Annotated in this window: 57 protein-coding genes and 2 tRNA genes (2 of these 59 cut by a window edge); 23 read left to right on the top strand and 36 right to left on the bottom strand. The window is 43.3% G+C overall.

Features of this window, described 5'->3' with window-relative positions:
* From argF to pyrB, 3 genes are all read left to right on the top strand, one after another.
* Window positions 1–362 carry the 3' portion of an ornithine carbamoyltransferase gene (gene argF, locus Phpb_RS21935; protein WP_065392212.1) on the top strand. The gene continues 655 nt to the left of window position 1, outside the view, so 362 of the gene's 1,017 nt are visible here — the last part of the coding sequence; its start codon lies off the left edge, out of view; its stop codon occupies window positions 360–362.
* A gap of 127 nt (window positions 363–489) precedes the next feature.
* Window positions 490–666, top strand: coding sequence for a hypothetical protein (locus tag Phpb_RS27155; protein ID WP_240492653.1), 177 nt, complete (start codon window positions 490–492; stop codon window positions 664–666).
* A gap of 3 nt (window positions 667–669) precedes the next feature.
* Entirely contained in the window at window positions 670–1,593 is a 924-nt protein-coding gene (gene pyrB / locus Phpb_RS21925) for an aspartate carbamoyltransferase (RefSeq protein WP_065392211.1), read from the top strand.
* 303 nt (window positions 1,594–1,896) lie between these two features.
* On the opposite strand, the gene Phpb_RS21920 is transcribed toward pyrB, so the two are convergent.
* Entirely contained in the window at window positions 1,897–3,117 is a 1,221-nt protein-coding gene (locus Phpb_RS21920) for a DUF819 family protein (RefSeq protein ID WP_065392210.1), read from the bottom strand.
* Between the two features lie 871 nt (window positions 3,118–3,988).
* Here Phpb_RS21920 and pyrI point away from each other — a divergent pair.
* A complete protein-coding gene (pyrI, locus tag Phpb_RS21915) occupies window positions 3,989–4,453 on the top strand; it encodes an aspartate carbamoyltransferase regulatory subunit (RefSeq protein WP_065392209.1) in 465 nt (154 codons plus the stop codon).
* A 93-nt stretch (window positions 4,454–4,546) separates the two neighbouring features.
* Complete coding sequence (ridA, locus tag Phpb_RS21910; RefSeq protein WP_065392208.1) at window positions 4,547–4,933, top strand: 2-iminobutanoate/2-iminopropanoate deaminase; 387 nt, start codon at window positions 4,547–4,549, stop codon at window positions 4,931–4,933.
* 167 nt (window positions 4,934–5,100) lie between these two features.
* On the opposite strand, the gene Phpb_RS21905 is transcribed toward ridA, so the two are convergent.
* A complete protein-coding gene (locus tag Phpb_RS21905; RefSeq protein ID WP_065392207.1) occupies window positions 5,101–5,532 on the bottom strand; it encodes a YhbP family protein in 432 nt (143 codons plus the stop codon).
* 123 nt (window positions 5,533–5,655) lie between these two features.
* Window positions 5,656–5,907 carry a multiple stress resistance protein BhsA gene (gene bhsA / locus Phpb_RS21900; protein WP_065392206.1) on the bottom strand — a complete coding sequence of 84 codons (252 nt, stop codon included), beginning with the start codon at window positions 5,905–5,907 and terminating at the stop codon, window positions 5,656–5,658.
* A 274-nt stretch (window positions 5,908–6,181) separates the two neighbouring features.
* Here bhsA and Phpb_RS21895 point away from each other — a divergent pair, with 274 nt between their 5' ends.
* On the top strand, window positions 6,182–6,484 hold the full coding sequence (locus Phpb_RS21895; RefSeq protein ID WP_065392205.1) for a GIY-YIG nuclease family protein: 303 nt from the start codon (window positions 6,182–6,184) through the stop codon (window positions 6,482–6,484).
* On the opposite strand, the gene Phpb_RS21890 is transcribed toward Phpb_RS21895, so the two are convergent.
* A complete protein-coding gene (locus tag Phpb_RS21890; protein ID WP_065392204.1) occupies window positions 6,465–6,968 on the bottom strand; it encodes a GNAT family N-acetyltransferase in 504 nt (167 codons plus the stop codon). The genes Phpb_RS21895 and Phpb_RS21890 overlap by 20 nt on opposite strands.
* Window positions 6,962–7,093 (bottom strand): hypothetical protein, encoded by a 132-nt coding sequence (locus tag Phpb_RS27325; RefSeq protein ID WP_276204288.1) that lies wholly within the window; start codon window positions 7,091–7,093, stop codon window positions 6,962–6,964. The genes Phpb_RS21890 and Phpb_RS27325 overlap by 7 nt, the downstream gene beginning before the upstream one ends.
* A gap of 614 nt (window positions 7,094–7,707) precedes the next feature.
* Here Phpb_RS27325 and Phpb_RS21885 point away from each other — a divergent pair.
* The 7 genes from Phpb_RS21885 to Phpb_RS21855 all read left to right on the top strand — a co-directional run bounded on the left by Phpb_RS21885 (window position 7,708) and on the right by Phpb_RS21855 (window position 17,891).
* Window positions 7,708–8,652 (top strand): prenyltransferase, encoded by a 945-nt coding sequence (locus Phpb_RS21885; RefSeq protein ID WP_065392203.1) that lies wholly within the window; start codon window positions 7,708–7,710, stop codon window positions 8,650–8,652.
* A gap of 20 nt (window positions 8,653–8,672) precedes the next feature.
* Window positions 8,673–11,198, top strand: coding sequence for a phosphotransferase (locus Phpb_RS21880; protein ID WP_065392202.1), 2,526 nt, complete (start codon window positions 8,673–8,675; stop codon window positions 11,196–11,198).
* 167 nt (window positions 11,199–11,365) lie between these two features.
* Entirely contained in the window at window positions 11,366–14,098 is a 2,733-nt protein-coding gene (locus Phpb_RS21875) for a phosphoenolpyruvate synthase (RefSeq protein WP_240492652.1), read from the top strand.
* On the top strand, window positions 14,091–15,146 hold the full coding sequence (locus Phpb_RS21870; protein WP_065392201.1) for a hypothetical protein: 1,056 nt from the start codon (window positions 14,091–14,093) through the stop codon (window positions 15,144–15,146). Before Phpb_RS21875 ends, Phpb_RS21870 begins: the two co-directional genes overlap by 8 nt.
* Complete coding sequence (locus tag Phpb_RS21865) at window positions 15,143–16,726, top strand: fatty acid CoA ligase family protein (protein WP_065392200.1); 1,584 nt, start codon at window positions 15,143–15,145, stop codon at window positions 16,724–16,726. The genes Phpb_RS21870 and Phpb_RS21865 overlap by 4 nt, the downstream gene beginning before the upstream one ends.
* Window positions 16,727–16,735: 9 nt before the next feature.
* Window positions 16,736–17,359: a CDP-alcohol phosphatidyltransferase family protein gene (locus Phpb_RS21860; RefSeq protein WP_065392199.1), complete on the top strand. Its 624-nt coding sequence runs from the start codon at window positions 16,736–16,738 to the stop codon at window positions 17,357–17,359.
* The gene (locus Phpb_RS21855; RefSeq protein WP_065392198.1) at window positions 17,349–17,891 is read left to right on the top strand and encodes a CDP-archaeol synthase; all 543 of its coding nucleotides are present in this window, start codon (window positions 17,349–17,351) and stop codon (window positions 17,889–17,891) included. The genes Phpb_RS21860 and Phpb_RS21855 overlap by 11 nt, the downstream gene beginning before the upstream one ends.
* Window positions 17,892–18,001: 110 nt before the next feature.
* On the opposite strand, the gene Phpb_RS21850 is transcribed toward Phpb_RS21855, so the two are convergent.
* The 4 genes from Phpb_RS21850 to Phpb_RS21835 form a co-directional block, all read right to left on the bottom strand.
* Complete coding sequence (locus Phpb_RS21850) at window positions 18,002–18,289, bottom strand: helix-turn-helix domain-containing protein (protein ID WP_011148593.1); 288 nt, start codon at window positions 18,287–18,289, stop codon at window positions 18,002–18,004.
* A gap of 291 nt (window positions 18,290–18,580) precedes the next feature.
* Complete coding sequence (locus tag Phpb_RS21845) at window positions 18,581–19,726, bottom strand: ABC transporter permease (RefSeq protein ID WP_065392197.1); 1,146 nt, start codon at window positions 19,724–19,726, stop codon at window positions 18,581–18,583.
* Window positions 19,726–20,871 (bottom strand): ABC transporter permease, encoded by a 1,146-nt coding sequence (locus Phpb_RS21840; RefSeq protein WP_065392196.1) that lies wholly within the window; start codon window positions 20,869–20,871, stop codon window positions 19,726–19,728. Before Phpb_RS21840 ends, Phpb_RS21845 begins: the two co-directional genes overlap by 1 nt.
* A gap of 7 nt (window positions 20,872–20,878) precedes the next feature.
* Window positions 20,879–21,850, bottom strand: coding sequence for an HlyD family secretion protein (locus tag Phpb_RS21835; RefSeq protein WP_065392195.1), 972 nt, complete (start codon window positions 21,848–21,850; stop codon window positions 20,879–20,881).
* Between the two features lie 236 nt (window positions 21,851–22,086).
* On the opposite strand from Phpb_RS21835, the gene Phpb_RS21830 reads away from it, so the two are divergent.
* The 3 genes from Phpb_RS21830 to Phpb_RS21820 all read left to right on the top strand — a co-directional run bounded on the left by Phpb_RS21830 (window position 22,087) and on the right by Phpb_RS21820 (window position 26,476).
* Entirely contained in the window at window positions 22,087–23,784 is a 1,698-nt protein-coding gene (locus Phpb_RS21830; RefSeq protein ID WP_065392194.1) for a sensor histidine kinase, read from the top strand.
* A gap of 2 nt (window positions 23,785–23,786) precedes the next feature.
* Window positions 23,787–24,503, top strand: coding sequence for a two-component system response regulator BtsR (gene btsR, locus Phpb_RS21825; RefSeq protein ID WP_065392193.1), 717 nt, complete (start codon window positions 23,787–23,789; stop codon window positions 24,501–24,503).
* A gap of 170 nt (window positions 24,504–24,673) precedes the next feature.
* Window positions 24,674–26,476: a carbon starvation CstA family protein gene (locus Phpb_RS21820; RefSeq protein WP_065392192.1), complete on the top strand. Its 1,803-nt coding sequence runs from the start codon at window positions 24,674–24,676 to the stop codon at window positions 26,474–26,476.
* Between the two features lie 139 nt (window positions 26,477–26,615).
* Here Phpb_RS21820 and Phpb_RS21815 read toward each other — a convergent pair whose 3' ends face one another.
* The 17 genes from Phpb_RS21815 to rlmE form a co-directional block, all read right to left on the bottom strand.
* A complete protein-coding gene (locus Phpb_RS21815) occupies window positions 26,616–28,523 on the bottom strand; it encodes a DEAD/DEAH family ATP-dependent RNA helicase (protein ID WP_036776501.1) in 1,908 nt (635 codons plus the stop codon).
* Window positions 28,513–28,587 (bottom strand): protein YrbN, encoded by a 75-nt coding sequence (gene yrbN / locus Phpb_RS27625; protein ID WP_350385507.1) that lies wholly within the window; start codon window positions 28,585–28,587, stop codon window positions 28,513–28,515. The genes Phpb_RS21815 and yrbN overlap by 11 nt, the downstream gene beginning before the upstream one ends.
* 107 nt (window positions 28,588–28,694) lie before the next feature.
* Window positions 28,695–29,579, bottom strand: a complete 885-nt coding sequence (gene nlpI, locus Phpb_RS21810; RefSeq protein WP_065392191.1) for a lipoprotein NlpI — start codon at window positions 29,577–29,579, stop codon at window positions 28,695–28,697.
* Between the two features lie 125 nt (window positions 29,580–29,704).
* On the bottom strand, window positions 29,705–31,834 hold the full coding sequence (pnp, locus tag Phpb_RS21805; protein WP_065392190.1) for a polyribonucleotide nucleotidyltransferase: 2,130 nt from the start codon (window positions 31,832–31,834) through the stop codon (window positions 29,705–29,707).
* Between the two features lie 247 nt (window positions 31,835–32,081).
* Window positions 32,082–32,351: a 30S ribosomal protein S15 gene (gene rpsO / locus Phpb_RS21800; RefSeq protein WP_015836102.1), complete on the bottom strand. Its 270-nt coding sequence runs from the start codon at window positions 32,349–32,351 to the stop codon at window positions 32,082–32,084.
* A gap of 122 nt (window positions 32,352–32,473) precedes the next feature.
* Window positions 32,474–33,421 carry a tRNA pseudouridine(55) synthase TruB gene (truB, locus tag Phpb_RS21795; RefSeq protein WP_065392189.1) on the bottom strand — a complete coding sequence of 316 codons (948 nt, stop codon included), beginning with the start codon at window positions 33,419–33,421 and terminating at the stop codon, window positions 32,474–32,476.
* Window positions 33,421–33,831 carry a 30S ribosome-binding factor RbfA gene (gene rbfA / locus Phpb_RS21790; protein WP_036776512.1) on the bottom strand — a complete coding sequence of 137 codons (411 nt, stop codon included), beginning with the start codon at window positions 33,829–33,831 and terminating at the stop codon, window positions 33,421–33,423. Before rbfA ends, truB begins: the two co-directional genes overlap by 1 nt.
* A gap of 65 nt (window positions 33,832–33,896) precedes the next feature.
* Window positions 33,897–36,608, bottom strand: a complete 2,712-nt coding sequence (gene infB / locus Phpb_RS21785) for a translation initiation factor IF-2 (RefSeq protein ID WP_065392188.1) — start codon at window positions 36,606–36,608, stop codon at window positions 33,897–33,899.
* A 24-nt stretch (window positions 36,609–36,632) separates the two neighbouring features.
* The gene (gene nusA, locus Phpb_RS21780) at window positions 36,633–38,141 is read right to left on the bottom strand and encodes a transcription termination factor NusA (protein WP_065392187.1); all 1,509 of its coding nucleotides are present in this window, start codon (window positions 38,139–38,141) and stop codon (window positions 36,633–36,635) included.
* Window positions 38,142–38,162: 21 nt separating this feature from the next.
* Window positions 38,163–38,615, bottom strand: a complete 453-nt coding sequence (gene rimP, locus Phpb_RS21775) for a ribosome maturation factor RimP (protein ID WP_065392186.1) — start codon at window positions 38,613–38,615, stop codon at window positions 38,163–38,165.
* 211 nt (window positions 38,616–38,826) lie between these two features.
* Window positions 38,827–38,903: transfer RNA gene (locus tag Phpb_RS21770), tRNA-Met, on the bottom strand.
* 58 nt (window positions 38,904–38,961) lie between these two features.
* A tRNA-Leu gene (locus Phpb_RS21765) sits at window positions 38,962–39,050 on the bottom strand.
* A 56-nt stretch (window positions 39,051–39,106) separates the two neighbouring features.
* On the bottom strand, window positions 39,107–39,445 hold the full coding sequence (secG, locus tag Phpb_RS21760) for a preprotein translocase subunit SecG (RefSeq protein ID WP_065392185.1): 339 nt from the start codon (window positions 39,443–39,445) through the stop codon (window positions 39,107–39,109).
* A gap of 172 nt (window positions 39,446–39,617) precedes the next feature.
* The gene (gene glmM / locus Phpb_RS21755; RefSeq protein ID WP_065392184.1) at window positions 39,618–40,955 is read right to left on the bottom strand and encodes a phosphoglucosamine mutase; all 1,338 of its coding nucleotides are present in this window, start codon (window positions 40,953–40,955) and stop codon (window positions 39,618–39,620) included.
* Entirely contained in the window at window positions 40,952–41,797 is an 846-nt protein-coding gene (gene folP / locus Phpb_RS21750; protein WP_065392183.1) for a dihydropteroate synthase, read from the bottom strand. The genes glmM and folP overlap by 4 nt, the downstream gene beginning before the upstream one ends.
* 85 nt (window positions 41,798–41,882) lie before the next feature.
* Window positions 41,883–43,844 carry an ATP-dependent zinc metalloprotease FtsH gene (gene ftsH / locus Phpb_RS21745; RefSeq protein ID WP_036810131.1) on the bottom strand — a complete coding sequence of 654 codons (1,962 nt, stop codon included), beginning with the start codon at window positions 43,842–43,844 and terminating at the stop codon, window positions 41,883–41,885.
* A 48-nt stretch (window positions 43,845–43,892) separates the two neighbouring features.
* Window positions 43,893–44,522 carry a 23S rRNA (uridine(2552)-2'-O)-methyltransferase RlmE gene (rlmE, locus tag Phpb_RS21740; RefSeq protein ID WP_036776528.1) on the bottom strand — a complete coding sequence of 210 codons (630 nt, stop codon included), beginning with the start codon at window positions 44,520–44,522 and terminating at the stop codon, window positions 43,893–43,895.
* A gap of 140 nt (window positions 44,523–44,662) precedes the next feature.
* Here rlmE and yhbY point away from each other — a divergent pair, with 140 nt between their 5' ends.
* On the top strand, window positions 44,663–44,956 hold the full coding sequence (gene yhbY / locus Phpb_RS21735) for a ribosome assembly RNA-binding protein YhbY (RefSeq protein WP_036776529.1): 294 nt from the start codon (window positions 44,663–44,665) through the stop codon (window positions 44,954–44,956).
* A gap of 133 nt (window positions 44,957–45,089) precedes the next feature.
* Here yhbY and greA read toward each other — a convergent pair whose 3' ends face one another.
* Complete coding sequence (gene greA, locus Phpb_RS21730) at window positions 45,090–45,566, bottom strand: transcription elongation factor GreA (protein WP_036776530.1); 477 nt, start codon at window positions 45,564–45,566, stop codon at window positions 45,090–45,092.
* A 260-nt stretch (window positions 45,567–45,826) separates the two neighbouring features.
* On the opposite strand from greA, the gene dacB reads away from it, so the two are divergent.
* Window positions 45,827–47,275 (top strand): serine-type D-Ala-D-Ala carboxypeptidase, encoded by a 1,449-nt coding sequence (dacB, locus tag Phpb_RS21725; protein ID WP_065392182.1) that lies wholly within the window; start codon window positions 45,827–45,829, stop codon window positions 47,273–47,275.
* 54 nt (window positions 47,276–47,329) lie between these two features.
* Here dacB and cgtA read toward each other — a convergent pair whose 3' ends face one another.
* The 3 genes from cgtA to rplU form a co-directional block, all read right to left on the bottom strand.
* The gene (cgtA, locus tag Phpb_RS21720) at window positions 47,330–48,505 is read right to left on the bottom strand and encodes an Obg family GTPase CgtA (protein WP_065392181.1); all 1,176 of its coding nucleotides are present in this window, start codon (window positions 48,503–48,505) and stop codon (window positions 47,330–47,332) included.
* Between the two features lie 127 nt (window positions 48,506–48,632).
* Window positions 48,633–48,890 carry a 50S ribosomal protein L27 gene (gene rpmA, locus Phpb_RS21715; protein ID WP_015836118.1) on the bottom strand — a complete coding sequence of 86 codons (258 nt, stop codon included), beginning with the start codon at window positions 48,888–48,890 and terminating at the stop codon, window positions 48,633–48,635.
* 19 nt (window positions 48,891–48,909) lie between these two features.
* Window positions 48,910–49,218, bottom strand: coding sequence for a 50S ribosomal protein L21 (gene rplU / locus Phpb_RS21710; protein WP_011148618.1), 309 nt, complete (start codon window positions 49,216–49,218; stop codon window positions 48,910–48,912).
* Window positions 49,219–49,469: 251 nt separating this feature from the next.
* Between rplU and ispB the strand changes: the two genes are divergently transcribed.
* Window positions 49,470–50,441 carry an octaprenyl diphosphate synthase gene (gene ispB, locus Phpb_RS21705; RefSeq protein WP_065392180.1) on the top strand — a complete coding sequence of 324 codons (972 nt, stop codon included), beginning with the start codon at window positions 49,470–49,472 and terminating at the stop codon, window positions 50,439–50,441.
* A gap of 21 nt (window positions 50,442–50,462) precedes the next feature.
* Here ispB and Phpb_RS21700 read toward each other — a convergent pair whose 3' ends face one another.
* Window positions 50,463–50,843 carry a DNA-binding protein gene (locus Phpb_RS21700; protein ID WP_065392179.1) on the bottom strand — a complete coding sequence of 127 codons (381 nt, stop codon included), beginning with the start codon at window positions 50,841–50,843 and terminating at the stop codon, window positions 50,463–50,465.
* 76 nt (window positions 50,844–50,919) lie between these two features.
* Entirely contained in the window at window positions 50,920–51,267 is a 348-nt protein-coding gene (locus Phpb_RS21695; RefSeq protein WP_065392178.1) for a DNA-binding protein, read from the bottom strand.
* Between the two features lie 183 nt (window positions 51,268–51,450).
* On the opposite strand from Phpb_RS21695, the gene Phpb_RS21690 reads away from it, so the two are divergent.
* Window positions 51,451–51,717, top strand: a complete 267-nt coding sequence (locus tag Phpb_RS21690) for a helix-turn-helix domain-containing protein (RefSeq protein ID WP_065392177.1) — start codon at window positions 51,451–51,453, stop codon at window positions 51,715–51,717.
* Window positions 51,718–51,818: 101 nt separating this feature from the next.
* Here Phpb_RS21690 and mdh read toward each other — a convergent pair whose 3' ends face one another.
* Window positions 51,819–52,757: a malate dehydrogenase gene (gene mdh / locus Phpb_RS21685; RefSeq protein ID WP_065392176.1), complete on the bottom strand. Its 939-nt coding sequence runs from the start codon at window positions 52,755–52,757 to the stop codon at window positions 51,819–51,821.
* A 456-nt stretch (window positions 52,758–53,213) separates the two neighbouring features.
* On the opposite strand from mdh, the gene argR reads away from it, so the two are divergent.
* Window positions 53,214–53,684: a transcriptional regulator ArgR gene (gene argR, locus Phpb_RS21680; protein WP_036776550.1), complete on the top strand. Its 471-nt coding sequence runs from the start codon at window positions 53,214–53,216 to the stop codon at window positions 53,682–53,684.
* Between the two features lie 45 nt (window positions 53,685–53,729).
* Here argR and mpl read toward each other — a convergent pair whose 3' ends face one another.
* Window positions 53,730–55,100: a UDP-N-acetylmuramate:L-alanyl-gamma-D-glutamyl-meso-diaminopimelate ligase gene (gene mpl, locus Phpb_RS21675; RefSeq protein WP_065392175.1), complete on the bottom strand. Its 1,371-nt coding sequence runs from the start codon at window positions 55,098–55,100 to the stop codon at window positions 53,730–53,732.
* A 165-nt stretch (window positions 55,101–55,265) separates the two neighbouring features.
* Here mpl and fbp point away from each other — a divergent pair, with 165 nt between their 5' ends.
* Window positions 55,266–56,270 (top strand): class 1 fructose-bisphosphatase, encoded by a 1,005-nt coding sequence (gene fbp / locus Phpb_RS21670; protein ID WP_065392174.1) that lies wholly within the window; start codon window positions 55,266–55,268, stop codon window positions 56,268–56,270.
* A gap of 161 nt (window positions 56,271–56,431) precedes the next feature.
* On the opposite strand, the gene Phpb_RS21665 is transcribed toward fbp, so the two are convergent.
* Complete coding sequence (locus Phpb_RS21665) at window positions 56,432–56,731, bottom strand: helix-turn-helix domain-containing protein (protein WP_049585084.1); 300 nt, start codon at window positions 56,729–56,731, stop codon at window positions 56,432–56,434.
* Complete coding sequence (locus Phpb_RS21660) at window positions 56,718–57,080, bottom strand: type II toxin-antitoxin system RelE/ParE family toxin (protein ID WP_065392173.1); 363 nt, start codon at window positions 57,078–57,080, stop codon at window positions 56,718–56,720. Before Phpb_RS21660 ends, Phpb_RS21665 begins: the two co-directional genes overlap by 14 nt.
* A 332-nt stretch (window positions 57,081–57,412) precedes the next feature.
* Between Phpb_RS21660 and ppa the strand changes: the two genes are divergently transcribed.
* On the top strand, window positions 57,413–57,671 hold the beginning of the coding sequence (ppa, locus tag Phpb_RS21655) for an inorganic diphosphatase (protein WP_036776561.1). 272 nt of this gene lie beyond the right edge of the window; only the first 259 of its 531 coding nucleotides appear in the window; the start codon lies at window positions 57,413–57,415; its stop codon lies off the right edge, out of view.

Here is a 57,671-nt window from a genome sequence, read left to right as displayed (position 1 = left end):
TCGCCGAAGGGGTTAAAAATACTGATTTTCTTTATACCGATGTGTGGGTTTCGATGGGCGAGCCAAAAGAAGTTTGGCAACAACGAATTAACCTCCTGAAACCTTATCAAGTGAATATGGATGTGGTGAACATGACAGGCAATCCACAGGTAAAATTCCTGCACTGTCTGCCGGCATTTCATGATGAAGAAACGATATTAGGCAAACAGCTCGCGGCTGAATTTAATATGTATGGCGGGCTGGAAGTTACCAATGAAGTTTTTGAATCAGAGCACAGTATTGTGTTTGATCAAGGAGAAAATCGTCTGCATACCATTAAAGCGGTAATGGTGGCGACACTAGCAAATGATCTTAAAATTTAATTAGTTGAGATATCGGCAGGATCATGTCTTTAAAGATATGATCCTACCAATCTTATTTTTCTTCGGTCAAATAGTTGCTGTAAGATTTTTCACGAGTATAATGCGCGACAATTTGCCGGGAGAAATCATGAAAAACAGCGCTTATTTTTGTCATAAAGCACAATTGCCTGAAAGAGGGCGGCTAGCCGTCATTGTTTTCCCGTTGCTAAACCAATTATTTGACCGCCCCTCATTGAGGGGCTTTTTTTTGCCCGGTAATCAATTCATGATCGCCATCCCGGATGTCAGCATTAGAGGAGAGTGAAAAATGGCTAATCCGTTATATCGCAAACATATCATCTCAATAAATGATCTGAGCCGCGAAGATCTGGAGTTGGTGTTGCAGACTGCCGCTGCACTGAAAGCCAGACCACAACCTGAATTGCTGAAACCCAAGGTTATCGCCAGTTGTTTCTTCGAAGCTTCCACCCGTACTCGCCTCTCTTTTGAAACAGCAATCCATCGCCTTGGCGCTTCAGTTGTCGGTTTCTCAGACAGCAGCAACACCTCCCTAGGTAAGAAAGGTGAAACGCTAGCCGATACTATTTCCGTTATCAGCCAATATGTTGACGCCATCGTGATACGCCATCCACAGGAAGGCGCCCCACGTCTGGCTTCTGAGTTTTCCGGCCACACTCCGATTATCAATGCCGGTGACGGCGCCAACCAACATCCGACTCAAACCTTGTTGGATCTGTTCACGATTCAGGAAACTCAGCAACGGCTGGATAGTTTGAATATCGCGATGGTTGGTGATCTGAAATATGGCCGCACGGTCCATTCGCTATCACAAGCGCTGGCGAAATTTAATGGCAATCACTTTTATTTTATCGCCCCGGAAGCATTGGCAATGCCAAACCATATTCTTCATATGCTGAATGAAAAAGGTGCAACCTACAGTCAACACTCGAATATTGAAGAAGTATTACCGGAACTAGATATTCTTTATATGACTCGTGTACAGAAAGAGCGCCTTGATCCATCCGAATATGCCAACGTAAAAGCACAATTTGTTCTACGCGCCTCCGATCTACTCGGAGCGAAAGAGAACCTCAAAGTTCTGCATCCGTTGCCACGTATTGATGAAATTACTGTCGATGTAGATGAAACGCCCTATGCTTATTATTTCCAACAGGCAGAGAATGGTATTTATGCTCGTCAGGCTCTATTATCTTTAGTTTTAAGTGAATGATTAAAATAGAGAAAATACTTTTTTATCCACGAATATAATGGGTTATTATTTTCTTCTGGAATAACGATTAATCAGTCTGTTGACCACCTTCGGTATCGAAGACAAACCCGATATGATGCCAAAATACGTCTTGCCCATCCAGTGAGCAAGACAGCATCTCCGGGCAGTAAAGTGCACACAAAAACCGTCACTTTTGTCTATATGCTGCCCGGCTCCCTCCTTTTGACGACAAAGGAGGGAAAATAATCTAATGAAATAAAATTATAATTTTTTAATATTAACCTGAGAATATTATGATTAATTTCACAAAATCTCTGTAACAACAAAATAAACAATCGTCCCAATATAGTTGCCAATCACATATCCTACCGTTCCAATAACCATGATAGGACCAACTAAGCCTATCCAACCTCGGCTAATCGCTAATGCTGCGGCAGTTGTTGGGCCGCCAATATTTGCATTACATGCAAGTATAATTTCCTCAAGGTTAAATTTGAATAACTTACCAAAACCAAGAGTTAATAATAAGTTAATCATTACTATAATGAATACAAATAAAAACAACAAAGGCGCATTGCTAATAATAAGCCCTATTGAAGCAGGAATACCTATTACAACAAAAAATATATAAATTGCGTAAGTTCCCAACTCCTGACTGCCATTTAAATTATTAAAAGTTTTTTTGAATATCGAAACTATAGTAAAAGTTACGGTTGTTAAGATAAGATATTTATCTGATATCAAGCTAAAAAGCAATTCCTGATAAATATTCCCAGTCTGTCGTGAAATCGTTTTTATCCAAGCCGAGAATTGAAATGAAATTGCTACAATAAAAATCGCCCATGCTAAAGATAACGCAATATCCTTTAGAGAGATATTTTTAGGTTGCCAATAAGATGCAGCAAGATATTTTGATTTATCTAAACTAGAATCATTCACCATAGTGTTAGAATAAGGACTCCCCCAAAACCTTCTTGCAAATGACCAACCCGCTAATGTTATTAATATTATGCAAAAACAGACCATCATCAGATTATCAGCAACGATCGTGGATGCAGTCATATCTTGAGTGGGCTTCAATTTGGCAACCATTGCCGCGAAATTCACTCCCCCACCAGTATATGACGCCGCAATCATAGAGCTTATTTTATCCAGCTCCGGTATATAATTTTTTAAGATTTTAAAAGCCAAGACTGCACCCACCATCGTCGCTATAGAAGAGAGCAAGAATAGTATAAGTAGTCTCCAACTTTCTTTAATAATACTATGTAAATTAATTTTAAATAATAATAAAGGTATCGCCAACGGAACGATATATTGCCAAACTGCATCGTATACTACTGATTGAGTAGGAATTATTTTTAAATTGGATGCTAAGAGGGCAATAATTAACGCTATCACCGCACCAGGTACTTTCGATGCCCACCTATATCTTTGTTCCATTACAATCGCTAACGTAGCTGCAATCATTATAAAAGCCCAAAGGGCTAAGATATTATCGGGATTAATTAACGCTTTATTCATTATTTCTTCCTCATATGTTCCAAGTTAATATTATAGAATTCACCTTCTCTATTTAAAATAACCTCACCACAGATTGATTTATTATAAAAAAACAGAACCAGATTACCATAACCATAATACCACCATTCAGGCGAAAAATGAGTAAAACCAGCTAGATCGGTTCATTATATAATAAAGCAATCAACGCTATAAGGTAGTTGGCATATCTTTACCAGACTTACGTGTTAAAGTAACCGTATAAAATAAGCTACTCATTTTATTAAACCATCATAAATAACACTTTATTTAACGCAATAATTAATTTTTCAATAATACTTTTTTCATCAGATATAGTTTAATAAAACTGTTTATTCTAAAAGTAAAAATTTGATTATTGCTTGAGTTTATATATTATTAAAATAATATCTAAAGGTTCATAGCAATCATTTATTAAAACCCTATAAATAACTCTCTAATCAAGATATTTTTTCAATAGAAATAGCAAGCAATATATTTACCCCTCATTATTCAAATAAATACTTTAAAGTTTTATCCTTCATTTTATTTAATATAACAAATAATATTATTAACAAACATCAATTAAACCAATCTATTATTGACCATTAGTTTTTAGATATTAAAATACCTTTTAAATACGATAAATAATTCAAAAAAACAGCCAAAATAAATAAATTCAAAATAGTATTCTTATAACAATGACGGCTAAAGCTAAGTATATGGAATAACAACAGTAAGATAATATTGATTTGTCTACGTCTTATCTGGATAAACAGGGTGACACCGCCTAAAATGGAAGACGTGTCGATTCTTAACAATATTCTGGAGGATGAATACAGAAAGTTGTCACTAAAATGTATTCATACAAAACACTATGACCCAAGATCATAAACTACAAGTCGAAGCTATTAGATGCGGTACGGTGATTGACCATATCCCGGCTCAGGTCGGCTTCAAACTACTCTTTCTGTTTAAGCTAACTGAAACCGATCAACGTATTACCATCGGCCTGAACTTGCCTTCCAATCGACTAGGTAAAAAAGATATCATCAAAATCGAAAATACATTCCTGACAGAACAGCAAGCTAACCAACTCGCTATGTATGCGCCAAATGCAACGGTGAACTGTATTGAAAACTACGAAGTTGTGAAGAAACTTCCCATTAACTTACCTGAACGTATCGATAGCGTATTAGTCTGCCCTAATAGCAACTGCATCAGCCACAATGAGCCAGTAGAAAGCAGTTTTCGAGTAAAAGTAACAGCGGAAGATGTGGTGCTGACCTGCAAATACTGCGAGAAAGAGTTCGACCGCAGTGTGGTGATACGCAACGATTAGACGATTTAATGTCAGTTGCTGAGGTAGCAGCGGACACTATAATAGTACCTTCAATGAAATATTCACTTAGTTATCACATTAACAGGAGAACCTATGTCATACGAGATTAATACTAATAAAGCCCCTGCCGCAATTGGTCCCTATGTTCAGGGTGTTGATCTTGGCAATATGGTCATCACTTCCGGCCAGATCCCAGTCAATCCAGAAACCGGTGATGTCGCAGAAGATATCGCCGCTCAAGCTCGTCAATCACTGGAAAATGTTAAAGCTATCGTTGAGAAAGCAGGTCTCACTGTAGGTGATATTGTTAAAACAACTGTCTTCGTTAAAGACCTAAATGACTTCAGTACCGTTAACGCAACTTATGAAGCATTCTTCAAAGAACACAATGCATCTTTCCCGGCGCGTTCTTGTGTTGAAGTAGCTCGTTTGCCAAAAGACGTTAAAATCGAAATCGAAGCTATCGCGATCCGTAAATAATCCCCGTCCTGTTTTCTACCTCCCCTTGGTTAGTGACTAGCCAAGGGGTTACACTTCTCACTGAACCTCAAATATTAAGTCTCCATTCTTTGTTTCAGATAAAATAGAAGACCGTGTAATTTTTGATTTACAGGACAAACGTATCAAACAACAAGGATTATCTTTATCTATCGCGGCCAGCCAATTTTCTTACCAAATCCAAGCGTATTATCAGTCATCTTTATTTCACTTAGATTCAGTTGCCAGATAGGTGTTTTAGCAGTAGTTGCCACAGGAAAGCGGCGGCAATAATGTGCTCTGGCAGCTTTATCTTTTTCACCCTCAAGACGAATGACTTCCCCTTTGAATTGAATACCTTTTATCTGTGCAATATTTCGAATCTGCCCGGAGATAGTACCTGCAACCTGCGGGTTTACCTGCATCATTTCACCGTGGCGAGTATGAAGTTCAGTCATAAACCAGAAAGCAATCTCATCGGCATTGAAAACATAGAAACAATTTGCACACCAAATATCATCATCGGTTGCTGTACAAAGCGTTAGGACATGCTGTCTTACGAGGTATCTGTAGATAATCTGAAAGTTTTCAGTGGCGCTCACACTCTCTCCAATAGCAGGACTGTATCTGCCTGGAAGCCTAGAACCACGCCGGGATAAACATCATCCTACGGCGTGTTCTGACATCTCCTGACAGGGCCAGGGTTCAGTATGCTCTACTATAAATTAGTTATAGATTTCAGCAACACCTGATAATTGATTCTTACCGCCAGCAGAGATAATGCGGAAAGAAGATGCCCCTGCTTTGTCAGCTTTTTTGGACAACTCGGCACTGAGGGTTTCCAAAGTATCAACCCCCGTGACGGAAACTACACCGGCTTTAGGGGAAGAAGAAGTTTGAACTTCTTTTGCCGCCATACTACCAAAAGAGATAGCACTTAAAGCTAAAGCAACAGCAATATATTTTACATTTTTCATACTATGATCCTTGATCAATTTTTAGTGGAATGAGTTACTCTCTGTGATGTGGATCATAGTATGCTCTAAAGGCCGGAATAAAAATTAGCAATTATTGCTATTCTATTTCAATTTTTTTGAATAAATAACACAGCGTACAGCGAATTGATACGTAACAGGTTTTATAAAACTGTTATATTATAATAACTTAAACTAAATTATTCAGAAAAATGATATAGAAAAACGTTCGAGTAAAACATAGATATCAAAAATAGAAAATTCAGAAAAAAATTATATGGCTGAAAATCAATGGGTTCTTTACTTACTGAAAACAAAATCAGGGATACTTTACACCGGGATAACAACAAATATTCATCGCCGTTTCGCACAACATGAAAACGGGAAAGGAGCAAAATCATTGAGAGGGAAAGGACCGTTACAGCTCGTTTTCAGTAGTTATGCCGGAGACCGCTCCAGTGCCTCTCGGCTGGAATATCAGGTAAAACAATTAAGTAAACAGCAAAAAGAAAGGCTGGTTATTTGCCAGCCCATCTGTATAGCAGAATATTTAGCATCGATTAGAAACGGCCAAAAATAGGGGAATAAGTAACCAACCCCTGATGGTCAGCCAAAAAACTATCAGCTAATTCATAGACCTGAAAATAAGCTTCACACGCTGGCCATTGGCAATACAGCCGGTGCTCACTCGCAAACGTAAAACCAAACCGGCGATAATAGTGTGGATCACCTAAAACAACGACGACACCGTAACCAAATTCATTCAGGCTATCCAAACCTTCATACACCAGCTTTTCACCAATTCCCTGCCGACGATATTCTTCAGCAACCGCTAACGGCGCCAGACCAACCCATTGGTGATTTTCACCATTAATATCCACCGGACTAAAAGCCACGTAACCGATTACCTGGCCTTCGTCATCTGTGGCTACCACGCCTAACGTCAATAATCCCTCTTCCCGCAATTGTTGGACCAATTCCGCTTCCGCCGGGGTATCAAAAGATTTCCGTAATAACTGGTCTATTCCTGCCGCATCTACCGGAATTTCTACCCTGATCAACATGATAATCGCGCAAGATCGTGCTGATCCGCGCCCTCCGTCAAACCCGCTTTTACACACTCAGCCAATTGCAATAAACCGACAGTAGTAAACCAGCACAGAGTAAGATTGTGGATTTTTCCTAACACAGCTCAGACTCCTTACTTAATAAAGTAACGTAGCTATTTAGCCAAAATAGGCACTTCCCGATCCTACATCAAGAATCCAACATAGACCTAACTGTAAATATTACCTTTTAATTATTGTGGCAATATCTGACTATAAACTGCGCTAAATCAAAAGATCTCATCACTCATTCAATTATAATAACTAATCATTTATTGTTTTATTCCGGTATTTTATATGGAGTAACTTTGTCCTATGAAAAATTTATTTGCGTGACAAGTTATACAGATAACGAAGCGGGTATTCATTTATATTTGTCTGAAATTGATATCGGAGCCCGTTATTCCTCAATCTGACGGCAAAATAAAAATATCATATAAACATACAGTTATAGAAAAATTTGTAAACATAAGTTGCATGCTAAAATTAAAATTTACACATACTGATTATAGCCGATGGCAAACTTTTGGCTTAATGTATGACTCCAGTCTATACGTATTTTTGAAGTTATTTAGAGAGATAGTGTTAAAAAGCACGCATAGGCTTTATTAAGATTCTCTTCTGGATTGATTGTCCTTGAGCTGAATTTTCACGAACGTATATAGTTTAGTCTTTATACAATAAATAGGAATGATGTATGGAAGGCCAAGATATTTATTCAAAATTCATCGGTAAGAGGATAAAGCTATGGATGGATGAGCGTTTCCCGCTACAAAATGCGCCGCTTTTCTTTATCTTTTATATCATCAGCTATTCCGTAGCTTTTTATTCAATAGGGGAAAAACCGGTTTTATCATGGGAAATCCTGCTCGGTTGCCTGATGTCCTTCTCCTATTTTTTACTATTACGGATATTCGATGAGCATAAGGATTATCAACTGGATTGTGAACATCATCCACAGCGGATTTTACAACGCGGAATTATTACGCTGAAAAATCTACGGGTACTTGGCATCGGCTGTATCGCATTACAATTGGGTGGAAGTCTATTTTTAGATCGGGGAATTGGTTCCGTTACTTTTGCCTGGCTATTGGTCTTTATCTGGACCTGCCTTATGGGTAAAGAGTTTTTTATCGGTGAATGGCTAAACCAACACCTTACTTGGTATGCCATTTCCCATATGCTGGTAATGCCACTTATTATCTGGTGGTTGGGCAATATCGCCAGCCCTAACCTCACATTCACTGTCCCAATATGGATCTTAATGGGATTGTGCTTTTTCTCTGGATTCAGTTTTGAAATTACACGGAAGTGTAAAGGCCCAGATGAAGAGCGCCTGGAAATACCGACCTACTCATCTATTTTCGGCAGAAAAGGGGCCGTCGCTATTATCGCGGTATTACTCACCATAATGTTGATATTACAGATTTGGCTAATCCATATCACCACTGATGGTATAGCGTTATGGGCGTTAATTACCTTGGTTGTTTGTTATGCATTGTGTCTATGGCAATTAAGTAAATTCCTCCGTAACCCCACTATCCAAAATCGCAAACGCGATGAAGCTGTCGTGGGAATATTTATGGTGCTGGGCTACTCGGTTTGCACTGCCAGCATCCTAATAAAGCTTGGGTTTGCTTAGGTATTAAAGGAAATATAATTATGTTGCAAAAGAATATCCAATCATATGTAAGTGATGCATCAGATGATACCACTGATCACATAGAAAACTGTGCGCGAGGTTCTATTCTAGAATTGTCACGTGACATATTCAGCATCAAAAAACACCAAGGAGCATCTGCCGTCCGTACAGAAGCAGCTAAAGTGAAATTATTGCCCCGCCGCCACCTCTACACCTACACCGAGGAGGCGCGACAAAAACGTCTGGATTATTTGGCAAAACATACCGGGCATAGATTGGAATACGTGGCAAATACCCATCTGGATGCGACCAAACTGACAAAAACCATTGAGGGGTTTATTGGTTCAATAGAAATCCCTGTGGGGATCGCCGGCCCTCTCTTAATAAAGGGACAATACGCTCAAGGAGTATATTATGCTCCATTTGCCACCACAGAAGGCGCTTTAATTGCTTCGGCATCCCGTGGTTCTTCCGCCATTACGCAATCAGGGGGAACGACCACGCGCGTACTCGGTCAACGTATGATACGAGCCCCTCGTTTTGAATTTCATAGCGTCTCGCATAGCATTATGTTCAGTGATTGGATCAAAGAACATATCAGCGAATTACGGTATGAAATAGGACGCCATTCCAAACACGCGCAATTGTTGGAAATAAATCCACATATCATCGGTCGCAGCGTCCATTTGCAATTTATCTACAATACCGCCGCCGCGGCAGGTCAAAACATGACCACCATCTGCACTTGGTATGCATGTCAGTGGATCCAACAACAGTTAGCCAAAATGGCGTTTATACCGCTACGTCACTTTATGATCGATGGTAATACATCTAGTGATAAAAAGGTGTCTTATCAACCTTTCATCGAAGGACGGGGAACTCGCGTAGTGGCTGAGGTTTATTTAGATGCTGAATCCTGCCAGCAAATCTTGCGAGTCACGCCACAACAACTTGTCACGGCTTATCATCATGTCTGCGAAGGCGCTATCGCCTCAGGAATGATCGGCATGAATATTAATGCCGCAAATGTGATTGCCGGGATGTTTACCGCTCTAGGGCAAGACATCGCCTGTGTACATGAATCGTCAGTCGCCCACCTGCACATGACATTAACTGCCGATAACCGCGTCTATTGCAGCATTACACTGCCTTCTCTGATCATCGGTACAATCGGTGGCGGAACTTATTTACCACACCAACGTGAATGTCTGAACATGTTGGGCTGCACCGATGAAAACGGCACCGCCCGCCTGGCGGAGATCATCGCCAGCTACTGTCTGGCCCTTGATATTTCAACACTGTCAGCCATCGCTGCGGATGAGTTCGCTCAATCGCATGAAAAACTTGGCCGCTATCGCCCTGCTGCCACTAGCAATATCACTGCACACACCCCACAGGAACTTGATCTCTCCTTCTTCCAGCAAGCAGATTTTAACCCTGTGTTACAAGGCGCCCATTTGACCACGATTAAACCTAAATTTTCTGGCGGTGATGGGCACAGCATGTTGACACATCTGAGTGCAAATTACGCGGAACGTTTAATTGGATTATTTCCTTTTTCCATGACGACATCCGCACAGAACAATTTACCCGTGATGCTGAAACTGAAACCGCTGGGAACAGAAATCGTCAAGATGGTACTGGATATCGCTAAACACTGTTCTCCCGAGTTGTTTGCCGTTTTCCAAGATTTTGAACATCAGCTTGAATTTAACCAAAGCCATAGCCGTGAGCTGGCTATTATGAATCAGCAAGATCCACGGTTAATGCGCTATATTCCAACTATCTATGGTGTGATTGAAAACGAAGCAACCGGAACTTATGCCCTGATTGAAGAATTGCTCCACGATATGGTGTTAATGAACAACATTAACCTGGAAACACCTTGGGAGCAGCGCCACCTTGAAACCGCTATCCGAGGAGTAGCCGATATTCATTCTATCTGGTTAGGGCGAGAAGAAGAGCTCACATGGAAGTTCCCACAACTGCAAATTGCGAATGCCGATACGGTTTCACAGATGAAGCCCCTGTGGCAAAAACTAGGCGATTTTGTCCACCGAACATTCCCTGAGTTGTTCACCACCGAAGAACAGGAAGATTTCCAGTACTGGGTAGACAATGCCGCCATCTGGTGGAAGGAAATCGAACAGATGCCAAGGACATTGATCCACGGTGATTTCAACCCGCGCAATATTGCCTTCCGGCAACAGGAAACCGGGTTACGTTTATGCGCTTGGGATTGGGAATTGTCTACTGTGCATCTACCACAACGCGACTTGGCGGAACTTCTGGCCTTTAGTTTAGACCAACAAAGCGATGCGGATAAGGTGGCCTATTATATTGAACTACATCGGGTTGAACTTGAGCGAAAATCGGGGCTTTCTCTTGATCCAATAAATTGGCGTCGTGGCTATGAGTTAGCGCTGCGTGATTTATGGATGAGAAGAATTCCGCTTTATATGATGGCCCACAATGTTGTTGGCTATCCATTTATGGAGCGCACCATGAAAACTCTCCGCTGGCTTATTTCATTAACACGGAATTAATAATCAACCGAACATACTATTTAATTTTACTCTTCCTCTAAAATAAGGGTGCGGCAATAGCTTGTAATACATTCATATCTTATTGATCTATTCACGCCAACAATATTACGTGCAAATAAGACCATGATGTAAGCAAAGTATACTATTGCTGCATTGGTGGAATAAATATGAAATATCTCTACTCTCAAGATAACGCTATTGAATTGTCGGAACACTCCTTAGGCGGCAAAGCGGCTAATTTATTATGGCTTACACAAAACGGTTTTCCTGTACCTGATTATTGGGTCATCAGTAGCGAAGTACTCAATAGCCTACTCATCAAAGATACATTTGCAAACAACATCATAGAACAGTTGGCTGCCGTACCACGTGATATCAGCCAGGAAAAACTCGACACTATTGCTGCGCCATTGCGTCAGTGGATACAGTCGATTCCACTGCCTACTGAATTAGAAGAAGAATTGGCTCTCTTATCAGGGAATCACCCAGATACATTTTTCGCTGTTCGCTCATCAGCCATTGGCGAGGACGCCGCCAATGCCTCTTTCGCCGGGCAGATGGACAGCTACCTATTTCAACGAGGTAAATCAGCGCTGATCAATAGCTTACGTGCTGTGATGGCCTCAGCTTTTAACACGCGTGCATTACAATATCGCCTACACAAACAGCTACCGATGGGCAATATAAGTAGTGCTGTCATCATTCAAAACATGGTTGCCGGTGAGGTTTCTGGTGTCATGTTTACTGCCCACCCAGTGACAGGCAGCAGGCAACATTGCCTCATCTCATCCGCCTGGGGCACCGGAGAAGGTGTGGTTTCCGGCGAATGCGATACCGACGAATTCTCAGTTCACCTCACTACACCCGAGATTGAGCGCCATATCGCACAAAAAGAGACAGCAACTGTTTTCGATACCACCAATGGCAGCGGTACGATAACAATACCCGTCGCGGAAGAAAAACAGTGGAAGCCGACCTTACTCGATAATGAAATCTATGCATTACGAAATATTGGCAAAAAAATCGCGGCAGAACGGGGATGCCCACAAGATGTCGAATGGACGATTCAAAACCATAAAATCTTCACTCTACAGACCCGGCCAATAACCCGCTTGCCACGTCAGGATGATAAAAGCGAGCGCCATATTATCTTCGATAATTCCAATATTCAGGAATCTTATTGCGGCATAACAACACCACTGACCTTCTCTTTTGCTCGTGCAGGTTATGCCACCGTTTATGAACAGACAATACGTGCCTTAGGTTGCTCGGATAAACAGGTTAACCAGCATCGTTCCATGTTGGAAAATATGCTCGGTCTGATTAAAGGCAGGATCTATTACAACATCAACAATTGGTATAAGGGGCTATTATTACTCCCCTCTTTCCAAACCAATAAAAAAGATATGGAAAGAATGATGGGACTAGAAGACCCAGTTGACTTTGTTGAAGATAAAGCACTTTCACTGGGCGATAAAATAAAGAAACTGCCCAAAATGGGATGGGCACTCTTGCGCCTGTTATATGCCTTTAGGACTATGGATCAACGGGTAGAACTATTTTTAGAGCAGTTCAAATGGCATGACGCCGCGATAAAACAAGCAGAACCGCATACTTGTAACAGCGGCCAACTCATTGAGAAACTGAAATATCTGGATGAACATCTGCTACGACGCTGGACAACGCCGATCCTGAACGATTTCTATGTGATGATGTTTAATGGCCGGGTAAATCGGGAGCTAATTGCTGCCGGTATTGAGAATTCATCTGCGTTATTAGGTGATCTTCTCTCTGGGGATGAAGATATTGAAAGCACCCAACCGACCAAAGTGCTGTTAAAGATGTGCCAATATGCACGCCAGCTCCCTGAGTTGTGCAACCTATTGACCCGCGGTGATGCTCGTACCCTGCTGACCCAAGTACGCAAACTCGATGAATCATTCCATCAGCAGTGCATCGATTATATTAAAAAATATGGCGATCGCACGATGGGGGAATTGAAGCTAGAAACCATCACGCTAAAACAAGATCCCAGTTTTCTATTTCTGATACTAAAAAATTACCTTGCTATCGATACTCTCACGCCAGAGACGCTATCTAGCCGGGAAAGAAAGTTGCGTACTCAGGCCGAAAATACGGCATTTCAGCACATACACGAGCGACTTGGCTCCAGACGTATGAACGCCTTCAAAAAGAATTTGCTGAAATTGCGTCAAGCGATACGCCACCGGGAAAATATGCGCTTCACCCGGACCCGTATGTTTGGGCTATACCGGGATATTTTCATACAACTTGGTCAAGCCTATGCACTAGAAGGTATCCTCGCTGAACCCCGCGATATTTTTTATCTCACGTTAGAGGAGATCTACAGCGGCTACGAAGGAACAGCAATACAAACCCAACTTAAGCCTTTAGTTGCTATACGCAAGCAAGAATATGCCAGCTACGAAACCGAGGATGAACCCGCTCATCACCTTTTCATTAGAGGCTCGCTGTATCAACAACAAGATTACAGCTACCCCTATCAGGAAAAGCAGTCCCCAACTGATAGCAGCGTGCTACAAGGCATAGGTTGTTACCCAGGGCAGGTTGAAACAACCATCCGATTAATTAAAAACCCACAAGATGAAATGTCGCTGGCAGGTCAGATCCTCTGTACTGTGCGTACTGATCCGGGTTGGGCGCCGTTATTCCCTACCGCCGGTGGGTTACTCATCGAACGAGGTTCTACTCTCTCACATTCCGCCGTTGTCGCCCGTGAACTGGGTATCCCCGCAATTGTCGGTATTCCCGCCGTCACACAAATTTTGAAAGATGGCGATCGAGTACGCATGGATGGCGCAACTGGAAGTGTTGTCCGCTTAACAGAAGAACAGACATCAAGGAGTGAACATGTCTAATATATTCATGGGAGAATGGTCTCCGGCCAATCCACTGCCAGAAGGTTTTCTTGACCTTCCACCCATTATTTATCGCGATTGGCCGCTCTGGCCGGGCGAAGATCGGGAAAAAGTGCAACAGCAATTCAGCCCGCATAATTCCTGGTTTAATCACAGTAAAGCTTGGATTGGCTGTATTCCGGGAAAAGCCCGTCTTGTCGGTTTTTTAGTACCTCATAGCGTTGATGGTCAACCTGCCGCATTTTTCGGCTTTTGGGAAACCGATAATGACATAGCAAGCAACACTATGCTGTTTAGCGCCCTAGAACAATGGGCCAAGGAAAATGGTGCGCGTAATCTCTACGGACCCATTAATTTTTCAACCTTCGGCCATTACCGCGTTCGACTTGATCATTTTGAGGTTCCTCCCTTTGACCATGAGCCTTATAACCCTCCTTACTATCCTCTTTTGTTAAAAGAGTTAGGGTTTGATATCCGTTATCGCTATACCTCGCTATTCGACGATACTCAGGCAATAGCAGGCAACTTTCAGCAAGCTCATCAACGTGCGCAGAAACTTCCTGATGTTCAAGCGACATTATTGCCGTTAACATCAGAATTATGGATGCAAGAGCAAGTTAAACTTTATTCTTTTATCGACTCGGTGTTTGGCGAGAACTTCGCTTATACCACCCCGTCTTGGCCCACATTTCAGCAGCATTGCGGTGAGGAGTTTATTAAACCTTTTTGCCGTTACCCCGCGTCATTTCTGGCTAAAACTCCTAGTGGCGAAATTGCTGGGTTAATTCTTAGCCTGTCAGTTCTACAAAAAGGTCGGCCCGCTATCGGGTTGTTAAAAACCGTGGCAGTCGCACCACAATACCGGGGCAGTCGGCTGTACAACACGCTGTACCACTCATTTGAACAGAGTGCCAGACGTATTCACCCTCGTCTGGGAGGCGCTCTGATGCGTGAAGATAATACATCGCTCAAGACCGCAGGACGGCTTTTCAATACACCGTCGGCCACCAAGCATCAATATGCGCTTTATTACAGGAGGATCGCATGACAAATATTTGTCAACCAATTGTCCATGCAGCCCAAGAACATCCTGAGCATTTAGCCCTGCAAATGCCACATTCATTGGATCACAGTAGCGGCTTAAGCTTTCAAGCGTTTTTTTCTCATGCCTCCCATTTCCAGCGTCTATTAACTCAAGCCGGGTTCGTCGCTGGCGATCGCTTATTAGTGATTATTCAACCAGGCTTAGTCCTTTATCCGTTGCTTATCGCTATTCTGGGTTTAGGGCTCGTTCCAGTTATGCTTGAACGCGGGCTTTCCAGAAAGCAACTGAGAGAGATACTGCGCCGCAGTAAATTATCAGCAGTGATCACCCAACCTACGTTAGGAAAATTCTGGTTTTTGATCCCTGAACTGTGGCGACTGCGACGTTTTGTCATCGGACAACGTATCTGGGGCATGAAAGCGTTGGAAACACCCAATCAACATTTACCTTTAGATAGCTTTATCTGCCGAGATTTACCGTCGGATACAACTGGGTTAATTACCTTTACCTCAGGCTCCACCGGCATACCCAAAGGCGCAAACCGCACTCATGACAGCCTGCTAGCACAACTTTACGCCATAACAGCACTTTTTCCTGAGGGAAAAAGTGAGATTGACCTACACAGTTTCCCCGTTATGGTGCTGCACTCATTGTGTTGCGGCAACAGCAGTATTCTGCCTGATTTTGACTTTGCCCATCCCGCAACCGTCGATCCGCAGAAGATCGCCAAGCAAGTACAAAACAAAGGTATTACATGCCTCAGCGGCGCTCCCGCCTATATGAGCAAAGTCACTGGTTACGCTAAGGGCAAAGGGTTGTCATTCCCCAACGTGCGAACAATCATCGTAGGTGGTGCGCCTGCCAACAAGGCTCTGCTTGAAAACTGCCTGATCGTTTTTCCACATGCTCGGCATTTAGTGGTCTATGGTTCCACCGAGGTTGAACCGATCAGTACCGTCGAAATGACGACTCAATTAAACCACTGGACAACTCATGATGGTTATCTGGTCGGAAAACCGGTGACACAAGCAGAAATATGTATTCGGGAAATAACTGCCAACCCCCAACAAATTATCCCACTGGCCGCCGGTAATATCGGTGAAATCTTGGTTGCCGGGCCTCATGTGCTCAAAGACTATATTGATAATCCTCAAGCAACGAAAGAAAACAAACTCCCACGTAAACAGGGGGGTATTTGGCACTGTACCGGCGACGTTGGTTATCTGGACACCACAGGACAGCTCTGGCTACTTGGACGGGTAAAAGACAAAGTGGTGTTAGATGATGGTCGTATCATTCATCCCTACATACTGGAAAAAAGGATCAATGAACTACCAGAGGTTACTCAAAGCGCGTTTGTACTACATCCTTTAGGCGGAGCCGCTCTGATACTGGAAAGCGCCACTCTACCGACAGGTTTACCCGCTATTTTAGACCAGTTGGCGCTCACGCTAGTTACCCGTGTTTATTATGTGAATTCTATTCCGGTCGATATTCGTCATAACAGCAAAATAAACCGCATTGCGCTGACAAATATGCTCAGAAAAGGCCAATTGTCCTCCGTTCCACACAAGGAAAAATAAGGAAAAGTTATGAATAATAATCATTTTATTATCCAATTAAACAGAGCAGACTATATTACTATTGGTGGGGCGGTGTTTAGCGCTCTTGCCGTGGCAGCCGCATTACAACATTGGTATTACTTAGCCATTGCGTTTTTATATCTTGCCATGCTTGGTGACGCACTCGATGGCATACTAGCCCGAAATTTAAATATTGTTCGCCCGTTTGGTCGTTATCTTGATGGATTTATGGATCAACTTATTTACTTGATCTCTCCAGCTATTATTCTCTACCTTTCTGGTTATCAATCTTGGTATTCCCTGTTTATTATCTTAATGATCATTAGCGGTTGCCTGCGATTATCTGTATTTAATGAAGTCGGGAATATTAAGAATGAAAACCAACTCTCTTATCTTGGTATGCCCGTATTCTGGAGCTTATTTATTATCAGTGGTTACGCTTTGGTAAGCTTAGTCGTCGAGCCGTGGTTAAGCCATCTCTTACTGACATTAGCGCTCCTTACATTCAGTATCGCTATGTTATGGGATCGCCCGTTTTATAAATTCAAGAGTCTCAATACTATTATCAGTACAACACTTGCAGGGTTTGTTTTATTTACCGGTCTTCACTTCTGGAGTCTTTATGCTCAATAGTTTTTATCACGGATGGATTTTAATGTTCCCCGTCATCCTTGGTGGTTGTTTACATATGGTGATTGTGACGAAAAACTATTTTGCCCGCTGGGCTATTCCAATACATCAACGTTATTTCGGTCGCAACAAGACCTGGCGCGGTTTTATTGCTGTACCCATTATTACCGCGCTATTTTCGCTATTGTGGTTAGCTCTCAGCACCGGAAAACAGGACACTGTTATTCCGCAAACTATTTCCTCCTGCTTATTTGCCGGTTTTCTGGCGGGTTTCGGCTATGTTCTTTTCGAATTACCAAACTCTTGGCTAAAAAGGAGACTCGGCGCACCTCCGGGAAAACACCCGGAACAAAATAAGCGATTGTTTATTTTATTCGATCAACTTGATTCAGCTATTGGCGTCACAATAGCCTATTTTATTTATCTCCATCTTACTTATGTCGATGCATTTTTTGTTTTCTTCTGTTTTTTAATCAGCGCTTTTGTCGTTAAGAATATACTGTTTTTGCTTTCGCTGAAAAAAACGAGATTTTAAGCGAGGAAATCAGATAGAAATATTGCAGGAAAATGGCTTCCTTTAACGGAAGCCTCTTAGAACAAGCAGATCTTAAGTATCACCACCAACGGAACACACATTCTGTAGTATTACTTCGCAGTTAAAGATAACTCAACACCACATGCAGCAGCATAACGTTTAAGTGTGTGCCAACTAGCTTTCGTTACATTCTTCTCAATACGGGTAACCGCAGACGGATTAATTCCCATCCGTTTAGCTATATCTATTTTCTTTAGACCCGCCTTTTCCCGCCACTCAGTGAGTTGTTCCAGCAGCTCATATTCTTCTGTAGCCTCAACATAAGCTTGTATAGCTTCCGGTGTATTAAGAAGACGCTTTCTCACTTCTGAATGTGAGATAGGAGTTACTTTAGCCATATGTCATATCCTCCAATCGTTTTTCCATCTCATATCGGTGAAATTGACCGTTCTTGACAGCACACCGAAACTATCATTGGTTCTGTTATATGGTTCTGAAAAGACAATACATAGAGAGATATCTAATGGTAAGTACTAATCATTAATGTGATTACCATAACTTTATCTATCCAACTGAATTACATAAATAAAAAATCATAATGAGTATAAAAATAGAACATATATACACCTCTCTATCTGGTCATTTTTCTATCGCATTAGAATAAATCACGAATTAGGAAACATAAATCATCACTTAAACACCCTACGCAAATAATAGGTTATTTTCCTGAATTCACCATTACGCACCATACTTATCAAAATTCCTAACAGAGTATAAACCCCACCAAGAACCAGCATCATGACAATATCTCCCAATACATTCTGTATTGGCAATCCCATCTGGTTAACACCAGCAATCGCTTTTGTTGCCCAAGTCGATGGTAAAGCAGAAGAGATTATTCTCACCCAATCAGGCATTGCCTGTACCGGCCAGACTGTGCCGGAAATATAGAACACAGGCGTGGTAAGCAAAGCGATCGTTAAATAGATCATTTCCACACTGCGCATACATTCTGTCACCAATTTCCCTAATCCGAGTACCGCCAACATAAACAGGAACGTCAGCATTAATAGCAAAGGAATAGACGCCTCCTGCCGGTATCCCAACACCCACGGCCAAAGCACAAAAAAGATGATGGAGAGAAAAAGCCAAATCGGTAATAACGCCGACAACGCTCCCAAATAAACAGGCAACGGTGGTTTACCTTTCGGTGTACCCCGTATCGTAATACTGACCCGCACACAAGATATTAATAACGAGTGTTGTAATAACATCACCAACAAACCGGGAAAAACAATTGCGGCAAAACTAACACCAGGATTAAATAGCCCAACAGTTTCACTACGAATCGGCATCAGTAATAATTCTGTCTGTTCAGGGCTAAAACCATATTTCAATAATAATTTGCTGTTATATTCGTTTAGCAATTGCCGGTGAGCAAAGGTCAACTCTTGCTGAATTTGCCCATTGACAAGGCGACTTGTTGCATCGCCATAAATCGGCAAGGTGATATTTTTTCCATTAAGAATATTTTTCTCCAGATCCGCCGGAATAATAATAATCGCAAAAATTTCACGTAGTAGTAGATCATGACGGGCATCAGCTAAATTGTCATAGCTATGGACAGCAATTTTAGCCGTAGAATTAAGCTGGCGTATTAACGCGCGACTAGCAGAACTGTGATCCTGATCGATCACAGCAACCGGTAGATCCCATACTGTTGGCCGAACATATACCAAACTCATCATACACAAGGAAACCAGCATCAACATCCACATGGGCTTTTCCAACATTCCCATTAATACCCGGCGAAAAGTTTGCCAATACATCTGCATTATTCATCACCCTGTGGCAAACCAAGTCGTTTAAATAATCGGTTTCGTACTAACAGAAAGCAAACGACCGGATAAATAAGTAATAAAGCACAAACAGATAAAATACCCAGCAAAGAAACCTCTCGCAGAAAAATATCAAACATCGCATTTAGCGCGTGCGTCAAAGGCTCAATATTGGCAATTATTCGCGCTGGCAATATCATTGATAATTCTGGCACTGACATACCTGAAAAAGTCGTCGCAATACTGACTAACACCCCGATTAAACTGTAAGCCGTCAGTACGCTATTAGTGAAAGAAAACAGCAATAGGCCAATACTTTGAGCGGCAATGACGTAGAAAAAACCCACTATCACCATATATATTGGGTTACCATTCACTTTTGCATCAAATACACCAATCAGAGCGGCTAATTCAACAATCAATAACAGAGTAAAAAATAGAGTATAAGGCGCCAATTTTCCCAACAGGGCGAAAGTAAATGGTTTCATTATCATCAACGTCTTACTGCGTGCCATGCTATAAATCGTGCAAGTTACAACAAAAAGCTGTAACAAATGGATTGTAGCCGCAAACTGCTGATAATAGATGTAACTACCGCTGGCATTAAAAAGGCTGTCATAAACAAGCGTAACATTAGCTAATGGCGGTAACTGATGGCCCATTTCTGTCGCCAATATGGAACGATATTTCGCATTAATTTCTGCCATTAATCCACTGAGATCTTGAATAGAATAACTTCCGGCACCATAAAACAACGCGTTGTAATACATACGCACTGTTGGCTGGTATCCTCTGAGTGCATTAGCTTCAAAATCGTGCGGGATATAAAGTAAAGAGTAATCCTTAGCACTGCCAAGCCTCTCAAGAGATTCCTGTAATCCGCCATCATAAGATTTAATCTGCGCATGAGAAGCCCCATCCAGATTACGTATTAGATGACGTGATAGCGGGCTTTGATCATTATCAACCACTGATACTGGTAGATTGAGCAACGTCCCTTCTGAGAAATTAGCACTGATCAGCACAAATAACATCAAAGGAAATAACCAGCTTAACCAGTGAAAAACCGGACTACGAATTACCGCCCGGATTTCTTGGCTAAAAGCGCGTTCGAAACCACGCCATGCAACCTTGCTTCGCATCAGTCACCTACTTATCCCAACGCCACAAGGCACTCATACCAGGACGTAAACCTTCAATAGGCTGTAAGGGATACAAGCGCACTTCAAAGGTTCTTAAATCGAAATCACCGGTGGCGCGAGTTGCACGTTTAGTCGCGTAATCACCCATCGGAGAGATATAACGAACTTCAGCCTCAATCTCTTTATCACCTAGCGCAGGAATACGAAGTTTGACTTTATCTCCTTTGTGCACCTTTGCCAGAATGTCTTCCCGCAAGTTATAAATAAAATAAGCTTCTGGTACACGGATTAATGTCACTAAGGGGCTATTAGCACTAAATAATTCCCCAATTTCTGCCGGAATCGGCCCCACTTCCCCTGCGACAGGTGCTTTGACTTGCAAATCATCACTCTGAGTTCGCAACTCAATCAGTTGTTGTTCAGCCTGACGTAAAGCTGCTGCGTATTTCTGGCGCAATTCAATCCTGTCACCATGCCTGCCTTCATCCAATGCCGCTTTTGCGCTCCGCATTTTCTGATAAGCAACATCCCTACTTCTGTGAGCATTATCTAGATCGTTTCGTGAAACATAACCTTTAGATGCTACATTCTGAATACGATCATATTCACGTACCGCATTATCATATTCGGCCTGAGCTTGTGCCAAACCCGCTTCCAAATTCCGAAGACTTTCTTCACGTGTTCCATGAAGAGATTGCTCCAACTGAGCTTTAGCTTGATCACGGGCAGCTTCCAGTGAAGCAACCTGAGCCAGTAATTCCGGGCTTTCAAGTGTAATCAGCAACTGCCCTGCTTTAACATCATCTCCCCGTTCAACATGGCGCTCGATCACCCGGCCTTTGGCTTTAGACGCCACAATCACTTCCGGTGCATCAACTTCACCTTGCAACAATAAATATTGGTTATGAGAACGAAATAACACAGCCATTGCTGTGAGCAAAATAACCAGTAAGATCGTAAAAAGTGTTCTCTTTTTCATGATGTCTTACACACCCAACATTGCTCAATCTGAAACTAAATAGCATCTTCACATTATTCTATAGAAAACTTCTTATATATTTGTGCGTATAGTCACTGACAGAAACGAAGACGCTTCATAATAGTGTAGGGGTTTATGATTGTTGTCAAATATTAACCTACTTAAACTCAACTTTTAATAATATTATTAGCTGGTTCTGTAAACTAATAACATCCATAAATCTTCCCGGAAAATCTATGTACGAATTTAATCTTGTGTTGTTATTACTACAACAAATGTGTGTTTATTTGGTGATCGCCTGGCTACTAAGTAAAACACCACTATTTATTCCACTGTTACAAGTCACCGTGCGTTTGTCTCATAAACTGCTGTGTTATTTTACTTTTTCCATTTTCTGTATCATGGGAACCTATTTTGGTCTGCATGTAGGTGATTCCATTGCTAATACCCGTGCTATTGGCGCGGTCCTTGGCGGGCTTCTGGGCGGACCAGGTGTCGGCGCTCTGGTGGGATTAACCGGTGGACTACACCGCTATTCCCTTGGTGGGATGACCGCGTTCAGTTGCATGATATCGACCATTATTGAAGGTTTAATCGGTGGCATTATTCACAGCTATCTGACGAAACGTGGTCAGATAAACCGACTGATTAATCCCTGGACAGCCGCTGTCGTCACATTTTGTGCTGAAATAATACAGATGGGCGTTTTACTACTGCTCGCTCGTCCATACAGTGAAGCATTAGCTTTGGTCAAAAATATCGCCATCCCCATGATCATCACCAATAGTATCGGCTCAGCAATGTTTATACGTATCCTACTTGACCGGCGCGCGATATTTGAAAAATACACTAGCGCATTTTCTGCTCAAGCCCTGAAAATCGCTGTCTATACGGAAGGTATTCTGCGAAAAGGATTTAATGAAAATAACAGTATGAAGGTAGCAAAAGTTATCTATCAGCAACTGGAAATAGGCGCGGTGGCTATTACAGATAGAGAAAAACTTCTGGCGTTTATCGGTATCGGTTCAGATCATCACCTCCCTGGAACACCTATTGCTTCAGAACAATCCCGTCGAGCAATTGAAAATAATGAAGTGGTTTATGCCGATGGCAATGAAATACCTTACCGTTGTTCAATCAATCCAACCTGCAAACTCGGTTCCACTCTGGTCATCCCGCTACAGGGAGAAAATCAGCAAGTTATCGGCGCAATCAAACTTTATGAAGCTAAAAATCGTCTGTTCAGCTCAATCAACCGCCCCCTAGGGGAAGGTATTGCCAGTTTGTTATCCGCCCAAATCCTCGCAGGACAATATGAACGTAACAAACAATCACTACTTCAATCAGAAATTAAGCTGCTTCATGCGCAAGTGAATCCTCACTTTTTATTTAATGCCCTAAATACTCTGCAAGCCGTGATCCGACGGGACAGTTATCAAGCGGGTCAATTAGTACAATATCTCTCAACTTTTTTCCGTAAAAACTTGAAACGGTCAGAAGAGATTGTCACGCTGTCTGATGAAATAGAGCATGTGAATGCTTACTTACAAATTGAGAAAGCGCGTTTCCGTGATCATCTGCAAATAAGCATTGAACTGCCGGAATCTCTGCTTCACGCTAAATTACCCGCTTTTTCTCTCCAGCCAATAGTAGAAAATGCGATCAAACATGGCACATCACAGTTATTAGAAACCGGTAAGGTTACTATTCGTGCTCATCAGCAAAATCAATTGTTGATATTGGAAGTAGAAGATAATGCTGGTCTTTATAAGTCGGTCTCTATGGGGGATGGACTAGGAATGAGTCTGGTAGATAAACGGCTACGACTTCGCTATGGTGAAAATTATGGTGTGCAAATAGATTGCCAGCCAGAAAAATTTACTCGCGTAATTTTACACTTGCCACTCATTAAAGAGGCTAATAAAACTGTGTGAATATGAATATATTAATTGTTGATGACGAACCGCTTGCACGAGAAAACCTACGTTGTTTGCTAGAAGAAGAACATGATATTCAAATTATTGGCGAATGCGCCAATGCCGTTGAAGCCATTGGCGCCATATATCACCTAAAACCCGATGTTGTATTTTTGGATATCCAAATGCCACGTATCACCGGATTAGAAATGGTTGGTATGCTCGATCCAGAACATCGTCCCTATATTGTTTTTCTGACCGCATTTGATGAATATGCAATACAAGCGTTTGAAGAGCACGCATTTGACTATTTATTAAAACCTCTGGAAAAAAACCGTCTAACTAAAACTTTACAACGATTACGGCAAGGGCATCAGAAACAGGATATTTCCATCCTTAAAGTAGAAGAGCCGCTGAAATATATCCCATGCACCGGCCACAGCCGAATCTGGCTTGTGCAACTGGATGAAATCCTTTATATCACCTCCCGTCCAAGCGGAGTATATGTTATGTGTACCAACGGGCAGGAAGGATTTACTGAACTGACACTTCGCACATTAGAAACCCGCACACCATTGATGAGAAATCATCGTCAATATTTGGTCAATATGACCCATCTGCGCGAAATCTTATTTGGTGATCACGGGCAGGCCGAACTGATTCTACGCAATGGTAAAACTATTCCCGTCAGCCGCCGTTATTTGAAGCCATTGAAAGAAGCACTAGGATTGAAATAATCGTGACATTTATCACATTTTCAGCAGGTTAGTCAGTTCTTACTCACCGCTCACCTGCTGAATCTAGCCACTTAATCTGCCATATAACCACTCACTCAGACACTCCCTTATAGTTTCCTTTGCCTGTGACAAGATACGAGTAAAAATTTATAACTCTCAGGAGAAGAGAAATGCAACACGCTCTCACATTTGTCATTGCAACGTTGTGTATTCTGGTTATCTGCTACCGCTTGTACGGCGTATTCTTCGTTAAGAAGGTACTGAAAGCAGATGACAGCGAGGTTACACCTTCCCATCTACTGGAAGACGGCAAAGATTATGTACCCACGAAAAAATGGGTCAATTTTGGTAGCCACTTCGCCGCAATCGCAGCCGCAGGACCGCTGGTTGGCCCTGTGTTAGCAGCCCAATACGGTTATCTGCCAAGTATGTTATGGCTGTTAATCGGCTGTGTTATCGGCGGTGCCGTGCATGATACGGTTGTTTTATTCGCTTCAATGAAACATAGCGGTAAATCTCTGTCAGAAGTTGCCAAAACAGAACTTGGCCCAATTGCTGGTTGGTGCACCGGCCTTGCAATGCTGTTCATCATTACGATTACTATGGCAGGTCTATCCCTAGTGGTCGTTCATGCGCTAGAGCGTAACCCTTGGGGAACATTTGCAGTATTTATGACCATTCCGGTCGCAATTGGTGTCGGTCTGTGGGAGCGCTTCACTGGTAACATGCGTGGAGCAACTTGGGTAGGTATTATCACCATCATGGCTTGTGTGATTGTCGGCCCTTACATTCAAGCATCCGCCTTCGGTGAATGGCTGAGTCTACGTACATCAACTGTTAGTTTGGCACTGCCAATCTATGCGTTTTTTGCAACCGCTCTGCCAGTATGGATGCTACTGACTCCCCGCGGTTATCTTTCCAGTTTTATGAAAATCGGTGTATTCGGCGCGTTAGTTGTGGGAGTCATCTTTATTAACCCAGAGATCCAATTCCCGGCAGTCACTGAATTTATTCATGGCAATGGCCCTGTACTGGCGGGTCCGGTGTGGCCGTTTATCTCCATCACCATTGCATGTGGCGCTATTTCTGGTTTTCATGCATTTATCGGCTCTGGCACAACACCAAAACAGATCGATAAGTGGAGTGATATTCTGCCAGTTGGTTTCGGTGCAATGCTGGCAGAATGTGTCGTTGGCGTCATGGCGCTGATCGCCGCCACTTCCCTATATCCTGCTGACTATTTCGCGATTAACTCCTCCCCGGAGGTCTTTGCCACACTAGGTATGGATGTTATCCATCTGCCACAACTGAGTCAGGAAATTGGTCTGGATCTGTATGGCCGTACCGGAGGGGCAGTCACATTGGCGGTTGGTATGGCAGATATCTTCACCCGCATCCCTTGGTTCAACCAGTTAACATCCTACTTCTTCCAGTTCGTCGTCATGTTCGAAGCCGTATTTATTCTGACAGCAGTTGATTCCGGTACACGCGTTGCCCGTTACCTACTGCAAGATTTCCTGGGCGATATTTGGGCGCCCCTGAAACGTATTAACTGGTTACCAGGTTCCATTGGGTGCAGTATCGTTGCCTGTTTACTGTGGGGTTATCTGCTGAATTCCGGCGATATCAATTCAGTCTGGGCACTATTCGGAGTATCCAATCAACTGATGGCCTCCATCGGCCTGATGATTGGTGCGACAATTATCCTGCGTCTGTCTGAAAAACGCTGGTATATACTGACTTGCCTGATACCACTGGCTTACCTGTATGTTACTGTGAACTACGCTGCTTACTGGATGGTGAAGAATGTTTACTTCAACTCCTCAGCAAAAGGTTTCAACATCTTCAACGGAACGATCTCCATTGTGATGGTTATCCTCGGCGTTGTGATTACGGTCTCTTCCATTATGCAATGGCTGAAACTGTGGCGCTCCCGCAGTGCAGGTAATTCAGTTGAGGTACTGACTCACTGATCTCTTTCTCACATCAAAAGCTGCCCTTTGTATAAAGAGCAGCTTTTTCTATTATAAAAAACATTAAATAAATTAACTGATAATAAAAACGGCTCCTGTAAAAAGAGCCGCTTTATTATTTAAATATCAGTTCAGATGATTACTGTGCGTTACTATTGTTATGACGACGGCGTGGAGCAGATGAACCATGATCATCACCACGACCACGGAAATTGCTACGGCTTTGACCTTCACCACGACCTTCTCCACCGCGGCGTTCACCATTGAAACGACGACCACCACCATTAAAACTCTCACGATCACGGCGAGGGCCACTACCATTACCGTTACCGTTACGCCCACCACCGCGACGTTCACGGCGCTCAAATGGCTGTGCATCACCCAGTAACTGCATATTCATTGGTTTGTTCAGAATGCGGGTACGGGTAAAGTGGGACAATAAATCACCTGGCATGCCTTTTGGCAATTCAATTGTGGAATGCGTTGCAAACAATTTGATATTGCCAATATAACGGCTGCTGATATCACCTTCGTTAGCAATCGCACCAACGATATGACGAACTTCAACACCATCATCACGGCCCACTTCAATACGGTACAACTCCATTTCACCGACATCACGGCGCTCACGACGAGGACGATCACCGCGTTCGCTACGATCATCAAAGCCATTACGACGACGATCATCACGTTCATTGAATTCACGGCGAGGACGACGTACCGGATCTGGAGGCAGAATCAATGGACGCTCACCTTGCGCCATTTTCAATAATGCTGCGGCCAACGTTTCTATATCCAGATCTTCCGCAGGTTGCAATTTAGACAATAGAGTACGGTACTGATCCAGATCACTGCTTTCCAATTGCTGCTGTACATTAGCGGCAAATTTTTCCAGACGACGCTGGCTCAACAACTCAGCATTTGGCAGTTCAACTTCCGGGATAGTCAGCTTCATTGTACGTTCAACGTTACGTAACAAGCGGCGTTCACGGTTTTCTACAAACAACAACGCTCGACCAGCACGCCCGGCACGACCAGTACGGCCAATACGGTGAACATAAGATTCCGCATCCATTGGAATGTCATAGTTAACAACCAGACTGATGCGCTCAACATCCAGACCACGCGCTGCAACATCAGTTGCAATCAAAATATCCAAACGGCCATCTTTCAGACGTTCCAATGTCTGCTCACGCAGTGCCTGGTTCATATCACCATTTAGCGCCGCACTGTTGTAGCCATTACGCTCCAGTGCTTCTGCCACTTCCAACGTTGCGTTTTTAGTGCGCACAAAAATAATCGCGGCATCAAAATCCTCTGCTTCAAGGAAACGCACCAAAGCTTCATTTTTACGCATACCGTAAACAGACCAATAGCTCTGGCTGATGTCAGGACGAGTCGTTACACTCGCTTGGATACGCACTTCTTGCGGATCGTTCATAAAACGACGAGTAATGCGACGGATAGCTTCTGGCATAGTTGCAGAGAACAGCGCAGTCTGATGCTCTGCGGGGATCTGGCTCATGATGTTTTCAACATCTTCGATAAAGCCCATACGCAGCATTTCGTCTGCTTCATCCAAAACTAAGCCGCTCAGGTTAGACAGATCCAACGTACCACGCTTCAAGTGGTCCAGAAGACGCCCAGGTGTACCCACAACAATTTGTGGTCCTTGACGCAAAGCGCGTAACTGAACGTCATAACGTTGCCCGCCATACAGCGCAACAACATTCACGTTACGCATATGTTTAGAAAAATCTGCGCACGCTTCGGCTACCTGTACCGCCAGTTCACGGGTCGGCGCCAACACAAGGATCTGCGGAGCTTTCAACTCAGCATTGATGTTATGCAGTAAAGGCAGACTGAATGCCGCAGTTTTACCACTCCCCGTCTGCGCCATACCTAGTACGTCACGACCATTTAATAAATGGGGAATACATTGTTGCTGAATTGGAGATGGCTTTTCATAGCCAAGATCTTCCAGTGCAGAAAGAATAGGTGCTGATAAACCCAGATCAGCAAAAGAGATTTCAGTCTCAGTGGTCATGTAATGGTGCCTCGTTAGTTATGGCGGCCAGTCTACATAACGCATCGAAAAAAATTTCGGTCATTTTCATTTAAAATGTGAACTGGCTCAAAGTATTTAATTAAACGAACAAATAAGCCCTCATCGGTCAAGATGATGGACTTTGTTAATCGATCTCGAAATGTTCGTCAGCTATTGCTGGTCCGATTCTGATAGGTCATCTTGTTCCTGGCCTAACAGCGCCAATTCCAACAATGCATAGCGGTGCTCAACAAAGTTATGTGCGTTGTTAGCTACCGTCAGCTTGAATAACGCAGATGCGCTATCCTTGTCCCCCAGACTTAGGTAATGTTTACCTAAATAGAAGTCAGTTTCACTGAGATGCTCAGCGAGCGAAGTGTTATCCGTTGCATTCTCTTTCAAGCGGTTCATCAATGTATATTCACTAATTTTGCCTAAATAGAATTCAACTATATTCCAGCCCCATTGCCCCCGGCTCGCTTTTTCGTAGTGCTGCGACAAGTTCAACATCGCCCCTTTAGGATAAAATTCTTTTTCCACCAGGTACAACCACAGCGAACGGAAAGGATCATTTGGATCGTCTTGATAAAACGCCTGCAGATCATCCTGCGCTAACTTATACCGACCACCGTAATACAACGCGATGCCACGGTTAAGACGCGCGTAATTGTAAGTTGGATCAAGCTCTAATACAGAATCAAACGCTTCATAGGCGGCATCAAAATTGCCAGCCTGTGTGAAGTAAATTCCCAGATAATTAAAAATCTCTGGAATGTTAGGCCGAATAGATAAGGCAACAGAAAAATCATTCCGTGCCAAAGCTCTTAGCCCGAGACTATCATACAGCACACCTCTCTCATATAAAAGCTGTGCGTACTCATCTTCTGTCAATGACCGACTCGCAAGAATCTGTTCCATGCGAGCCAGAATGACTTCTTGTTGCAATGAAGGTTGTAACGGAATAGCAAAAACTTCGTTTTTACGCCAATCCTTGCTGCTGCATCCCGCCAAAAGAAGTATTGCTACAGCATAACACCAGCGCAGAAAAAGATTCATTTCCTACTCCCGAAAGTCAGACATTAATTAAGAATGCCCTATCACCCATATTGCATTTATTGGGCCTCCTGCCCTGAGTCTATAAACGGCGCTTTTTTACAAGACGCCGCTTAATAACATCAAATTTATTCTGCTGATTGTGGTGCTACTGGTGTATCCTCGGCAATTACGCCGGCTGTCGCTTCTTTAATGCTCAGGCGAACACGACCCTGGCGATCAATTTCCAGAACTTTAACTGAAACTTCCTGACCAACCTGCAAATAGTCAGCTACTTTCTCAACACGCTTATCCGCAATCTGAGAAATATGTACCAGACCTTCTTTACCACCACCGATAGCAACAAATGCGCCAAAATCAACGATGCGAGTTACTTTACCAGTGTAAACGCGGGCAACTTCGATCTCAGCGGTGATTTCTTCAATACGACTGATGGCATGTTTTGCTTTTTCACCATCAGTTGCAGCAATTTTCACTGTGCCATCATCTTCGATCTCAATGGTAGTACCGGTTTCTTCTGTCAGTGCACGGATAACTGAGCCACCTTTACCGATAACATCTTTGATCTTATCAGGATTGATCTTAATAGTGTGAATGCGTGGTGCAAATTCTGAAATTTCATTACGTGGGCTGTTGATTGCCTGTTCCATTACACTCAGGATATGCAAACGCGCACCTTTTGCCTGATTCAGAGCAATTTGCATGATTTCACGGGTGATACCTTCAATTTTGATGTCCATTTGCAGTGCGCTGATACCTTCACAGCTACCCGCAACTTTAAAATCCATGTCTCCCAAATGATCTTCATCACCCAAGATGTCAGACAGAACAACAAAATTATCGTCTTCTTTCACTAATCCCATTGCAATACCAGCAACAGCAGCTTTAATCGGCACACCTGCATCCATCAACGCAAGAGATGCACCACAAACAGACGCCATTGAAGATGAGCCGTTTGATTCCGTGATTTCAGAAACTACACGAACGGTATATGGGAATTCATGAGCTTTTGGCATGACTGCCGCCACACCACGTTTAGCCAGACGACCATGACCAATTTCACGACGTTTTGGCGAACCCATCATACCTGTTTCACCAACAGAATATGGTGGGAAGTTGTAGTGCAATAGGAAACGATCTGTGCGTTCTCCCATCAACTCGTCAATGATCTGTGCATCACGTTCTGTACCCAAAGTTGCAGTAACTAAAGCCTGAGTTTCACCACGGGTAAACAATGCAGAGCCATGCGTACGAGGCAGAACTCCAGTACGTACGTCCAATGCACGAACCATATCTTTTTCACGGCCATCAATACGTGGCTCGCCACGCAAAACACGACTACGGACAACTTTTTTCTCTAAGCTACCCAGAATCTCATGGATTTCGGCATCCTCTAAAGCTTCATCCTGTTCCAACAGCGCAGCCGTCACTTCCTCTTTGATAGCATCAACCTGAGCATAACGCTCCTGTTTCTCAGTGATACGGTAAGCATCACCCAAGCGGCTTTCTGCCAATTCAGCTACACGGTCATGCAACGCTTGATTAACAGGTTCCGGCGTCCAATCCCATTTTTCTTTACCTGCTTCCGCAGCCAATGCATTGATGTTATCAATAACCACCTGTTGTTGATCATGGCCGAATACTACCGCACCTAACATTTGCTCTTCAGTTAGGATGTCGGCTTCAGATTCAACCATCAAAACAGCACCAGCAGTACCTGAAACCACCAGATCCAAACGGCTGTTTTTCAGCTCATCACTGGTTGGGTTAAGCACATACTGATCATTAATATAACCAACGCGAGCCGCGCCAATTGGACCATTGAACGGAATACCAGATAGTGCCAGCACAGCAGAAGCGCCGATCATTGCAACAATATCTGGGTTAACTTGCGGGTTAACAGAAACAACTGTCGCTACAATCTGTACCTCGTTCAGGAAACCTTCCGGGAACAGAGGACGCAAAGGACGATCAATTAAACGAGCGACTAATGTTTCGCCTTCACCAGGACGACCTTCACGACGAAAGAAACTGCCTGGAATACGACCAGCAGCATAAGTACGCTCCTGATAGTTAACAGTCAGTGGAAAGAAATCCTGACCTTCTTTTACTTTTTTCTGACCAACAACGGTGACAAATACAGCCGTGTCATCCATATTGACCATGACAGCAGCAGTAGCCTGGCGAGCCATCATACCTGTTTCGATAGTAACGGTATGTTGACCATATTGAAATTTACGAACAATCGGATTAAGCAAAATAATATCCTTTCGTTAACATTGTCTTTTATATTCAGCAGACAACAATGAATAATCTCTTCATGCCACATCCTCGCGACTAACGACAGGTCTTACTCCCTTAAGCACTCTCATTAGCCGCGCGAACCTCTGTAACTGAAGAGCCTTAACAAAAACCACCACCAACATTTTTCGTGCTGTTACCTAATGATGGCTTCTCAGAAGAAAAGGGGCCATATATGGCCCCTTTCCACTGAAACTTGCTTGATTAGCGACGCAGGCCAAGACGCCCAATCAGCGCAGTGTAACTTGTTACATTTTTACGCTTCAGATAGTCCAACAGTTTACGACGCTGAGAAACCATGCGCAGCAGACCACGACGGCTGTGGTGATCTTTTTTGTGCTCTGAAAAGTGGCCTTGCAAGTGGTTAATCTGTGCAGTTAACAAAGCAATCTGTACTTCACTAGAACCACTGTCATTCGCATCACGACCAAATTCAGCAATAATTTGCGCTTTTGCTTCAGTACTTAGAGACATATTACAACTCCAAAAATATATAAACTAAAATTACAGGTGCCGATCTCTAATTCAGCTACCCAACATATAACTGCGCCATTCTACGCTGCAAATAAGTTAAGCGCAAGATAGCCCCAAATACCCTAATCCCGGCTTTCAACAACTAAACGACGGGGAGCAACAAGCCCATCGTCATTGATAACAGCAATGCCAATGAATTTCCGTTCATCACCTTCAGTTACACGTACCATACTTTCAACCAAAGTCGGCGATTTGGCACTGCGTACCGCCTGACCTTGTTTAAAATAAGCCGCAACTACTGGAATCAAATTAACCTCTGGGAAATGAGCAATTGCACTATCCATTGGTAATAGTAATGAATCAATTAATTCACCCACAGGTATTTCCTGATCTTTAGCCTGCTTTTGCAATTCATATAATTGCTCAAGTGTTACCATGCGATCATTGGGATAATTCGCTACCTGTAAACGTCTTAAATAAATAACATGAGCGCCACAGCCTAATAATTCACCTAAGTCATCAATAATAGTGCGAATATAAGTTCCTTTCGAACAGTGTATTTCCAATTCCAGTTCATCATCTTCCCAACGGATAAACTGTAATTCATAGACTGTAATTGGTCGTGCTTCGCGTTCTACTTCAATACCCTGACGAGCATACTCATACAACGGTTTTCCCTGATGTTTCAGTGCAGAATACATGGAAGGAATTTGCATGGTATCCCCACGGAATTTATCCAAAGCCGCATCAAGTTGAGCCTGATTTAGCAGGATTGCCCTTTCACTAATAATTTGCCCGTGTGAATCAGATGTGTCAGTTCGCTGACCAAGACGAGCTATCACTCGATAACGCTTATCAGAATCAAGTAAGAACTGGGAAAACTTTGTAGCTTCACCAAGGCAAACCGGTAGCATACCCGTTGCCAGTGGATCCAACGCGCCAGTGTGACCCGCTTTGCTGGCGTTGAAAATACGTTTTACTTTTTGTAACGCATCATTAGAAGAAATATCCTGCGGCTTATCCAGTAACAACACACCATGTATATCACGACCGCGACGACGACGCCCCATTACTTCTCCTCTTTATGATCCGCAGAAGCCCGGCGCTGTTCGTCATTCTTCACAACATTAGTAACCAGATTGGACATTCTCATCCCTTCTACCAGGGAATTATCGTAGGAGAAAGTCAGTTCTGGTACGACACGCAAACGCATTGCTTTACCCAGCAGAGAACGAATAAAACCAGAAGCTTCATTCAATGCTTTAATACCATTCTTTACCACTTCGGAATCATGTTCTTCAGTCAACACATTCAGAAAGGTGACGAATACTTTGGCATAAGCCAAATCACGGGACACTTCAACACCAGAAACAGTCGCCATACCTATTCGGGGATCTTTCACTTCTCGCTGTAAAATGATGGCAATCTCTTTTTGCATTTCCTGTGCAACACGCTGAGTACGACTGAATTCTCTTGCCATTGTTATATCTCCTGACATTTGGGGGGCAAAAGCCCCCCAATAATGAAATTAACCAGTGGTAGGAATTAAGCGATAGATCGTTTAACTTCAATAACTTCAAATACTTCGATCATGTCACCAACACGAACATCGTTGTAGTTCTTAACACCGATACCACATTCCATACCATTACGGACTTCGTTAACGTCATCTTTAAAGCGGCGAAGGGATTCCAATTCACCTTCGTAAATCACTACGTTATCACGCAACACGCGAATTGGATTATTACGTTTAATCGTACCTTCGGTCACCATACAACCTGCAACCGCGCCAAATTTCGGTGACTTAAACACATCACGAACTTCTGCTAGTCCCATGATCTGCTGTTTATATTCAGGCGCCAGCATACCACTCATTGCCTGTTTAACTTCATCAATCAGGCTATAAATAACAGAGTAATAACGCAGATCCAAGCTTTCATTTTCAACAACTCGGCGTGCGGAAGCATCGGCACGAACATTGAAGCCCAAAATAATTGCATTAGAAGCAGCAGCCAGTGTTGCATCAGTCTCAGTAATACCACCTACGCCAGAGCCGATGATTTTCACTTTCACTTCATTGGTAGACAATTGTTCCAATGCTTCGCGGATCGCTTCACATGATCCCTGAACGTCAGATTTCAGAACGATATTCAGTTCAGAAACTTCACCCTCTTCCATGTTAGCGAACATGTTTTCCAGTTTAGATTTCTGCTGGCGAGCCAGTTTGACCTCACGGAATTTACCCTGACGATACAGAGCAACCTCACGAGCTTTCTTCTCGTCACGTACAACAGTTGCTTCATCACCAGCCGCAGGTACGTTAGACAGGCCAAGAATTTCCACTGGAATAGATGGGCCTGCGGAGAACACTTCACGACCTAGCTCGTCACGCATTGCACGAACTCGTCCATATTCAAAGCCGCAAAGTACGATATCACCTTTGTTCAAAGTACCTTCTTGAACCAGTACTGTTGCCACCGGACCACGGCCTTTGTCCAAGAATGATTCGATCACAACGCCGCTTGCCATACCAGAATGGACTGCTTTTAGTTCAAGAACTTCAGCCTGAAGTAAGATTGCATCCAGCAATTCATCGATACCAATACCAGCTTTAGCAGATACATTGATAAACTGAGTTTCACCGCCCCACTCTTCAGGCTGAACACCATGCTGAGAAAGTTCATTCTTCACACGATCCGGATCAGCTTCTGGTTTGTCGATCTTGTTAACCGCAACAACCACAGGCACATTCGCTGCTTTTGCATGCTGAATAGCTTCGATAGTCTGAGGCATCACACCATCATCGGCAGCAACAACCAAGACCACGATGTCGGTAGCTTTTGCACCACGTGCACGCATTGAAGTAAATGCAGCATGCCCTGGGGTATCCAGGAAAGTAATCATGCCACTTTCAGTTTCAACATGGTAAGCACCGATATGCTGGGTAATACCACCCGCTTCACCAGAAGCAACTTTCGTAGAACGAATGTAATCCAGCAGAGAAGTTTTACCGTGGTCAACGTGACCCATGATAGTCACAACCGGCGCACGAGGTTCAGCAACCGCTTCACCTGTATCGCGGTCGCTCATCAGCGCTTCTTCCAACTCATTCTCACGACGCAGGATAACCTTATGACCCATCTCTTCAGCAACTAGCTGTGCTGTTTCCTGATCGATCACTTGGTTGATGGTTGCCATTGCGCCCATTTTCATCATGGCTTTGATGACCTGAGAACCTTTGACAGCCATTTTATTAGCCAACTCAGCAACAGTAATGGTTTCACCGATCACAACATCACGGTTAACAGCCGCTACAGGCTTATTGAAACTTTGTTGCAAGGTGCTGGTTTTACGTTGCTTGCCTTTTGTACGACCAACTGCGCGGGCTTCTTCACGATCTGCTTTAGATTCAGAATGTTTATTATTTTTCTTCTGGCGAGTAGCCTTACCGCTACGACCACGAGCACGACGATCACCTTCAACTTTCGCATCGTTTTCGTCTTCTGCCGCACGGGCATGACGGGAGGTAGTGACATGATAATCGTCGTTATCAACGGAATCTGAATCACTTGACCACTTATCCTGATTCTCTTCAGCCATACGGCGAGCTTCCTCAGCAACGCGTCTAGCTTCTTCTTCTACCTTACGGCGCATCTCTTCTTCTGCTTTACGTTTAAGATCAGCAGCTTCTGCTTCACGACGTGCTTTTTCACTCTGGGCTGGTTTTTGTTTCTGTTCGGTATGTTGATTGGTCACTTTTTCATTTTCCGCTGCCTGACGCTTAGCTTTTTCAGCTGCTTCACGTTTGGCTTTTTCTTCTGCCTCACGTTTAGCCTGCTCTTCAGCGAGTTTCTTCGCTGCTGCTTCGGCTTCGCGTTGCGCTTTTTCTTCTGCTTCGCGCCGTGCTTGCTCTTCCGCTTCACGCTTCGCCTGCTCTTCCGCTTTAGCCTGTTCAATTGCATCGCGGTTCACATATGTACGCTTTTTGCGGACCTCAACGGCTACCGGTTTGCTTTTACCATCGGTGCCTGAAACATTCAGCGTACTACGCGTCTTACGCTGCAATGTTAATTTATCGGGTTTACCAGCCGAACCGCCTTGTTCGCGGTTCAAATGTGCCAGTAAAGCTTCTTTTTCTTTCTGGGAGACAAAATCAGTTTCGGTTTTTTTAATCCCTGCATCAGCAAATTGCTGTACTAAGCGATCAACCGAAGTCTGGATCTCTTCTGCCAGTGATTTTACGGTTACATCTGTCATGCTGTTCCTTCCTGCTACGGTTTATTACGCATCATCGCCAAACCAACAGATATTTCTGGCAGCCATGATGAGCTCGCCTGTCTTCTCATCATTCAAACCTTCAATATCAGATAGGTCGTCGATACCCTGCTCGGCAAGATCTTCCAGCGTACAGATGCCACGGGCAGCCAGGTCAAATGCCAGAGTACGGTTCATACCAGTCAGATTTAACAACTCTTCGGTTGGTTGTTTATCACTGAGACTCTCTTTCTGAGCCAGTTCCAGAGTAGTTAAAGCAGCTTTCGCACGTTCACGCAGGACTTCGATAATTTCTTCATCAAGGCCTTCAATTTCCAGGAGTTCCTTAATTGGTACATAGGCCAATTCTTCCAGAGTTGAGAACCCTTCTTCGACTAGAACAGTAGCGAATTCTTCATCAATATCGAGATGCTTAGTGAATGTATCAATAGAAGCATGAGCTTCTGCCTGATGTTTTGCTTGTAGCTCTTCAGCAGTCATGACATTTAATTCCCATTTGTCATCACCACGGTGCTTTTTCAACAATTGCGCAGCGAGGCGCACATTTTGACCATTACGGCCGATAGCCTGCGCTAAGTTGTTGCTTTCAACGGCAACATCCATCGTGCACTTGTCTTCGTCAACAACAATGGATGCAACATCAGCCGGAGCCATAGCATTAATGACAAACTGAGCAGGATTATCATCCCACAGTACGATATCAATTCGTTCGCCGCCCAGTTCGCTGGAAACAGCCTGTACTCGCGCACCACGCATGCCAACACAAGCACCAACAGGATCAATACGCTTGTCATTCGTTTTTACTGCAATCTTGGCGCGAGATCCCGGATCACGGGCAGCTGCTTTAATTTCAATTAGCTCCTCGCCAATTTCCGGAACCTCAATACGGAACAGTTCAACCAGCATTTCCGGACGGGAACGGCTGACAAACAGTTGCGCACCTCGTGCTTCAGGGCGAACATCATACAATACACCACGCACACGGTCACCTGGACGGAAATTTTCCCTTGGTAACATATCTTCGCGAAGAATAACTGCTTCAGCATTATTGCCCAAATCAAGGGTGATATTCTCACGATTGACTTTCTTAACCACACTGGTGATGATCTCACCTTGCTGTTCGCGGAACTGGTCAACAACCATAGCGCGCTCAGCCTCACGTACTTTTTGTACAATAACCTGTTTAGCGGTTTGCGTTGTAATACGATCAAAGGTCACTGATTCAATTTGATCTTCGGTATAGCTCCCCAAATCGATTTCAGGCTCTTCAAATCTAGCCGCTTCCAACGTAATTTCACGAGTCGGCTGAGTCACTTCTTCAACAACTAACCAACGACGGAAGGTGTCAAAATCACCAGATTTACGGTCAATGCTGACACGAACATCAATATCTTGTTCATATTTTTTCTTGGTGGCTGTGGCCAATGCTGTTTCCAGCGCCTCGAAGATCTTTTCGCGTGGAAGGGATTTTTCGTTGGAAACCGCTTCCACAACAGCCAGAATTTCTTTATTCATCCTAGTTGCCTCATCCGAACTTTAAAAGTGGGGTACCAGGTTCGCTTTCTGGATGTTGCTCAGTGCGAACACTTCATCTTTTCCATCCACCGTAACCGTGATCATTTCGCCGTCGATAGTTTTGATAATGCCTAGCCATTTCCGACGGTTTTGCATTGCTATACGTAAGACCAGACTGACTTCCTCACCAATAAAACGCTGGTAATGTTCAGCCGTGAACAATGGACGCTCTAAGCCTGGTGAAGAAATTTCCAGGTTATAAAGCACTGAGATAGGATCTTCGACATCCAATACCGCACTGACCTGGTGGCTAACATCAGCACAATCATCAACAGTGATGCCATTCTCACTATCAATATAAATCCGCAGTGTAGAAACACGTGCACGAATAAACTCTAAGCCGACTAACTCAAAGCCTAAAGCTTCAACTGGTGCTGAAATCATCGCTGTTAATTTTTGCTCTAATGTGGACAAGCCCACCCCCAAGACATAAAAAAAGGGCTAATTAGCCCAGTAGTTCTGTTGTCAAATAACAAAAAACCCCGAAATTCGGGGCTTTATGCAACTGGACCCTATTTGCTGCCAGTGGCTTCAACCACTCACTTCATGCCCCTTTAAATCAGAATCAATATTTCAAATATTGCTGAATTATTTCGTTCAAAAAGGTGCATCTTAATTTAAGAAGTGGTTGCGGGAGCCGGATTTGAACCGACGACCTTCGGGTTATGAGCCCGACGAGCTACCATGCTGCTCCATCCCGCGTTCGAAAACGTGGCAAATATTACGCCGATAACTGCGAAAACGCAAGCTATCCGAATAATGGTACCGAGGACGGGACTTGAACCCGTAAGCCCTAGTGTGGGCACTACCACCTCAAGGTAGCGTGTCTACCAATTTCACCACCTCGGCACTACGTGAGGCTATCGCTGATTAAACAGCCCCATCTCAATTCTTTCTTGTGATGATTACTGCGGAATATCACTATTTGGTGCTGCTGGCGCCGCGGGAATCTCCGTTGATTTCTCGACTTTAGCAGGCTCACCAATGTTTTCCCACTTGCTGCTTGTACCGGTTTGATTACTGGTCAGATTACCAAGTACCAGACTAATAACGAAAAACAGGGTAGCGAAAATCGCTGTCATACGGGTCATAAAATTACCAGAACCGGATGAACCAAACAGCGTCGCAGAGGCGCCGGCACCAAAAGAAGCACCCATATCAGCACCTTTACCTTGCTGTAGCATAACCAAGGCAACTAGCCCGATAGCAACCAGCAAGAAAACAACCAAAAGAGCTGCATGCATATGTCGTACCTCCTCATGGGGTTTACCACAATCTACGTGGTTACCTTTATACCTCATCACCCACTCAAACAGCTAATCACCTGAGCGAGTGGGTCTGAATACTAACCAAACCACATCTGATACGCAAGATTAATTTCAATAATCAGAATCACTTGAGGAAAAAAACAACAAATTAACCCGCGTGTTTCACTGCGTCAGCAATACGATGAGCCAAGGCCGTGACTTGCACATCATCTTCACCCTCTACCATGACACGAATCAATGGCTCAGTACCTGATTTACGTAACAATACCCGTCCACGACCATTTAATTCCGCTTCAACAGATTTAGTAATATTAATTACATTTTCCGATTTAAGTGGATCGTGTGAACCGGAGAAACGAACATTTACCAGTACCTGTGGCAAAAGTTTCATACCACTACACAAATCGTGCAAACTCATATGGTTACGCACCATAGCACTCAGAACCTGAAGGCCAGCGACAATGCCGTCACCCGTAGTTGTTTTATCCAATAAGATGACATGACCAGAATTTTCAGCACCTAAACGCCAGCCTTCTTCCTGCAATTTTTCCAGCACATAACGGTCACCCACTTTAGCACGCAAGAACGGGATACCAAGCTGCTTCAATGCCAGCTCCAATCCCATATTACTCATCAGCGTACCAACAACACCACCACGCAGTTGCCCTTGTCTCAATGCTTCACGGGCAATGATATAAAGGATCTGGTCGCCATCAACTTTCTGTCCCAAATGATCAACCATAATAACGCGATCACCATCACCATCGAATGCCAGACCAACATCAGCCTTCTCTTCTACAACGCGTTGCTGCAATAAACGAACATCAGTAGCACCACATTTTTCATTAATATTGATACCGTTCGGCTCACAGCCAATCGTCACAACATCAGCCCCCAGTTCTCTGAGTACGTTTGGGGCAATGTGGTAAGTCGCACCATTAGCGCAATCAAGTACAATTTTCAATCCATTAAGACTTTGCTCACTTGGAAATGTACCTTTGCAGAATTCAATATAACGACCCGCAGCATCCACAATACGATTTGCACGTCCCAACTCTGCGGACTCCACGCAAGTCAGTGGCTTTTCCATTTCAGCCTCAATTGCCTCTTCCACATCATCCGGCAGTTTCGTACCGTCAATAGAGAAGAATTTAATACCATTATCATAATAAGGATTATGAGAAGCAGAGATAACAATTCCAGCTTCAGCACGGAAAGTACGAGTCAAATAAGCAACAGCAGGTGTTGGCATGGGACCAGTGAACGAAGCCGACAAACCAGCCGCAGCTAAACCTGCTTCTAAAGAAGATTCCAGCATATAGCCAGAAATACGGGTATCCTTACCGATAATGATCTTACGAGAACCGTGACGAGCCAGTACTTTACCCGCAGCCCAACCAAGCTTTAACACAAAATCTGGCGTAATTGGGCTATTGCCCACTTTGCCACGGATACCATCAGTACCAAAGTATTTGCGGTTACTCATAATTTCTTTTCTTCCTTTGCTGAAAGTGTTGCTTCGACAATTTGCATTGCCTGCACGGTTTCTTTGACATCATGTACCCGGATAATTTGCGCTCCTTGCATAGAAGCGATAACAGCGCAAGCTACACTACCAACAACCCTTTCTTGTGGCGGTACATGAAGCAACTGACCTATCATAGATTTACGTGACATTCCTGCCAGCACAGGTAAACCAAATTGATGAAATTGGTTTAAATGTGCCAGTAACTGATAATTATGCGTCAAGTTCTTACCAAAACCGAAGCCTGGATCAAGAACAAGTTTATCTTTTGCTATCCCTGCCATCACACAACGTTCAATTTGCTCAGTAAAAAATTGTTTCACTTCACTTAACAAATTTTCATAATGTGGCGCATCCTGCATTGTCCGTGGTTGGCCCTTCATATGCATCAAACAAACGGGTAAACCAGATTTAGCCGCGCTTTCCAAAGCACCAGGCTCTTGCAATGCACGAATATCATTAATCAAATGGGCGCCAGCTTTTGCTGACTCACTCATCACCAATGCTTTCGAGGTATCAACAGAAATCCAAATATTAAATCGTTGAGCTAAAGCTTCAACAACCGGAACAACACGCTCTACTTCTTCCTGTTCACTGACTTCATCAGCTCCTGGACGGGTAGATTCCCCACCGATATCAATGATCGCAGCTCCTTCATTAATCATCTTTTCAGCATGTCGTAAAGCCATATCCAGAGTATTATGAGCACCACCATCAGAAAATGAATCTGGAGTCACATTCAAAATACCCATTATTTGTGGGCGAGAAAGGTTGAGAACATTATCTCTGGCTCTGAGTTTCATGTTTGGGCTACCTTCAATGTCAAAACCCCAGGACTTACCTGGGGTTTCATAAATATATCAATCAGACTACGAAACAATGGAACAATTACTGATCTTTATTTCCTGACTGCCCTACTTGTTCACCACCTTGCGCCAATGTATTGATATCACCAGTTGGTTTTGTAGCCTGCGGAGGAGGTGTATTACCTGTTGGGCGACTGTTATTATTGCTGCCATTATCGCTTTCCCATCCAGCTGGTGGACGCACATTCGTACGATTCATTAAGTCGTCAATCTGGGGGGCATCAATAGTTTCGTACTTCATCAATGCATCTTTCATCGAATGTAGAATATCAAGGTTGTCCATCAGAATCTGACGAGCACGCTGATAGTTATGATCGATAATTGCCTTCACTTCCTGATCGATAAGACGAGCAGTTTCATCAGACATGTGCTTAGCTTTAGCAACTGAACGACCAAGGAACACTTCTCCTTCTTCCTCTGCATAGAGTAATGGGCCGAGTTTTTCTGAGAAACCCCACTGCGTTACCATGTTACGGGCAATTGATGTCGCCACTTTGATATCGTTAGATGCGCCAGTAGAAACGCTGTCTGGACCGTAAATAATTTCTTCCGCCAGACGACCTCCATATAAGGTTGAAATCTGGCTTTCCAACTTCTGACGACTAGCGCTGATCTGATCGCCTTCCGGTAGGAAAAAAGTCACACCCAAAGCGCGACCACGCGGAATAATGGTAACTTTATGAACAGGATCATGCTCAGGAACCAAGCGGCCAATAATGGCATGGCCTGCTTCATGATAAGCAGTTGATTCTTTTTGCTCTTCCGTCATCACCATAGAGCGGCGTTCTGCGCCCATCATGATTTTGTCTTTCGCTTTTTCGAATTCAACCATAGAAACTACGCGTCTGTTACCACGAGCTGCAAACAAAGCAGCTTCGTTCACCAGGTTAGCCAAATCAGCGCCAGAGAATCCCGGAGTACCGCGAGCAATGACAGAAGCATCAACATCAGTATCCAGAGGAACCCGGCGCATATGAACTTTCAGAATCTGCTCGCGACCACGTACGTCTGGCAAACCAACAACAACCTGACGGTCAAAACGGCCAGGACGCAACAAGGCAGGATCAAGTACGTCGGGGCGGTTAGTCGCGGCAATAACGATAATACCTTCGTTGCCTTCAAAACCATCCATCTCAACCAGCATCTGGTTCAGAGTCTGCTCACGTTCATCGTGACCGCCACCCAAACCAGCACCACGCTGACGGCCCACCGCATCAATCTCATCAATAAAGATGATACAAGGTGCTGCCTTCTTCGCCTGCTCGAACATATCACGAACACGGGATGCACCAACACCAACAAACATTTCAACGAAGTCAGAACCGGAGATAGTAAAGAATGGCACCTTCGCTTCACCCGCAATCGCTTTTGCCAGCAAAGTCTTACCCGTACCCGGAGGCCCGACCATTAGAATACCTTTCGGGATTTTTCCACCCAACTTCTGGAAGCGGCCTGGCTCTCGCAGATATTCCACCAGTTCACCAACTTCTTCTTTCGCTTCGTCACAACCAGCAACATCAGCAAAAGTGGTTTTAATCTGATCTTCTGTCAGCATACGGGCCTTGCTTTTACCGAAAGACATTGCCCCTTTACCGCCGCCGCCCTGCATCTGACGCATAAAGAAAATCCAGACCCCAATAAGCAATAACATCGGGAACCAGGAAATGAAAATAGAAGTTAGCAGACTTGGCTCCTCTGGGGGTTCACCAACCACTTTTACGTTTTTATTCAGTAACGTATCTAACAGTTTTTCATCCTGTACTGGTAGGTAAGTGGTGTATCTGCTGTTATCTTTCCTACTAACATTAATTTCACGACCTGTGATACGAACTTCGCGCACCTGATCCTGGGCTAATTCATTGATGAAGGTAGAATAATCCACCCTACGACTATTGGAATCGCTGGGACCAAAACTCTGGAATAACGACATCAGCACAACTGCGATAACTAACCAGAGAATCAGGTTTTTCGCCATGTCACTCAAGGGATTAACCTCATATTACAACTGTGTTAACAAATAGCATTCAGGGTACTATAGTTTCCGCCCTGTCGCTACAATGTATACTTCACGCGATCGTGCCCGCGAAGCGTCCGGCTTACGAATTTTCACGTTCGTAAATAGGGAGCGAATTTCCCTCAGGTATTCATCAAAGCCTTCTCCCTGAAACACTTTGACAATAAAACTCCCCCCGGGGGCCAGCACATCACGACACATATCTAACGCCAATTCAACCAGATACATGGATCGAGGAATATCGACCGCAGGTGTTCCGCTCATATTGGGCGCCATATCCGACATGACGACCTGGACTTTGTTATCACCAACTCGCTCAAGCAATGCTTTCAATACAAGTTCATCACGAAAATCACCCTGAAGGAAATCGACGCCAACAATGGGATCCATCGGTAAAAGATCACAGGCAATCACTCGCCCATTATCATTAATTTGACTCACTGCGTACTGAGACCATCCACCAGGAGCTGCGCCTAAATCGACAACGGTCATGCCAGGCTTAAAAACTTTGTCACTTTGTTGAATTTCATCAAGTTTAAACCAAGCGCGAGAACGAAGCCCTTTTTTCTGTGCTTGCAGAACATATTTATCACTAAAGTGTTCTTGTAACCAGCGACTGGAGCTTGCCGAACGTTTTTTATTGGCCATTGTCCTTTCCAACTACACTACGAATAAAGAGCCAGATATCTATTGCTCCATACACCAAAACCACAACACACTATTTATGGTGATAGAGATGAGATGGCGGTAGAATGTCCCGTTTTCAATCCTAACTAAGCAAAAAAACAATGACCCTTAACAAAAAACAAGTACAACACCTGAGAAGTCTCGCTCACCCGCTAAAACCTGTCGTTATGATTGGTAATAACGGCCTGACTGAGGGTGTGTTGGCCGAAATTGAGCAAACATTGTCACACCATGAGCTTATCAAAGTCAAAATCGCAGGCGAAGATCGTGAAACCAAAAATTTGATCGCCGATGCAATTGTCCGCGAGACCGGTGCATATAATGTGCAAATTATCGGTAAAATCCTAGTTCTTTACCGCCAATCGGAAGAACGCAAAATTATTTTACCTAAATAATCAAACCTCATTTATATAAAATTCCGTGCGTATACCATGATAAAAAAGGCCAGATATGGCCTTTTTTACTTTCTCCACGATCCTTGTGCAACTTTATCTAACGTAAATCAATAGCAACAGGCCAATCCTGAAGTTAAATATATTCAACTTTCAGGATTTCATATTCAACTTCACCACCCGGTGTTTTGATAATAACAACGTCATCAACTTCTTTACCTATCAAACCTCTGGCAATTGGTGAATTCACTGAGATTAAATTTTCTTTAATATCTGCTTCATCGTCACCCACAATCCGGTAAGTCTGCTCTTCATCAGTATTAACATTCAAAACCGTAACTGTAGTCCCAAAAATAACACGTCCAGTCTTGGGCATTTTCGTGACATCAATCACCTGTGCATTAGAAAGCTTAGCTTCGATTTCCTGAATACGGCCTTCGCAGAAACCTTGTTGTTCACGAGCAGCATGATATTCAGCGTTTTCTTTCAGATCACCATGTTCACGTGCTTCAGCAATGTCTGAAATAATTTTTGGACGGCGTACGTTCTTTAGATAATCTAACTCTTCGCGCAACTTATCCGCGCCACGTACCGTCATTGGAATCTGTTTCATTTATTAATCCTCTAAATCTTTCCTGAGCAAAAAACAAGCATCATCCTGATGTTTTCAGATAACAGCACAATGAGCACACCTTGTCGGGCGGGCTTACAGACAATAAACAATAGTGCAAACTACAGAGCTACCCGGAGTTCACAATCATATTTTACATATTAATATATCATTCTAACGTAGACTTGATGATGGGTCATCGTTTACTTTTCCCCACTTTGCACCTTAGTATTGTGGTACGTCTACATCCATATGCGAAATTTATGTCCTTCTTTAAAATTGCCAGCAGATTAGTTTACGTTACCACTCTGTATTTAATTACACCCAACGCAAACGCCACACCCGTTGAGGAATATACGCAATATCTGCCTGATGGTACTAATCTGGCGTTAATCGCTCAAAAAGTTGGCGCCAATACCCCGTTAATTGATTATCACGGGCAGCAAATGGCTCTACCAGCGAGTACGCTGAAAGTTGTCACAGCTCTTGCAGCATTGTTACAACTGGGTAAAGATTATCGCTTTATCACCACGCTGGAAAGCCACGGAAAAATTTCAAACGGCGTCCTGAGAGGAAATTTGATCGCTCGTTTTGTAGGAGATCCAACACTGACCCGTCAACAACTTCGCAATATGGTCACCGTTTTGAAACAATCTGGTGTGGAAAAAATTGACGGCAATCTTCTGATAGATGTTTCCGCCTTTGCCAGCCACGATAAAGCTCCCGGTTGGGTATGGAATGACATGACCCAATGTTTCAGTGCTCCCCCTGCTGCCGCAATTGTAGATCGAAACTGTTTTTCAGTTTCGCTATATAGTGCTGAACATCCCGGTGATACTGCATTTATCCGCGTAGCATCTTTTTATCCCGTAAATATGTTCAGTGAAGTTAAGACGTTGGCAAAAGGCTCTCCTGAAAGCCAATACTGCGAACTGGACATCGTTCCTGGGGAACTGAACCGTTTTACTCTTACCGGATGCCTTACTCAACGCAGTGAACCATTGCCACTGGCTTTCGCAATTCAAAATGGCGCCAGCTATGCAGGGGCAATTCTTAAAAATGAATTGCAAATTGCAGGAATTGAAATCACAGGTAATCTCAAACGCCAAAGTTTACCAACTGAACCGGGAAAAGTTCTGGCTAAAAATCAATCGGCACCATTACATGATCTGCTGAAAGTCATGCTAAAAAAATCTGACAATATGATTGCTGATACCGTATTTCGGACAATAGGCCGAGAACACTTTGATATACCAGGAACCTGGCGTTCAGGTTCTGATGCGGTACGGCAAGTGTTAAAACAAAAAGCAGGCATCGACCTAGGAAATACAGTGATGGTAGATGGCTCAGGATTATCCCGCCATAATCTGATTACTCCAGCAACTATGATGGAAGTATTACAGTTTATTGCTCAACATGATCAAGAATTAGATTTTATTTCCATGCTGCCATTGGCGGGTCATGACGGCACATTAAGATACCGGGGAGGACTGGATGAAGCAGGAGTAAACGGAAAAGTTTCGGCTAAAACCGGTGCCCTGCAAGGAGTTTATAACTTGGCTGGCTTTATAACCACTGCTAGCGGTCAACAAGTTGCTTTCGTGCAATTTATTTCTGCTTACGCCGTACCGCCAAAAGAACATCGCAACCGTCGGGCTCCTTTGATTCGATTCGAAAGCAGACTGTATAAAGATTTATACCAAAGCAACTGATAAAATTGGCGCCACAAATATGGCGCCCTTAATTATGATGAGAAAGTAAAAGAATCAGCGTTTATAAATAACCTCAACGCCTTCGTCGTCATCTTCGTCCCAATCGTCATCCCAGTCATCGTCCACTTCCGAAACCTGTTCCAATTGCTTCTTATGATAGTCATCCCACATAAATTCAACTTTCTCAGGCTGAGATTCACCGTCTGCTGTACTCATATTACGAGGCTGAGTTTTCATAAACTCCATAATATCCCAGCAAAGCGCTTTAACTCCTAGGTGATTTATCGCTGAGATCATATAAAAGTCGCCTTCCCACCCCAATTCATCAGCAATAGCTTGGGCTCGCTGTTTGGCTTCTTCTGAATCCAACAGATCAACTTTATTAAATACCAACCAACGTGGTTTTGCTGCCAATTTTTCACTGTATTGCTGTAGCTCGTTGACAATAATTCGAGCATTTTCAACAGGATCTGATTCATCAATAGGGCAAATATCAATTAAATGCAGCAGTACCCGGCAACGTTCCAAATGTTTCAAGAAACGAATACCCAAACCAGCGCCATCGGAAGCACCTTCAATGAGTCCTGGAATATCAGCCACAACGAAACTTTGTTCGTTATCCATCCTTACTACACCCAAGCTTGGTACCAGAGTAGTAAATGGATAATCTGCAACTTTTGGTTTAGCAGCAGAAACAGCTCGGATAAACGTGGATTTTCCCGCATTTGGCATCCCCAGCATACCAACATCTGCCAACAGCATCAGTTCCAACATCAATTCGCGGGTTTCACCTGAAGTTCCCATTGTTTTTTGACGAGGAGCCCGGTTCACAGAAGATTTAAAGCGGGTATTGCCAAGCCCGTGGAATCCACCTTTCGCAACCATTAAACGCTGTTCATGACGAATCATATCGCCAAGAACCTCACCGGTTACCGCATCACGGACACGCGTCCCAACAGGGACTTTAATCGTGATATCCTGACCACGCTTGCCAGTACAACCACGGCTTTGACCATTTTGTCCACGCTCCGCTCGAAAGGATTTTTCAAAACGATAGTCAATCAGTGTATTGAGATTTTCATCTGCTAGCAGATAGACATCCCCACCATCCCCACCATCCCCACCGTCTGGCCCACCTTTCGGAATATATTTTTCACGACGGAAGCTGACACAACCATTGCCACCATCCCCCGCAACAACCAGTATTCTGGCTTCATCTACAAATTTCATATTTTTTCTCCGTACGATAGCCATTACAGTGCTGGACGGCCGTGTTACCCAGAGATGGCGTACTTTAGAATATAAAAAGCCCCGCAACACATGCAGGGCTTCTGATTCGGTTTATAACTCGAAAAACTTATTCAGCTTCGATGCTGATAAATTTGCGGTTTTTCGGGCCTTTAACTTCGAATTTAACTTTCCCATCAGCTAATGCGAACAGGGTGTGATCGCGACCACAACCAACGTTACTGCCAGCGTGGAATTTAGTGCCACGTTGACGAACAATGATGCTGCCTGCTAATACAGACTCGCCACCAAAACGTTTTACACCCAGACGTTTACTTTCAGAATCGCGGCCATTACGAGTTGAGCCGCCAGCCTTTTTGTGTGCCATTAATCTGCTCTCCTAAATCTTAAGCGATGCCAGTGATTTTAACATCGGTGAACCACTGACGGTGGCCTTGCTGCTTACGGCTGTGTTTACGACGACGAAATTTAACGATTTTAATTTTCTCGCCACGACCGTGGGCAACGACTTCAGCTTTGATTTTAACGCCTTCAACGACAGGAGCGCCGATTTTAATGTCATCACCATTAGCGACCATCAGAACCTGGTCAAACTCAACAGTTTCACCCGTTGCGATGTCCAGCTTTTCCAGGCGAATTGTTTGACCTTCGCTGACTCGGTGTTGTTTACCACCACTTTGGAAAACCGCGTACATATAAACTCCGCTTTCCGCACGCCCCCTTAAATATCATTCCAGAGCGCGCTATAAATATTCATAATAGGGCGCGAATTCTACGCAAAAAAGCTTAAGAAGACAAGTGCAGAATTAGAGCAGATGATAAAAAAACATAGTTGCTGAATTGTCATTTATTTAGACTGTTTTTCGAGTACAATCAAGACACAGCAATAACTATTTTAATGTTAATATGAACACAGCTCTGCATTAAAACCCATAGCCGAAAAAATATGAATTTAGAATCTATTATCAAGCTAACCGCTGATGATATGGCAGCGGTAAATGAAACCATTCTTAGTCAGTTGAATTCTGACGTTACTCTTATCAATCAGTTGGGCTACTACATAATCAGTGGCGGTGGAAAACGCCTCCGCCCAATCATTGCGATCCTGGCTAGCAGAGCATTGGGTTATCAGGGTGATAAGCATATTACTGTTGCCGCATTAATTGAATTTATCCACACAGCGACTCTATTACATGATGATGTTGTGGATGAATCAGACATGCGACGTGGCAAAGCGACCGCCAATGCCATGTTTGGTAATGCAGCAAGCGTACTAGTTGGTGACTTTATATACACCCGTTCTTTCCAGATGATGACCGCTCTTAACTCTATGCGAGTTCTTAAATTGATGTCAGAAGCAACCAATGTTATCGCTGAAGGTGAAGTTTTACAGTTGATGAACTGCAACGATCCAAATATTTCTGAAGATGATTATATGCGGGTGATTTATAGTAAAACAGCCCGATTATTTGAAGTCGCCGCACATGCTTCTGCAATTCTTTCTAACGCCACCTCAGAGCAAGAAACAGCTTTACAAAATTACGGGCGTTATTTAGGCACTGCATTCCAGTTAATAGATGACTTACTAGATTATGATGCCGATAGCGATACATTGGGCAAAAACACCGGTGATGATCTTAACGAAGGTAAACCGACATTACCTTTACTGCACGCCATGAATCATGGTACTCCAGAACAATCAGCACTCATTCGTGAAGCAATTGAAAAAGGTAATGGCCGCCATTTACTCGAAACCGTACTGGTAACCATGAAACAGTGCGGCTCACTGGAATATACCCGTAAACGAGCAGAGGAAGAAGCAGATAAAGCAATAGCTGCTTTGCAGGCGCTGGGAAACTCCCCATACAAGCAAGCACTCGTGGGGTTAGCCCATATTGCCGTACAACGCCTTTCTTAATCGATAGAACAAAACCTGGGGTTAATCTGACTCCAGGTTTTTCTCTGCGTCTTCAACACCTACATCAATATAACCAATAAGTTTTGCCAACCCCTCCCGAAGGATAAATTTCACAATTTTTTCCCTCTCAACTTTAGTTAGTTGATAGTAAGCCTCAATCCAAATTAAGAATGGGTCTTGCCGTTTGTTTGCATAATCAACAGTGCTTTCCCCTACAGATAGCACATTAAGTACATCCTCAGGCAAGCTATTTATATGATATTCAAGAGCCTTGCCCTGAACACCTCGTTTACGTCTATATTCCCATCCTTCCCGCCTTGCCATCAGATTTATTCCCTGTGGCGAAGAAGGAAGTCCAGCAATACCAACCAGCTCTTTAGCTGAATACCATTCTTTTTTCATACTTTTCTTCTCTCTTTGCACCGGGATAATGAAGAAGAATCCAAGTTAGTTGGCGTTTTTAATTTCCAAAAACAGGTCAAATAACAGAAATCTTCTCCAAAAAACTTCTGATACCATCCCGTAAGATCATGGCTGTCACAGCCTGTTTCTCAGATTCTGATAACTGATGGAAAGCACCAACCCAAATCGATAAAGGATCTTGCTTCTGCACCTGATACTCAGAAGATGATTCATGAAGCTCCAGCGCTGCAATGGTCGTTTCCGGGAAACAGGAGTAGTGATACTCAACTGCTTTACCTTGCACACCTCGTCTTTTCTGACATAACCACTCCTCGCGTTTTGCTCTGGCATTAACTCCTTGTGGTGATCCAGGTAACTCACCCACGCCGATTAACTCCTTGGCCGAATACCACTCTTTTTTCATCACGTTTCTCTATTTTTGTAACCAAGTTCAAAAAAGAAGTTTTTAAGAAAAAATTTGGAAATATTTTTAGAAAAATAATGCTATTTTATTTCTCAATAACAGGTTTAAGTTCGTTATTAATCTCATGCGTACCTGTTATTTATACCACTAATGGCATCAAATTTAATAAAAAAAGGATTAAAAATGATTTCAAGGAAATCTGATTGGCATCCTGCCGATATAATTGCAGCTTTACGCAAGCGGGGAACAACCTTAGCTGAAGTATCACGCAGAGCGGGGCTTAGCTCGTCGACCCTAGCCAATGCGCTGTCTCGGCCGTGGCCAAAGGGGGAATGGATAATTGCGAATTATCTGGAAATACATCCTTCAGAAATTTGGCCAAGTCGTTATTTTGATCCAAATACTGGAGAATTATTAGAAAGGAAAGTACGCGAACAAATAAATAATTAGCTAACGAATTATATTCGTTGAATAAAAACCGCCGGTAATTCGCTATACCAGCGGTTTTATTATTTCATAGATATATATTTTTTACTTATAAAATATATAAATTAGTTATTAATAAATTTTTCGCCTAATTCTATATCTTTTCTCAATACATCTAGCATGCCTTCCAGCGCTTTCTGCTCAAAATCACTCAACTGACCAATGTCCAAGCGCTCTTCTACGCCATTTTTACCCAAACGAACCGGCTGAGCGAAGAAGCGAGCATATTCGCCATCACCTTCAACATAAGCACACTCTACAACATCACTTTCGCCTTGTAAGCCGCGGACCAAAGAGAGCCCCAAACGAGCCGCAGCTTGCCCCATAGACAGAGTTGCAGATCCTCCACCCGCTTTAGCTTCAACCACTTCAGTACCGGCATTTTGAATACGTTTAGTTAAAGCAACCAACTCTTCATCAGTAAAGCTCACACCTGGGATCTGCGACAACAGAGGTAAGATTGTCACACCGGAATGACCACCAATGACGGGCACTTCGATTTTCTGTGGTTTTTTATCTTTCAATTCAGCAACAAAAGTATTAGAACGAATAACATCTAGAGTTGTGATGCCAAACAGGCGGTTTTTGTCATATACACCCGCTGTTTTCAGCACTTCGGCTGCAATAGCTACAGTTGTGTTGACTGGGTTAGTAATAATCCCAATCAGTGCTTTCGGACAAGTTTTAGCCACTTGCTCTACCAGGTTACGAACGATACCCGCGTTAACATTAAACAGATCTGAACGATCCATGCCAGGTTTACGGGCAACACCCGCAGAAATCAATACAACATCTGCTCCCTCTAACGCAGGAGTGGCATCTTCACCGGCAAAGCCTTTAATTTTCACTTCCGTTGGAATGTGGCTCAGATCAACAGCCACCCCAGGTGTCACTGGAGCGATATCATATAAAGAGAGTTCTGAACCTGAAGGAAGCTGGGTTTTTAGTAGAAGAGCAAGAGCCTGACCAATACCACCGGCTGCACCGAGAACTGCAACTTTCATCCTGATACTCCTTAAATCGTTTATACTTTAAAATGCTGTGAATTCATCTGGTTAAGAACCATAGATTACTACGTTTTTAAAAACAATCTATTAACAGCCAAATTGTGGACTTACACTCTAATCGTGGGACGCAAAAGTCGCCGTATTCTAGGCAAAATGCTTATCTGTTAATGAGATAACGGACACTATTTTGAAAATTTCCCTATGATTTTACGAAATAATCAGCTAAATACCTTACACCCAACAACAACGCCAAACAATATCATTTGATTAACAATATATTTACCTGAATCACCAACTAAAAAAAGCAAATTTTCATATTCATGTTTTATGAATTTCTATATAACATAAGGCCAATTTCGCTCGGTTCAAACTGGCTATAAAATCATTATTATTGCATAAAAATTCATTTATATGCATAATGAAAGCTTCATAGCTGATTGAATATGGTGAAATATGCGTACTCCCTCTAAACAGGAAGATTTAGTAAAAGCTTTCAAGGCGTTATTGAAAGAAGAAAAATTTAGCTCTCAAGGTGAAATTGTCACCGCTTTACTGGAAGAAGGTTTTGAAAATATTAACCAATCCAAAGTTTCCAGAATGCTCACTAAATTTGGCGCTGTTCGCACTCGTAATGCCAAAATGGAGATGGTCTACTGTCTGCCTGCTGAACTTGGCGTCCCCACAGCCACTAGCCCACTAAAAAACTTGGTATTGGACGTTGATCACAACCATTCAATTGTTGTCATTCGCACAAGTCCCGGAGCTGCACAGCTTATTGCACGTCTGCTAGATTCTCTTGGTAAAGCAGAAGGTATACTTGGCAGTATCGCTGGCGATGACACCATTTTTACCACACCGGCCAGAGGTTTTACGGCAGAGCAGTTACGTGAAGCAATTCTTGGGTTATTCGAACAAGAACTTTAAATGAACGCGCCAACAATGGCGCGATTCATTTTCCCACGGTTATTTTCAGAATCGATCAGCTTTTTTATTCAGTGCAAATAGCAATTTTTTATGAATATCACCAAATCCACCATTACTCATAACCAAAATATGATCACCCTGTTGTGCCTTATCAACAATCATATTGACCAGTGAATCGATATCGGCACTCCAGTAAGCAGGCTGAACACAGCGATCTGCAATTTCTGATACATGCCATTTAATATTAGCTGGCTGAAATAAGAACACTTCGTCAGCACGTCCTAATGCCGGCGCGATCTCATTCTTACTGATGCCCATTCTCATGGTATTAGAACGCGGTTCCAACACAGTGATAATACGCGCAGTTCCACCAACCTTACTACGCAGAGCTTCTAAAGTTGCCAGCATTGCTGTTGGGTGATGTGCAAAATCATCATAAACAGTGATGCCATTCTCCTCACCACGTAGCTCAAGGCGGCGGCGAGCATTAATAAATTCATTTAAAGCACAACAGGCATCTGCTAGCTGGACACCAACATGATGTGCAGCGGCAATTGCAATCAGCCCGTTGCGCATATTATGTTCACCCACCAGCGACCAGTTCACTTCTCCAACAACTTTACCATCATAAAATACCTGATAATTACGGCTGTCTGTGCTGATCTTTTTTGCCTGCCAGTTACCGGTTTCACCCACTAGCTCCAATTCACTCCAACAGCCCATAGACAAAACCTGTTTCAGGTTAATATCGTTATCCGGGACAAGGATCTTACCACTACTCGGCACAACCCTGACAAGATGATGGAACTGTCTCTGAATAGCCGCCAGATCGCCAAAAATATCGCCATGATCGAATTCCAGGTTATTCATGATCAGCGTACGTGGGCTGTAATGCACAAACTTAGATCGTTTATCAAAAAAAGCACTGTCATATTCATCAGCTTCTATTACGAAAAACGGGCTTTCCCCGATCTGAGCTGATGTTTCAAAATTCCCCGGAACACCACCAATTAAGAAACCTGGTTTATAACCACAAGCTTCCAAAATCCAGGCTAACATACCCGCAGTTGTTGTTTTGCCATGCGTCCCTGCAACCGCCAATACCCAACGTTCTGGCAAAACATAATCATGCAGCCATTGTGGACCAGAAGTATAAGGGAGCCCACGCTCCAGCACAGCTTCTACACAAGGATTCCCACGGCTCATAATATTACCGATGATGACCATATCTGGCGCAGAATCCAACTGTGCCGGGTCATATCCCTGAATCAGATTAATCCCATGTTTTTCCAGTAAGGTACTCATTGGTGGATAAACATTGGCATCAGAACCAGCCACTTCATGACCAAGAGAACGTGCCAAAATAGCCAGTCCCCCCATAAAAGTGCCGCAGATACCAAGAATATGAATACGCATTGATTTCCTATTCCATAGTATAAAGTTAGCCACTATTCTAACCATCAAAAGCAAGATAAGAAATGGAATAGCCTATGAATCATCCCTTTCTTTGGCTAAACTGCCCGCGTAAGAGTGCAATAGTCACTCTAAAACCACTATCAAATCACATTCAGGACTTTCGTCATGAAAACATTAGGCGAATTCATCGTCGAAAAGCAGCACGATTTTTCTCACGCTACGGGTGAACTCACTGCATTGCTTTCCGCTATTAAGCTCGGAGCAAAAATCATTCACCGTGATATCAACAAAGCCGGTTTAGTGGATATTTTAGGGGCCAGCGGTGTGTCCAATATCCAAGGCGAGGTGCAGATGAAACTGGACCTGTATGCTAATGAAAAACTCAAAGCAGCACTGAAAGCACGCGGTGAAGTTGCGGGGATCGCTTCAGAGGAAGAAGATGATATCGTTATTTTCGAAGGAGACCGCGCAGAAAACGCAAAATATGTTGTTTTGATGGACCCATTGGATGGTTCTTCAAATATTGATGTAAACGTTTCCGTCGGTACTATCTTCTCTATCTACCGCCGTATTACCCCCATCGGCCAGCCAGTGACTGAAAAAGATTTCCTGCAACCAGGCCATCGTCAGGTTGCCGCCGGATATGTTGTTTACGGTTCTTCAACTATGCTGGTCTACACCACCGGCTGTGGGGTACACGCCTTTACTTACGATCCTTCCTTGGGAGTATTTTGTCTTTCCCATGAGAAAGTTCAGTTCCCACCCAATGGCAATATGTATTCCATCAACGAAGGGAATTACATCAAATTCCCTATGGGGGTAAAGAAATACATCAAATATTGCCAGGAACAAGATGAAGCCACTCAGCGCCCTTATACCACCCGTTATATTGGCTCGCTGGTTGCTGATTTTCACCGCAATCTGCTGAAAGGCGGTATCTACATTTACCCAAGCACCGCTAGCCATCCATCAGGAAAATTACGCCTACTGTATGAATGTAACCCAATGGCATTCCTGGCTGAACAAGCCGGAGGTAAAGCCAGTGATGGCGTCAACCGCATTCTGGATATCATCCCATCCAAACTGCATCAGCGCGTTCCTTTCTTTGTGGGCAGTAAATCGATGGTGGAGAAAGCAGAGAGTTTTATGGCTGAGTTCCCAGATGAGTAATTTCATCGGTTAATTTCGGATAAGCGGCGGGATTTTTCGTCGCTTTTTTGATTTTAACTAGTTACTTTATTACTGATTGGTGACCACCTAACAGATCACCTTCAATAAAATGGCGACTACACAAAATCGTGCACAAACTAAAGGAGTAGTCACCACTTCTGTCAGATATGAAAAATTCTCCCATCCCCAGTTGGGAGTTCTACGGTTAGGCTAAGTTTGCCTCCCATAGCTTCAACATAACGCTTTAACGTAGCCAGTTTTATATCGTTACCCCGTTGTTCTATTTGCGTAATTGCAGGCTGACTAATACCTAAACTATCCGCCAGTTTTTTCTGAGAGATATTCAGCTCTTCTCTCATCAGTTGCAAACCAGTTTCTAAAATCATTTCATCAGCCATCTGTTTTATATCTGCTCGATCTTCAACAGAAAATTCTCGTATCTTATCTTTAAGAGTTTTCATTTTTACCCTCCAAACTCGCTAAGTGAGCTTTATACTCAGCATCAGCCACCGAGATCATTTCTTTGTAAAAACGCTTTTCGTTCCCTGTCTTATCACCAGCACATAGAACAATAGCTCGTCTTAATGGGTCAAAGGCAAAAAATGCTCTTATTGGCCTCCCCTTACACTGAATTCTTAACTCTTTCATATTGTTAAATTTTGAACCATACAAAGAGTCAACAACAGGACGGCCTAGTTGAGGACCAAACACTTCTAACACACTAAGGTCTGCCAATATTTTTTTCTGGGTACTGATATCTTGCTCATCAAACCAATCTTCAAATCGACGAGTTAAAATTATAGTCCACACAACAACCTAATAAGTCATGACTTATGACAACATAATATAATCCACAACTTATATATCAATATGTAAATACAAAAAATGCCCTATACAGAAGCTAACTGCACCTTTGTCATGTGTGGTAATGAGCATGTCACTGGTTATTATGCTCTCGCCAGTGGCAGTGTTAAACGACCTTTTGTTCTAGGTTTTATAGTGACTGCACCACGGGGCTATCATCAAACTCAGAGACAGCATTTACCAACAAGCTACTTGTCAGAAAAATGGAGAGTACTTTAAAAAATGTTTTGGCTATAATACTCCCCACTCTATTCTGGTTTGAAATAAAGGAAACTTTCATGAGCCTGAACTTAGTACCGGCAGGAAAAGAACTGCCTGAAGATATCTATGTCATTATTGAGATCCCTGCAAACGCAGATCCAATTAAATATGAAATTGATAAAGAATCCGGTGCGCTGTTTGTAGACCGTTTCATGTCTACCGCGATGTTCTATCCATGCAACTATGGTTACATCAACAACACTTTATCTCTGGATGGTGACCCGGTTGATGTTCTGGTTCCGACGCCATACCCACTACAACCAGGCTCTGTGATTC

The organism is Photorhabdus namnaonensis (genome assembly GCF_001684335.1).
GTDB classification, from domain to species: Bacteria; Pseudomonadota; Gammaproteobacteria; order Enterobacterales; family Enterobacteriaceae; genus Photorhabdus; species Photorhabdus namnaonensis.
Note: the sequence above shows the minus strand (reverse complement) of the source record. Positions and strands in the feature narration are given on the sequence as shown.

What these genes read in the sequence shown, in the direction of transcription:
- Phpb_RS27155 (WP_240492653.1), top strand. Translation starts at nt 490, where the DNA reads ATGAAAAACAGCGCTTATTTTTGTCATAAAGCACAATTGCCTGAAAGA.
- pyrB (WP_065392211.1), top strand. Translation starts at nt 670, where the DNA reads ATGGCTAATCCGTTATATCGCAAACATATCATCTCAATAAATGATCTG.
- Phpb_RS21920 (WP_065392210.1), bottom strand. Translation starts at nt 3,117, where the DNA reads ATGAATAAAGCGTTAATTAATCCCGATAATATCTTAGCCCTTTGGGCT.
- pyrI (WP_065392209.1), top strand. Translation starts at nt 3,989, where the DNA reads ATGACCCAAGATCATAAACTACAAGTCGAAGCTATTAGATGCGGTACG.
- ridA (WP_065392208.1), top strand. Translation starts at nt 4,547, where the DNA reads ATGTCATACGAGATTAATACTAATAAAGCCCCTGCCGCAATTGGTCCC.
- bhsA (WP_065392206.1), bottom strand. Translation starts at nt 5,907, where the DNA reads ATGAAAAATGTAAAATATATTGCTGTTGCTTTAGCTTTAAGTGCTATC.
- Phpb_RS21895 (WP_065392205.1), top strand. Translation starts at nt 6,182, where the DNA reads ATGGCTGAAAATCAATGGGTTCTTTACTTACTGAAAACAAAATCAGGG.
- Phpb_RS21890 (WP_065392204.1), bottom strand. Translation starts at nt 6,968, where the DNA reads ATGTTGATCAGGGTAGAAATTCCGGTAGATGCGGCAGGAATAGACCAG.
- Phpb_RS21885 (WP_065392203.1), top strand. Translation starts at nt 7,708, where the DNA reads ATGGAAGGCCAAGATATTTATTCAAAATTCATCGGTAAGAGGATAAAG.
- Phpb_RS21880 (WP_065392202.1), top strand. Translation starts at nt 8,673, where the DNA reads ATGTTGCAAAAGAATATCCAATCATATGTAAGTGATGCATCAGATGAT.
- Phpb_RS21875 (WP_240492652.1), top strand. Translation starts at nt 11,366, where the DNA reads ATGAAATATCTCTACTCTCAAGATAACGCTATTGAATTGTCGGAACAC.
- Phpb_RS21870 (WP_065392201.1), top strand. Translation starts at nt 14,091, where the DNA reads ATGTCTAATATATTCATGGGAGAATGGTCTCCGGCCAATCCACTGCCA.
- Phpb_RS21865 (WP_065392200.1), top strand. Translation starts at nt 15,143, where the DNA reads ATGACAAATATTTGTCAACCAATTGTCCATGCAGCCCAAGAACATCCT.
- Phpb_RS21860 (WP_065392199.1), top strand. Translation starts at nt 16,736, where the DNA reads ATGAATAATAATCATTTTATTATCCAATTAAACAGAGCAGACTATATT.
- Phpb_RS21855 (WP_065392198.1), top strand. Translation starts at nt 17,349, where the DNA reads ATGCTCAATAGTTTTTATCACGGATGGATTTTAATGTTCCCCGTCATC.
- Phpb_RS21850 (WP_011148593.1), bottom strand. Translation starts at nt 18,289, where the DNA reads ATGGCTAAAGTAACTCCTATCTCACATTCAGAAGTGAGAAAGCGTCTT.
- Phpb_RS21845 (WP_065392197.1), bottom strand. Translation starts at nt 19,726, where the DNA reads ATGCAGATGTATTGGCAAACTTTTCGCCGGGTATTAATGGGAATGTTG.
- Phpb_RS21840 (WP_065392196.1), bottom strand. Translation starts at nt 20,871, where the DNA reads ATGCGAAGCAAGGTTGCATGGCGTGGTTTCGAACGCGCTTTTAGCCAA.
- Phpb_RS21835 (WP_065392195.1), bottom strand. Translation starts at nt 21,850, where the DNA reads ATGAAAAAGAGAACACTTTTTACGATCTTACTGGTTATTTTGCTCACA.
- Phpb_RS21830 (WP_065392194.1), top strand. Translation starts at nt 22,087, where the DNA reads ATGTACGAATTTAATCTTGTGTTGTTATTACTACAACAAATGTGTGTT.
- btsR (WP_065392193.1), top strand. Translation starts at nt 23,787, where the DNA reads ATGAATATATTAATTGTTGATGACGAACCGCTTGCACGAGAAAACCTA.
- Phpb_RS21820 (WP_065392192.1), top strand. Translation starts at nt 24,674, where the DNA reads ATGCAACACGCTCTCACATTTGTCATTGCAACGTTGTGTATTCTGGTT.
- Phpb_RS21815 (WP_036776501.1), bottom strand. Translation starts at nt 28,523, where the DNA reads ATGACCACTGAGACTGAAATCTCTTTTGCTGATCTGGGTTTATCAGCA.
- nlpI (WP_065392191.1), bottom strand. Translation starts at nt 29,579, where the DNA reads ATGAATCTTTTTCTGCGCTGGTGTTATGCTGTAGCAATACTTCTTTTG.
- rpsO (WP_015836102.1), bottom strand. Translation starts at nt 32,351, where the DNA reads ATGTCTCTAAGTACTGAAGCAAAAGCGCAAATTATTGCTGAATTTGGT.
- truB (WP_065392189.1), bottom strand. Translation starts at nt 33,421, where the DNA reads ATGGGGCGTCGTCGTCGCGGTCGTGATATACATGGTGTGTTGTTACTG.
- rbfA (WP_036776512.1), bottom strand. Translation starts at nt 33,831, where the DNA reads ATGGCAAGAGAATTCAGTCGTACTCAGCGTGTTGCACAGGAAATGCAA.
- infB (WP_065392188.1), bottom strand. Translation starts at nt 36,608, where the DNA reads ATGACAGATGTAACCGTAAAATCACTGGCAGAAGAGATCCAGACTTCG.
- nusA (WP_065392187.1), bottom strand. Translation starts at nt 38,141, where the DNA reads ATGAATAAAGAAATTCTGGCTGTTGTGGAAGCGGTTTCCAACGAAAAA.
- secG (WP_065392185.1), bottom strand. Translation starts at nt 39,445, where the DNA reads ATGCATGCAGCTCTTTTGGTTGTTTTCTTGCTGGTTGCTATCGGGCTA.
- glmM (WP_065392184.1), bottom strand. Translation starts at nt 40,955, where the DNA reads ATGAGTAACCGCAAATACTTTGGTACTGATGGTATCCGTGGCAAAGTG.
- folP (WP_065392183.1), bottom strand. Translation starts at nt 41,797, where the DNA reads ATGAAACTCAGAGCCAGAGATAATGTTCTCAACCTTTCTCGCCCACAA.
- rlmE (WP_036776528.1), bottom strand. Translation starts at nt 44,522, where the DNA reads ATGGCCAATAAAAAACGTTCGGCAAGCTCCAGTCGCTGGTTACAAGAA.
- yhbY (WP_036776529.1), top strand. Translation starts at nt 44,663, where the DNA reads ATGACCCTTAACAAAAAACAAGTACAACACCTGAGAAGTCTCGCTCAC.
- greA (WP_036776530.1), bottom strand. Translation starts at nt 45,566, where the DNA reads ATGAAACAGATTCCAATGACGGTACGTGGCGCGGATAAGTTGCGCGAA.
- dacB (WP_065392182.1), top strand. Translation starts at nt 45,827, where the DNA reads ATGTCCTTCTTTAAAATTGCCAGCAGATTAGTTTACGTTACCACTCTG.
- cgtA (WP_065392181.1), bottom strand. Translation starts at nt 48,505, where the DNA reads ATGAAATTTGTAGATGAAGCCAGAATACTGGTTGTTGCGGGGGATGGT.
- rpmA (WP_015836118.1), bottom strand. Translation starts at nt 48,890, where the DNA reads ATGGCACACAAAAAGGCTGGCGGCTCAACTCGTAATGGCCGCGATTCT.
- rplU (WP_011148618.1), bottom strand. Translation starts at nt 49,218, where the DNA reads ATGTACGCGGTTTTCCAAAGTGGTGGTAAACAACACCGAGTCAGCGAA.
- ispB (WP_065392180.1), top strand. Translation starts at nt 49,470, where the DNA reads ATGAATTTAGAATCTATTATCAAGCTAACCGCTGATGATATGGCAGCG.
- Phpb_RS21700 (WP_065392179.1), bottom strand. Translation starts at nt 50,843, where the DNA reads ATGAAAAAAGAATGGTATTCAGCTAAAGAGCTGGTTGGTATTGCTGGA.
- Phpb_RS21695 (WP_065392178.1), bottom strand. Translation starts at nt 51,267, where the DNA reads ATGAAAAAAGAGTGGTATTCGGCCAAGGAGTTAATCGGCGTGGGTGAG.
- Phpb_RS21690 (WP_065392177.1), top strand. Translation starts at nt 51,451, where the DNA reads ATGATTTCAAGGAAATCTGATTGGCATCCTGCCGATATAATTGCAGCT.
- mdh (WP_065392176.1), bottom strand. Translation starts at nt 52,757, where the DNA reads ATGAAAGTTGCAGTTCTCGGTGCAGCCGGTGGTATTGGTCAGGCTCTT.
- argR (WP_036776550.1), top strand. Translation starts at nt 53,214, where the DNA reads ATGCGTACTCCCTCTAAACAGGAAGATTTAGTAAAAGCTTTCAAGGCG.
- mpl (WP_065392175.1), bottom strand. Translation starts at nt 55,100, where the DNA reads ATGCGTATTCATATTCTTGGTATCTGCGGCACTTTTATGGGGGGACTG.
- fbp (WP_065392174.1), top strand. Translation starts at nt 55,266, where the DNA reads ATGAAAACATTAGGCGAATTCATCGTCGAAAAGCAGCACGATTTTTCT.
- Phpb_RS21665 (WP_049585084.1), bottom strand. Translation starts at nt 56,731, where the DNA reads ATGAAAACTCTTAAAGATAAGATACGAGAATTTTCTGTTGAAGATCGA.